The 57,671-nt window shown below is 44.1% G+C and carries 44 protein-coding genes, 1 tRNA gene, 3 rRNA genes, 1 pseudogene and 1 riboswitch (2 of these 50 only partly in view); of the genes and pseudogenes, 9 read left to right on the top strand and 40 right to left on the bottom strand.

The window, feature by feature from the left end; all coding sequences use genetic code 11:
* A protein-coding gene (gene pdxA / locus BLHYD_RS05730; protein ID WP_005944587.1) for a 4-hydroxythreonine-4-phosphate dehydrogenase PdxA crosses the window boundary here: on the bottom strand, positions 1–1,031 show its 5' portion. The gene continues 13 nt to the left of window position 1, outside the view; only the first 1,031 of its 1,044 coding nucleotides appear in the window; the start codon lies at positions 1,029–1,031; the stop codon falls past the left edge of the window.
* Positions 1,032–1,049: 18 nt separating this feature from the next.
* A complete protein-coding gene (locus tag BLHYD_RS05725) occupies positions 1,050–2,204 on the bottom strand; it encodes an iron-containing alcohol dehydrogenase (RefSeq protein WP_021846122.1) in 1,155 nt (384 codons plus the stop codon).
* Between the two features lie 355 nt (positions 2,205–2,559).
* Here BLHYD_RS05725 and BLHYD_RS05720 point away from each other — a divergent pair, with 355 nt between their 5' ends.
* Positions 2,560–4,347, top strand: coding sequence for a sigma-54-dependent transcriptional regulator (locus BLHYD_RS05720; protein ID WP_021846123.1), 1,788 nt, complete (start codon positions 2,560–2,562; stop codon positions 4,345–4,347).
* 96 nt (positions 4,348–4,443) lie between these two features.
* Here BLHYD_RS05720 and BLHYD_RS05715 read toward each other — a convergent pair whose 3' ends face one another.
* Together BLHYD_RS05715 and BLHYD_RS05710 are read right to left on the bottom strand one after the other, a co-directional pair.
* Complete coding sequence (locus BLHYD_RS05715; protein WP_005944581.1) at positions 4,444–4,803, bottom strand: hypothetical protein; 360 nt, start codon at positions 4,801–4,803, stop codon at positions 4,444–4,446.
* Between the two features lie 244 nt (positions 4,804–5,047).
* Complete coding sequence (locus BLHYD_RS05710) at positions 5,048–8,641, bottom strand: ABC transporter ATP-binding protein/permease (protein WP_005944579.1); 3,594 nt, start codon at positions 8,639–8,641, stop codon at positions 5,048–5,050.
* A 425-nt stretch (positions 8,642–9,066) separates the two neighbouring features.
* On the opposite strand from BLHYD_RS05710, the gene BLHYD_RS05705 reads away from it, so the two are divergent.
* Together BLHYD_RS05705 and BLHYD_RS05700 are read left to right on the top strand one after the other, a co-directional pair.
* Positions 9,067–10,656 (top strand): AraC family transcriptional regulator, encoded by a 1,590-nt coding sequence (locus BLHYD_RS05705; RefSeq protein ID WP_040350240.1) that lies wholly within the window; start codon positions 9,067–9,069, stop codon positions 10,654–10,656.
* A 214-nt stretch (positions 10,657–10,870) separates the two neighbouring features.
* Complete coding sequence (locus tag BLHYD_RS05700; RefSeq protein WP_172676821.1) at positions 10,871–11,788, top strand: sensor histidine kinase; 918 nt, start codon at positions 10,871–10,873, stop codon at positions 11,786–11,788.
* A 1,592-nt stretch (positions 11,789–13,380) separates the two neighbouring features.
* Here BLHYD_RS05700 and BLHYD_RS05695 read toward each other — a convergent pair.
* From BLHYD_RS05695 to BLHYD_RS05665, 7 genes are all read right to left on the bottom strand, one after another.
* On the bottom strand, positions 13,381–14,940 hold the full coding sequence (locus BLHYD_RS05695) for a xylulokinase (RefSeq protein ID WP_005944569.1): 1,560 nt from the start codon (positions 14,938–14,940) through the stop codon (positions 13,381–13,383).
* A 25-nt stretch (positions 14,941–14,965) separates the two neighbouring features.
* Complete coding sequence (gene dhaK, locus BLHYD_RS05690; RefSeq protein WP_070097717.1) at positions 14,966–16,720, bottom strand: dihydroxyacetone kinase subunit DhaK; 1,755 nt, start codon at positions 16,718–16,720, stop codon at positions 14,966–14,968.
* Between the two features lie 55 nt (positions 16,721–16,775).
* The gene (gene rhaD / locus BLHYD_RS05685; RefSeq protein WP_040350315.1) at positions 16,776–17,591 is read right to left on the bottom strand and encodes a rhamnulose-1-phosphate aldolase; all 816 of its coding nucleotides are present in this window, start codon (positions 17,589–17,591) and stop codon (positions 16,776–16,778) included.
* 194 nt (positions 17,592–17,785) lie between these two features.
* A complete protein-coding gene (locus BLHYD_RS05680) occupies positions 17,786–18,829 on the bottom strand; it encodes a 2-hydroxyacid dehydrogenase (RefSeq protein ID WP_005944563.1) in 1,044 nt (347 codons plus the stop codon).
* 11 nt (positions 18,830–18,840) lie between these two features.
* Positions 18,841–19,824, bottom strand: a complete 984-nt coding sequence (locus BLHYD_RS05675) for an ABC transporter permease (RefSeq protein WP_196795151.1) — start codon at positions 19,822–19,824, stop codon at positions 18,841–18,843.
* Between the two features lie 14 nt (positions 19,825–19,838).
* On the bottom strand, positions 19,839–21,335 hold the full coding sequence (locus BLHYD_RS05670) for a sugar ABC transporter ATP-binding protein (protein WP_005944559.1): 1,497 nt from the start codon (positions 21,333–21,335) through the stop codon (positions 19,839–19,841).
* A gap of 24 nt (positions 21,336–21,359) precedes the next feature.
* Positions 21,360–22,352 carry a sugar ABC transporter substrate-binding protein gene (locus tag BLHYD_RS05665; protein ID WP_040350239.1) on the bottom strand — a complete coding sequence of 331 codons (993 nt, stop codon included), beginning with the start codon at positions 22,350–22,352 and terminating at the stop codon, positions 21,360–21,362.
* Between the two features lie 737 nt (positions 22,353–23,089).
* Here BLHYD_RS05665 and BLHYD_RS05660 point away from each other — a divergent pair.
* On the top strand, positions 23,090–23,404 hold the full coding sequence (locus tag BLHYD_RS05660) for a DUF6442 family protein (protein WP_040350238.1): 315 nt from the start codon (positions 23,090–23,092) through the stop codon (positions 23,402–23,404).
* An 85-nt stretch (positions 23,405–23,489) separates the two neighbouring features.
* Positions 23,490–23,759, top strand: a pseudogene (locus BLHYD_RS17575) (IS256 family transposase); the annotation flags it as partial.
* 373 nt (positions 23,760–24,132) lie between these two features.
* Here the strand turns inward: BLHYD_RS17575 and BLHYD_RS05650 are convergent.
* From BLHYD_RS05650 to BLHYD_RS05525, 26 genes are all read right to left on the bottom strand, one after another.
* Positions 24,133–24,203 (bottom strand) — tRNA-Trp (locus tag BLHYD_RS05650).
* A 178-nt stretch (positions 24,204–24,381) separates the two neighbouring features.
* Positions 24,382–27,266 (bottom strand): 23S ribosomal RNA (locus tag BLHYD_RS05645).
* 335 nt (positions 27,267–27,601) lie between these two features.
* Positions 27,602–27,719 (bottom strand): 5S ribosomal RNA (gene rrf / locus BLHYD_RS05640).
* Positions 27,720–27,861: 142 nt separating this feature from the next.
* Positions 27,862–29,395 (bottom strand): 16S ribosomal RNA (locus BLHYD_RS05635).
* The 16S, 23S and 5S rRNA genes sit together here with 1 tRNA gene alongside, the layout of an rRNA operon.
* Positions 29,396–29,558: 163 nt before the next feature.
* Positions 29,559–29,804, bottom strand: coding sequence for a hypothetical protein (locus BLHYD_RS05630; protein ID WP_322141404.1), 246 nt, complete (start codon positions 29,802–29,804; stop codon positions 29,559–29,561).
* A gap of 253 nt (positions 29,805–30,057) precedes the next feature.
* Positions 30,058–31,431: a DNA repair protein RadA gene (gene radA / locus BLHYD_RS05625; RefSeq protein ID WP_005949844.1), complete on the bottom strand. Its 1,374-nt coding sequence runs from the start codon at positions 31,429–31,431 to the stop codon at positions 30,058–30,060.
* A 58-nt stretch (positions 31,432–31,489) separates the two neighbouring features.
* Positions 31,490–31,903 carry a hypothetical protein gene (locus tag BLHYD_RS05620; protein ID WP_005949842.1) on the bottom strand — a complete coding sequence of 138 codons (414 nt, stop codon included), beginning with the start codon at positions 31,901–31,903 and terminating at the stop codon, positions 31,490–31,492.
* Between the two features lie 396 nt (positions 31,904–32,299).
* Complete coding sequence (locus tag BLHYD_RS05615) at positions 32,300–32,578, bottom strand: acylphosphatase (protein ID WP_005949838.1); 279 nt, start codon at positions 32,576–32,578, stop codon at positions 32,300–32,302.
* Complete coding sequence (locus BLHYD_RS05610) at positions 32,575–35,058, bottom strand: ATP-dependent Clp protease ATP-binding subunit (RefSeq protein WP_005949836.1); 2,484 nt, start codon at positions 35,056–35,058, stop codon at positions 32,575–32,577. The genes BLHYD_RS05615 and BLHYD_RS05610 overlap by 4 nt, the downstream gene beginning before the upstream one ends.
* Before the next feature lie 24 nt (positions 35,059–35,082).
* On the bottom strand, positions 35,083–35,451 hold the full coding sequence (locus tag BLHYD_RS05605) for a GntR family transcriptional regulator (RefSeq protein WP_005949834.1): 369 nt from the start codon (positions 35,449–35,451) through the stop codon (positions 35,083–35,085).
* Between the two features lie 137 nt (positions 35,452–35,588).
* Positions 35,589–36,386, bottom strand: a complete 798-nt coding sequence (locus BLHYD_RS05600) for an SseB family protein (protein WP_005949832.1) — start codon at positions 36,384–36,386, stop codon at positions 35,589–35,591.
* A 212-nt stretch (positions 36,387–36,598) separates the two neighbouring features.
* Entirely contained in the window at positions 36,599–37,900 is a 1,302-nt protein-coding gene (thiC, locus tag BLHYD_RS05595) for a phosphomethylpyrimidine synthase ThiC (RefSeq protein ID WP_005949828.1), read from the bottom strand.
* Positions 37,901–38,042: 142 nt separating this feature from the next.
* A riboswitch (TPP riboswitch) is annotated at positions 38,043–38,152 on the bottom strand.
* A 145-nt stretch (positions 38,153–38,297) separates the two neighbouring features.
* Positions 38,298–39,569 carry a phosphoribosylamine--glycine ligase gene (purD, locus tag BLHYD_RS05590; RefSeq protein ID WP_005949824.1) on the bottom strand — a complete coding sequence of 424 codons (1,272 nt, stop codon included), beginning with the start codon at positions 39,567–39,569 and terminating at the stop codon, positions 38,298–38,300.
* 39 nt (positions 39,570–39,608) lie between these two features.
* A complete protein-coding gene (gene purN / locus BLHYD_RS05585) occupies positions 39,609–40,235 on the bottom strand; it encodes a phosphoribosylglycinamide formyltransferase (protein ID WP_005949822.1) in 627 nt (208 codons plus the stop codon).
* The gene (purM, locus tag BLHYD_RS05580) at positions 40,229–41,254 is read right to left on the bottom strand and encodes a phosphoribosylformylglycinamidine cyclo-ligase (RefSeq protein WP_040350670.1); all 1,026 of its coding nucleotides are present in this window, start codon (positions 41,252–41,254) and stop codon (positions 40,229–40,231) included. Before purM ends, purN begins: the two co-directional genes overlap by 7 nt.
* Positions 41,255–41,281: 27 nt before the next feature.
* Positions 41,282–41,788, bottom strand: a complete 507-nt coding sequence (purE, locus tag BLHYD_RS05575; RefSeq protein WP_021845356.1) for a 5-(carboxyamino)imidazole ribonucleotide mutase — start codon at positions 41,786–41,788, stop codon at positions 41,282–41,284.
* Between the two features lie 114 nt (positions 41,789–41,902).
* Entirely contained in the window at positions 41,903–43,930 is a 2,028-nt protein-coding gene (locus tag BLHYD_RS05570; protein ID WP_005949815.1) for an aminopeptidase, read from the bottom strand.
* 24 nt (positions 43,931–43,954) lie between these two features.
* Positions 43,955–44,542: an HD domain-containing protein gene (locus tag BLHYD_RS05565; RefSeq protein ID WP_005949813.1), complete on the bottom strand. Its 588-nt coding sequence runs from the start codon at positions 44,540–44,542 to the stop codon at positions 43,955–43,957.
* Positions 44,543–44,546: 4 nt separating this feature from the next.
* Positions 44,547–44,873, bottom strand: coding sequence for a hypothetical protein (locus tag BLHYD_RS05560; protein ID WP_005949811.1), 327 nt, complete (start codon positions 44,871–44,873; stop codon positions 44,547–44,549).
* Positions 44,857–45,330 (bottom strand): VanZ family protein, encoded by a 474-nt coding sequence (locus BLHYD_RS05555; RefSeq protein WP_021845358.1) that lies wholly within the window; start codon positions 45,328–45,330, stop codon positions 44,857–44,859. Before BLHYD_RS05555 ends, BLHYD_RS05560 begins: the two co-directional genes overlap by 17 nt.
* A 122-nt stretch (positions 45,331–45,452) precedes the next feature.
* On the bottom strand, positions 45,453–45,605 hold the full coding sequence (locus BLHYD_RS05550) for a hypothetical protein (protein WP_005949808.1): 153 nt from the start codon (positions 45,603–45,605) through the stop codon (positions 45,453–45,455).
* A gap of 18 nt (positions 45,606–45,623) precedes the next feature.
* On the bottom strand, positions 45,624–46,298 hold the full coding sequence (gene pyrE, locus BLHYD_RS05545) for an orotate phosphoribosyltransferase (protein ID WP_021845359.1): 675 nt from the start codon (positions 46,296–46,298) through the stop codon (positions 45,624–45,626).
* Between the two features lie 279 nt (positions 46,299–46,577).
* On the bottom strand, positions 46,578–47,432 hold the full coding sequence (locus tag BLHYD_RS05540; protein WP_050769905.1) for a dihydroorotate dehydrogenase: 855 nt from the start codon (positions 47,430–47,432) through the stop codon (positions 46,578–46,580).
* Positions 47,433–47,479: 47 nt separating this feature from the next.
* On the bottom strand, positions 47,480–48,256 hold the full coding sequence (locus tag BLHYD_RS05535) for a dihydroorotate dehydrogenase electron transfer subunit (RefSeq protein ID WP_021845361.1): 777 nt from the start codon (positions 48,254–48,256) through the stop codon (positions 47,480–47,482).
* A gap of 22 nt (positions 48,257–48,278) precedes the next feature.
* Positions 48,279–49,205 carry an orotidine-5'-phosphate decarboxylase gene (pyrF, locus tag BLHYD_RS05530; protein WP_005949798.1) on the bottom strand — a complete coding sequence of 309 codons (927 nt, stop codon included), beginning with the start codon at positions 49,203–49,205 and terminating at the stop codon, positions 48,279–48,281.
* Positions 49,206–49,254: 49 nt separating this feature from the next.
* The gene (locus BLHYD_RS05525) at positions 49,255–50,538 is read right to left on the bottom strand and encodes a dihydroorotase (protein WP_005949796.1); all 1,284 of its coding nucleotides are present in this window, start codon (positions 50,536–50,538) and stop codon (positions 49,255–49,257) included.
* Positions 50,539–50,977: 439 nt separating this feature from the next.
* On the opposite strand from BLHYD_RS05525, the gene BLHYD_RS05520 reads away from it, so the two are divergent.
* Positions 50,978–51,178 (top strand): cold-shock protein, encoded by a 201-nt coding sequence (locus tag BLHYD_RS05520; protein ID WP_005949794.1) that lies wholly within the window; start codon positions 50,978–50,980, stop codon positions 51,176–51,178.
* A gap of 141 nt (positions 51,179–51,319) precedes the next feature.
* Here BLHYD_RS05520 and BLHYD_RS05515 read toward each other — a convergent pair whose 3' ends face one another.
* Positions 51,320–51,643: a hypothetical protein gene (locus BLHYD_RS05515; RefSeq protein ID WP_005949793.1), complete on the bottom strand. Its 324-nt coding sequence runs from the start codon at positions 51,641–51,643 to the stop codon at positions 51,320–51,322.
* A gap of 78 nt (positions 51,644–51,721) precedes the next feature.
* Positions 51,722–52,564, bottom strand: coding sequence for a DegV family protein (locus BLHYD_RS05510; protein ID WP_040350669.1), 843 nt, complete (start codon positions 52,562–52,564; stop codon positions 51,722–51,724).
* A gap of 340 nt (positions 52,565–52,904) precedes the next feature.
* On the opposite strand from BLHYD_RS05510, the gene BLHYD_RS05505 reads away from it, so the two are divergent.
* Entirely contained in the window at positions 52,905–53,408 is a 504-nt protein-coding gene (locus tag BLHYD_RS05505; protein WP_021845364.1) for a DUF5721 family protein, read from the top strand.
* A gap of 482 nt (positions 53,409–53,890) precedes the next feature.
* Positions 53,891–55,966 (top strand): molecular chaperone HtpG, encoded by a 2,076-nt coding sequence (htpG, locus tag BLHYD_RS05500; RefSeq protein WP_260784484.1) that lies wholly within the window; start codon positions 53,891–53,893, stop codon positions 55,964–55,966.
* Positions 55,967–56,035: 69 nt separating this feature from the next.
* Here the strand turns inward: htpG and BLHYD_RS05495 are convergent, their stop codons facing one another.
* Positions 56,036–57,007, bottom strand: coding sequence for a sodium:calcium antiporter (locus BLHYD_RS05495; protein WP_005949787.1), 972 nt, complete (start codon positions 57,005–57,007; stop codon positions 56,036–56,038).
* A 187-nt stretch (positions 57,008–57,194) separates the two neighbouring features.
* Here BLHYD_RS05495 and BLHYD_RS05490 point away from each other — a divergent pair, with 187 nt between their 5' ends.
* A protein-coding gene (locus tag BLHYD_RS05490; RefSeq protein ID WP_005949783.1) for a manganese efflux pump crosses the window boundary here: on the top strand, positions 57,195–57,671 show its 5' portion. Its footprint extends 147 nt past the window's final position; only the first 477 of its 624 coding nucleotides appear in the window; the start codon lies at positions 57,195–57,197; its stop codon lies off the right edge, out of view.

The following is a 57,671-nucleotide window of genomic DNA, read 5'->3' as shown; positions in this document are numbered from 1 at the left end:
TTCGCAAGGCGGATGGCATACTCAATAGAATTTGCAAGACTCAACTCATCAGCGGACCCGGTGCCAGCGTGTCCAAAACCTGTTCCATGATCCACAGAGACCCGGATAATTGGAATTCCAAGAGTCACATTCACCCCTGCTACCGCATCCCACTTTTTCAGTTCCCTGTTATATACAAATCCTTTTACCTTCAGTGGAATGTGTCCCTGGTCATGGTACATAGCGACCACGATGTCATACCAACCACCCAAAGCCTTAGAAAACACAGTATCTGGGGGAGTCGGTTTTTTCTCCGGTATGCAAATTCCCTCTGCCATCGCCGCGTCAATCGCAGGCTGTATCTCCTCAATCTCTTCGGTTCCAAACATTCCATTTTCACCGCAGTGGGGATTCAACCCGGCTACTCCAACGTTGGGATTCTCAATTCCAAGAGCCCGGCAAGCATTATCCGCAATTCGGATTACCTCCAAAACTCTGTCTTTTTTCACTAGATCACAAGCCTGCCGAAGTGATACATGAGTCGATACATGAACAACTCTCAGATTATCATGTGCCAGCATCATTGTATACTTGGAAGTATTTGTGTAATCCGCGTAAATCTCAGTATGTCCAGAATAGTGATGCCCAGCCATATTGATTGCTTCTTTGTTGAGAGCATTCGTCACCGTAGCGTCGATCTCTCCTTTCATAGCCAAGTCAATCACCTTCACCACGTACTGGAATGCAGCCTCACCACACATCTTTGAAACCTTTCCAAAGATATGTTTTTCCATATCCACAAGTCCCATATCATAGACATCAATGACTCCGTACTCAAAACATGCGTCTTTGACTTCTTTTACTGCATGAATCCTGATTTTTCCTTCTTGCCCTACAATTTTTACCGCTTGTTCCATACAATTTGCGTCTCCGATTACAATCGGGCGGCTATTCTCATATACAACAGGATTCGCCAAAGCTTTTACGGTAATCTCTGCACCGTTTCCTGCCGGGTCTCCCATGGTGATTCCGACAATCGGTCTCTTGTTCATTTGCTGTCCCTCCCTATTCTATTTGAGTACTTTCAGATAAATATTTCGAATATCATCCAAGCTCAGCTCTTTCATATTATTGACCAACAGCCTGGTCTGTTTGCTTCCCGCATCTACCAAGAAATCTAAATCTTCCATTTTTACGCCAAACTCATTCAGATCTGTAGGAATATTTGTCGCTTTCACAATATCTGCAATCTGCCCAATCATATACTCTGCTTTCTCATCTACGGTCTTCTCATGCTCTTCTGGGAATACCGCATCACACAGCTTCGCAAGTCTCTCACTGCAAGCGCTCTTGTTATATTCCATCACATGAGCAAATAAAATCGCATTGGAGACACCATGAGCGATGTGGTATTTTCCTCCCAATGGATAAGACAACGCATGAACCGCAGTCGTTCCACTTCCTGTGATTGCCACTCCGCCGTAAAATGCGCCCAACAGCATGTTATTTTTTGCTTCCATATTTTCAGGATTGTCGTAAGCTTCTTTAATATTTTTGAAAATCAATTTCGCAGAAGCTGCCGCATACGTATCGGAAAATGGAGTAGCCTTTTTGGAGGTATAACACTCCACCGCATGAGCCAACGCGTCTACGCCGGTCGCTGCCACAATCGCTTTCGGCAGTTTTCTAATCATCTGAGAATCCAGCAACACGTAATCTGGAATCATGCTATCATTGACAATACCCTTTTTGGATTCCTCTTCCGGAATCGCAACAATCGCATTACAGGTGGCCTCTGAACCGGTTCCACAAGTCGTCGGAATCATCACGGTTTTCACCTGTTTCTTTGCCAAAGACGGATCCTTCAAAAGATCTCTCACTGTATAGCTAGCTCCTTTTAAGACAGAGCATAATTTGGCCGCATCCATAACGCTTCCGCCGCCGATGGCTACAATCAAATCCCCACTACAGCCTTCTGCTTCCTTGATGACTCTTTCCACATCCTGATAAGCAGGCTCCGCCGTAAGATCGTCAAAAATCTGATATTCCGCTTTTATCTCATCTAATGTGTTTGTCAGAATATCTAGAAGACCGGCACCTCGGATTCCCTTGTCTGTAAACACAATCAGCTTTTTCGCATTTTCTTTCTTAATGATGTCTTTAATATTCTCAACGCATCCTTCTCCGCCGCATACGCATGACGGAATCTTAATTTGATAATTCATTTTATCTCCTCCAATTGTTTCATTATGATACGTTTTTTGGTTCTTTGTTTCTTTTTCTATACAATACACTGATTTTCGATTCTATTCAACGCTTTCAATTTTATTTTTTGTTTTAATTTGAAACGTATTAAGTTTTGTTAGTTTCATTTTGACACATTTTTTATTTATTTCTTTTATATGTTGACTTTTAAATCTTTTTTTTCAAAAACCTTCCCTTTTCAGTTGACAAATAAAACACTTCTGGATTAACTTATAGATACCCTCCTTATCCATGTGTACACTGAAGGTAAGGATTCCATATGATCTCTCATACAGTCTTACCCGCTTCGGGTAAACCAAGAATAGGAGAATGCTCATGCAGAAAATAAAAATACTCGCAGTCGCGCCCTATGAGGGCATGGCTGATACTATCGCTATCCTGGCTAGCCAGCGGGACGACATCGAGCTCACTGCACAGACCGGCGATTTGAATACTGGTAAAAAAATAGCCATGGAATTGGCCCACAAAAACTACGATGTCATCATCTCTCGCGGCGGTACTGCCGAATTAATCCGTTCTACCGTAGACCTACCCGTCGTCGATATCTCCATATCCGGCTATGATATCCTACGTACTATCAAACTTGCGCAGAATTATTCCGGAAAATTTGTCATCGCCGGTTTTTCCGGCATAACCAGTTATGCTCGTGTGCTCTGTGATTTACTTCAGTATGACATTGATATCATCACCTTCTCCAGTGAGGAGAATGCGGTCGCTGCCCTGCGTACCGCCAAAAAAAAGGGCTGTACCCTGGTCCTCTGCGATATGACCGGCTCAAACGCTGCCAAAAAGCTAAACCTGAATTCTATCCTGATTACCTCCGGAACTGAGAGCATCAATGACGCCATTGACGAGGCAGTAAAACTCGTGCGTTCCTCTCAGCATGTATACAAACAAAAAGATCTGTTTCAGGCACTCCTTACCAATGAGGACCGTGAATTTCTAATCTACGATCCTGCGGGCTCCCTTTGGTTTTCCAGTCTGGTGGTCGATGAGATGAATGTATCCCTCATGCATTTTGTCCAAACTTATCTAAGCGCTTTCCTGAAGGTTCCCAATCAATGTGTCGAAAGGCAGATTCGCGACAAAATCTATACCCTCAAGAATCGCCATCTCTATTATGCGGAACAGAAATATACCGCTGTCACCATACAGCAAAAAGAGGCGCTCTATCCTGAGGAGGACTTCGGAATTACTATTTACAATAAATCTGACCAACTGCCCAATGATTTCCTAGATTTTTACAGCAGCTCTAACAACATGGGGAACATCTCTCACATGATCGAGGAGTACAGCAAAAGTCGCCTGCCAATCCTAATGATTGGAGAAATTGGCACCGGAAAAGACAAAGTGGCCTCCCTTCTCTATGAAAACGGCCCTTTTGACAGTTCACCCTTCTACAAAATAGACTGTGAGTTTATGAATGAAAGAAAGTGGAACACCTTAATCAGCAGCGATAATTCCCCCTTAAACAGCCTCCATTCCACTATCTATATTAAAAATCCAGGAGCCCTCTCTAAGAATCAGGCCGAAAAGCTTTTTCTCTATCTGGAACAGACCAACCTAGCTAAGAGAAACCGACTTTTATTCTCTCTGGTGTTAAACTCTGATCAATACCCGGAGACTACCACCGTTCGGGATTACCTAGAAAATCATCTGTCCTGCCTAACCTTAAAGCTTCCTCCTCTAAGAGAACGCGCGGACGATATTCCCAGTATCACAGCCCTGCATTTGCACAAGCTGAACGTCTCCCTGGGAAAACAGATCATCGGTTTTGAGACAGAGGCCATGGAACTTATGACCAATTTTTCTTGGCCCCACAATTTGGACCAGTTGCAGCATGTACTGAAAGAGCTCATCGTGATCACTCAAACTCCTTATATCGTATACCAGGATGTAAAACATATGCTGGAACAGGAGACCACGCCTTCTTATGGCCTCCCTTCTGCTAATCTAGACCTCCATCAGACATTAGACGAGATCAATTACCAAATCATCCAAACTGTACTAAAAGAAGAACATGGAAACAAAGAAAAAACTTCTCGTCGGCTAGGTATTAGCCGAAGTACCCTTTGGAGAATCTTGAAAAATTACGGGAAATAATCGCGCGATATCATGTACAGCTTATTACACAATAAAAGATGCCAAGAACCTTAATTTAAGATTCCTGGCATCTTCATATCTCAGAAAATTGTCTCTTTACTGAAGCATCTCTTCCTTTTTCTTGAGAATCTCCTCCACTGCCGCGCAAGCCGGACAGTCGCAGTAAACTGCTCCTGCTGCCTTGATATCTTTTGCGTGCTGCGCAACTTCTTTTGTCTTATCCGGACCAAATACTTTTGCCCCACCCTCTGACTCCGCAAAAGCTATCAGTGTGTCGATGGGCATGATATCTGCCTCCAACTCCGCAATATATTTTCTGGTCTCATCAGCTTCTTTTTCCGTTCCCACCGCGCTTAACCACTCTTTAGCAGACGCTCTCGTCTCACTGCTGCAGGTAGGAGCGTCAATCAGTTCCTGTGTCTTAGCCACAACAAAATCCAATACTTCTTTCTTCATAGTCTGCGACCTCACTTATTCTGAAATTTTCTCATATTGTACCATATTCTCTCAGAATTTGCAATTCAGCGAACAAAAGAAAGGCACAGCTTTCTGCCGTTTATTTTGTACGCACGTTTTCATCGGCGACCAGTCACTTTAGATTTTCTCCCCGTCTACAATCCGATAGCCTTTTACATGGATACAATAAGTCCTATTTTTATATAACTTTGTCTTATTCGGCAAAAAATCTAACCATGGTTCTCTATTCCGTTCGAAGCGCTGTCACTGGATCGCTCTTAGCTGCCTTCTTCGAGGGAATCAAACCTCCCAAAAGAGTTAAAAGCACGCTGAGAAGCACCAAGACTACCGCATACTGGACAGGAAGCACCGCATTGATATTGTCTGTATCCGCCAGATGATGAATCAGCATATTCCCAGGAATCAGCAAAAACAGAGTTAGGCCGATTCCAATCAGTCCCGCACAAAGACCGATGATGACGGTCTCCGCGTTGAACACCTCAGAAACATTCCCCTTAGAAGCACCGATCGCACGCAGAATTCCGATCTCCTTTTTCCTCTCCAGAACACTGATATAAGTGATGACTCCGATCATAATCGAGGAGACAATAAGGGAAATTGCTACAAATGCGATCAGCACATAACTAATGATATCAATGATATCGGTGACAGACGACATCAAAGTCCCCACTACGTCAGTATAGGTGATTACCTGATCCTCTCTGCCTTCGTCTTCCATTCTCTGGTTATACGAATCCAGGACCTTAATGACCTCTTCCTTACTCTCGAAATTCTTTGGATAGATACTGATCTCGCTGGGCTCATCGAAATCCACATACCCAAGCGACTGTAAATTCCCTTCAAAAGTGGCATTGGCGGTACTACTCATGGACATCATTAACTCTACCAATTCCTCCCCGGTCATATTCATGGAAAAGGCGTCGGAAAAAGCCTCAGCGTCAATATTCATGGAGTCCTCCAGGCTATCCCCGATCTGGGACATGGCCTGCTGCATTGCCGTCTCCATCCGGGTACTGATCTGCTCCATGATCTGGGACATTAGCTGCTCCACTACAGAAGAGATCTGAGATTCCATGCCTGCGGAAAGCGTCTCAGAATATGTGGACATCATCTCCTTAAAGTATCCTTCAAAAGCGCTGCTAAGCTGCTGCCTAAGTCCTTCCGTATCCACCGCGCCCATTAGTCCCTGCATCAGTTGAAGCTGAGCCTTTTCTGTCCCCAGATAGTCCAAAAAATGTTCTCCCATTCGTCCAGGGTCTGGCAGTCCATTGACTACAGCATACTCCTGATATCCGCTCGCTAGAGCCATCGCCAGTCCTTCTAGCTGTTCCGGGGCCACCTCTAAATCACTACTGGAATCGAGAATCTCAGAAACCCAGTTCTCCAAAATTTGTCTGGCCTCCTCCGTCTGCAAATACTCCATCAGATACGTTTCCAGTTGTGAGACGTCTGTATAATTGTTTTCCTGCACATAGGCCAGAAACCCAGTCAGAATCTCCCGAAACAGCTGTTCAAACTGATCGGTAGAAACGATGATGTCACCATTCTCCTGAATAATTCCTAAAATGTGCTCTTTTAAAATCTCCTTTGCCCCATCGGATCGAAGGTATTCCAGAAAATTCTCTCCTAAATGTGAATAGTCCGCCTGGGGGTTTTCAGTCGCATACTCCTGGTATCCGGCCAGCAGTCCGTCGAAAATCTCTCCAAAATTTTCAGCAGAGACAGACAGCTCTATATTCCCAAGCACTTCCTCCAAATTCAGCCCTTCCATGGCAGGAAGATCGATCTGCATATCGTTAAAGTCCATCATCCCGCCTAAGTCAATCGTGGAACCGTTCGTATCGAACAGCTCCGAGAGGTCAACAGAGCCCGTCAAATCTTCCAGCGCCAGCCCTCCATCCATGCCAAATGCCTCCCGCAGAGCTTCCTCATCCACAGTGACCAACGAGTCCATATCGAATTCATTCTCCTCGCTTTCTTCCCCGAAGGCTTTTCCAGTGAACACATTGAGGCTTCGGTTTTCAAGCTGTTCTTTCACGATTTCGCTGCCTGCTGCCTCTTTGGCCACATACTCTGTCAGTTCAGCAGGATAAACGATGCCAGTGCTCAAAAGTGCTCCGTTGGCGTCCTCGGCGGGCTGAACCACGCCGACAATTTTCAGATCTTCTCCGTTCTCCACCAACTCTTTCATATACTTGTCGTTTTCGCGCTTATCCCGCCATAATCCATACTCGTTGTCATACTGGTAATAATCCGAACTATTCACCTGTTTGAAAGTAATCCCCAGCAGGTCCTCATAGGAATAGTCCCCCATATCCTTTGGAACCTCAACATCCTCCTCATCGATGAACTGCTGAATCATCTCATCCAGCTCTAACGGGTCCCGCAGTCCCAGCGTATACAGCATAAAATCACTGATGCCGCCGCTGGATGTGAGAACCACCACGCACTCATTGTGATTCTTAGGCCACCGCCCTGCCTGCACATCATACTGATCTTTGTACAAATCCTCATTCTTTGGCATTTCAAAGAAAACATTCGTACTCATCATTGAGGACATCATACTGCTGGAGCTGGTGGAAGACCCCAATCCCAGAGCTTCAAAAGAAGTGTCCGGATGCACCTGGCGGATATCGTCCCCATTTTGTTTATATATCTGTGGAGAGACATTATAAGAATATTCTATCGCATTGATATAATTTTCTATTTTGCTGTCGCCACTGTCCAGATATGTCTTCAAGGATGCCAAATCATTGGAGTCCATCGTGGAAAACATATCGGTGATCATTTGGATGACATGAATCTCTCTGTCCGTTCCGTCCTCATCGCCTCCGGCTCCGGCACTGCCGGCCATTAAAGAGGTCAGATCAAATCCCGTGCTCTGAATCTCTAACGGATACTCGGAGAGAGTTTCCTCCTCCACAGTCTGAATATAGGCATTCACCCCGGTGGAGAGCGCTAAGATTAGAGCAATCCCGATAATACCGATAGAACCTGCAAAAGAAGTCAACAAAGTTCTGGCCTTCTTTGTCCGTAGATTGTTAAAGCTCAAAGACAGAGCTGTCAAAAAAGACATGGAGGATTTCCCCATGTTCTGATGCTTAGGTTTCTCACAGAGTGACTCATCTACTTCAAATGGGTCTGAATCCGTTCGTATCTTGCCGTCCCGCAGATTCACAATTCGTGTCGCGTACTGTTGTGCCAGTTCCGGATTATGAGTGACCATGACCACAAGACGGTCTTTCGCCACTTTTCTCAGAAGCTCCATCACCTGAACACTAGTATCGCTGTCCAGTGCCCCAGTGGGTTCATCCGCCAGCAGAATATCCGGATTATTCACCAAAGCCCGAGCAATAGCCACCCGCTGCATCTGGCCGCCCGACATCTGGTTGGGTTTCTTATGGAACTGTTCTCCCAGTCCCACCTCCTCCAAGGCTTTCTTTGCCCGTTCCGTACGCTCTGCTTTTCCAATGCCAGAAATCGTCAGCGCCAACTCCACATTGGCCAAAACCGTCTGGTGCGGAATCAGGTTATAGCTTTGGAATACAAACCCGATGGTATGGTTCCGGTAAGAATCCCAGTCCCGGTCCTCGTACTGCTTTGTGGAAATTCCGTTGATAATCAAATCTCCACTGTCGTACCGGTCCAGACCGCCGATGATATTCAAAAGTGTGGTCTTTCCGGAACCACTGGGGCCTAAAATTGCCACAAATTCATTGTCTCTTAAATTCAAGCTAACATTATCCAGGGCTTTCTGCACAAATTTTCCGGTGGTATATTCTTTGCATATGTGCTGTATCTGAAGCACTCTGTTCATCTCCCTATCTACATAAAATCGCGTATACTTTCTTCAGTATACGCGTTCCTAAAAATTCTCTCAATGTTCCACTGAAAAATAATTGTGAATTCTTTGTGACTAAAACACCTTACAAGATATTGGATGCTAGAACAAGAACGACTTCTTTCTCCTTGTACATTATGAATCTCTGTTTTTCGTTAATTTTCTCATTTTCATGATATAATTTTTATGTACCAGGAAAACCCTTTTCGCGCGAATGCGCGAAAGTTTTTTCCTGTTGCATAAACGCTCCGCTAAGGATGCGCACGCCGCAATAAGGTAGTACACCGCAAGGCGGTGTTGCGGCGGCACACAAAGTGAGCTGTGCCCCTCAAAGATTGAGGGGATGGAGTAATTGAAGTGGGCCGCCCACTTTGTTTTAGATAATGAATGGAGGTAATCTTATGTTTTCTGCTATTTTGGCTGATGATGAAATCAATATTTTAAACTTGCTGGAAGGCTTAATTGACTGGAACGCACTAAACATAAAAATTGCTGCCAAATGCATGACTGGTACAGAAACCTATCAAAGAATTCTTACAGAAACTCCTGATATCGTCATTATTGACATCAAAATGCCCGGCCTATCTGGGCTAGAAGTCGTCAGAAAAATACAAGAACAAAATATATTTCCGAATTTTATTTTAATCAGCGGGCATAAAGAATTCGAATATGCACGCTCTGCAATTCAATATGGTGTGGAAAATTACCTTGTAAAACCCATCAACAAGGAAGAATTGACAGAAAATCTTCAGCAAATCATACAGCGTATGGAAAAGGAACGTTCCAGCAAAAATTACGAAAAAATGCTGGAAAATCAAATTGAGACAAATTTAGCTATTTCAAGAACCCATTTCTTGAAAATGCTCTTTCTGTCTCCTGATTTGCAAGAACAAAAGTCCCTTGAAGAACTCAATCAGATTTATGGGTTAGAATTATTTTCTGGTTTTTTTCGTGTGATCTCTATTAAACCAGATACGAAAAAGCTTTTTACTCTTCCGCAATACCAGATTCTGTTGAAACAAATTTATGAATATGCCTGCCAAAAATTTCATGCTTCCTCTCAGAAAGCTTATGGAATTATTGATAATAATGAAATAATTTTTCTTATGAACTATACTTCTGAGGAAGAGTTGGCTGTTTTTTTAATATCTGTATTTGAATTGTTAAAGAATAAGTTCTACAGCTATTGTTATGTCACCTTGGGAATTTCTTCCCGAAGGGAACAACTTTTTCAAGTTTCGTTCCAGGAGGCTCACGCTGCTGTTATCAGTCGAATCTTTTTGGGAAAACATCGAATCATTGACTACAGCAGTTTGTCACAGTTTAAATCCAAATTAAATTTATCTACATACTTAGAACAGATCGGTACCTATATAGACACCTTAAATCTTTCCGGCGTAGAGAAATTATTTCTCCACCTGCAGGAAGATTTTTCCAACGATACAATTTCTCCGTCATCTGTCATCGATCTCTGTGCCAAATTTCTTGAACTGTTGAAAGACCAAATCCGCAATCAGTATCAAAAAGCTGGTATAGATTATGACTTCCCCAAAAAACAATATCAAGCGCAGATACAAAACGCCTCTTCCAAAGAAGACCTGATATCTACATTAAAACATATGATAATTGGGGAAATTTCAGCCTTTCAAAAACTACAGTATACCAAAGATAGCCGTTATATCAGTCAGGCGAAAGAATATATCCATGACCATCTTGACCAAAATATTACCTTAAACGAGGTTGCGGAAATGCTTTATATCAATCCATCTTATTTCAGCACACTATTCAAGAAAGAAACCGGTGAAACGTTCAGCAATTACATCACGCAAACCCGCATCGGACGTTCGAAGGAATTGCTAAGAGATTTAAAATACTCCATCTCAGAAATCAGCGCCATGGTTGGGTATCAGGATTCGAAATATTTCAGCAAAGTATTTCAAAAAACTGTTGGAATCAAACCTTCAAAATTTCGAAAGCTTTACACAAATTAAGAAATACACCGGTATCAAACCTGTTTCGACAGCGCGGTCAGAAAACTTTTAAAATCATTTTGCTCAATGCCTTATTCGTAAACTCAAATTTTACAGTAATCCAGCGAAAGGAATCCTTGCAGCCATGCAGAAAATAATCCGCAAAAGCCTTCCCTTTTACAAACGTTTTCTTTACATTTTAACTTTTTTTTGTTTAAATTTTATTGTTATCCTGATGATTCCAAACACAATCCTACGGATTTTCTGTTCTGTCCTGACTTTATCTGCTGTCTTAGCGTCAATCCCGTGGATTCTGTTTCCACTTTACCATCTTCACATCTTCTTTCAAGAACAGAGAATCCTGACTGAGCAGCGGCTTCCATGTAAAGATCACGATTCCAAAGCAATCAATTGTTTTTTGGACCGCTCCTATGAAAAAGCCTGCTCTATTGAAAATACCCTTTCTGACCGAAACATTGATTATCTGTCCAAGCAGATTAACACTCATTTTTTTTATAACACCTTAGATTCTATTCGGGGACGTGCTTACTGTGACGGTGCTTATTTCGTCGCAGACATGATTGAAACTTTATCTGCTTTTTTCCGATATAGTATTTCACGTAAGGGGAATATCGTATCCATACAGGATGAGCTCCAAAACCTGAATTCTTATATGAAAATTCAAATGTTTCGTTTTGGAGATCGTATTCAATACCATGTTGTCACGGAGCTTAAAAATCTAGAACAGTATCAAATTCCAAAACTCACTCTTCAGCCCATCGTCGAAAATTCCATCATTCATGGCATTGAGCATTACGAAAAAGGCGGAAAAATCGACGTACAAATTGAAGAAACCGATTCCACCGTCCTAATCCATGTTCGAGATAATGGCATTGGAATAAAAAAAGAAATATTAGATCAGATTAACTATAATTTTGAGAACAACTACTTTGAGAGTGCAGAGCTACAGAAAAAGCATTTAAATATCGCGTTAAACAACATCAACAATCGCATCTGTCTTCTCTATGGAACAAAATATCATTTACACATATTCAGTACTCAAAATCTCGGTACCGAAGTACAGATTACATTGCCTAAACTGCCAAAAACTAAAAGGACACACGATTATGAAAGAACACTTACTACAAATTGATAACTTTCGTTTTGAACAGCAAAATTTTCAGTCCTCTATTAATTTATCTATCTACAAAAGAGAATTAATTGCCGTATGCTCCCCTTCCTTTCTCGATGTAGACAAATTACAGGAAAACTATAAAAGACGTCTTTTAAAGGGTACCTTATTTTTCAAAAGCCAGCCCCCTCAGCTCCTTTCAAAAGGAAAACCCCTGAAATACTTTTACACCATTTCTAAATACAGTCATCTTATCTCTTCTCTCTCGATCTCGGACAATATATTTGCGATTCGGAGAAGTTCTTTTCCGAATCTTTTTTACATTCCCAAATATGCCAAGATCGCAGCGGAAGATTTGCTAAAGGAATTTAAACTTTCCATATCCATCCATACTCCTGTCTCTGAATTGACCAAAGCCCAGCAGCACCTGCTTCTCATACTGAAAGCTTATATCAGCTCTGCAAAAATTATTTTTTTAGATGACTTCGTAGAGTCTTATACTTATGCGGAATTCCAGCAGTTCCTCACATTAATCCGTCAACTGAGAGACAGAGAAATCACCTTTTTGGTTTTCTCGAAAAGTCCTTCTCTGGTCACGCAAAATGCAGACAGAATCTTTGTTGTATCCGATGACGGTATCACAAACATTCTTTCACATGAAAACTACCATGCTGACCGTTTATCCGCCTTGATTCTCGGAAAAACTCCGGAGCTTTTCATTCGCAAAAAATCCTGTCAGCAATCCGGTACGCTAATGAATCTGGACTGGTCCTCCTTCCTTCATGGATTAAAACCACTGACACTTCACCGCCAGGAATGTCTCTGTATTTTTGATTTCTACGGTTCCCATATTGCAAATTTATACAATTTTTTTGTAAAAAAATTCCCTTACTGCTTGGGTGGGAAAACATGTACGAATTACACCTCAGCCATTCAAAATGGCTTAGCTCCTATTGATCTTTCGAATATGATGAAATATTTTTTCCCAGACTTGTCACTTGGCGATAATCTTACCCTCTCAATCTTGAATAAAATCAATACCTTCGGCGTGATCGACCGAAAACTATGGAATTACTGTGTGAATTCTTCTATCCGTGAAATGAAAGGCCACCCTATTGAAAATGCAGAAGATTTATTTCTCTTTCTTCTCATGAAATGGAAATTGAAAAATCCTTCTTTGCTGCTTTTATCAGACTTTAATACGACCTATTCAAACCGTTCAGACCTTTATCAAAATATTTCTCAGATCAACCAGGAGGGCGCCGCTTTGGTTTTACTTTCCACAAATCTGTGGAACTGCCTATATTTTGCTGACACTCTCCTGGCTATTAAGAATACTGACGACTACCGTATCTTCCACAAAGAAGATTCAAAGACATTTGAAGATAAAGTAAAAAATTACCTTTATGGAACAAAGTGTGCAAGCCCATCTCAGATGCCCCATCCCCTCAATCTTTGAGGGGCGCAGCTCACTTTGCGCGCCGCCGCAGTACCGCTTTGTGGTGAAATCTCCCATTGCAGCGTGCGCATCCACAGCGGAGCGTTTATGTGATAGGAAAGAGCTTTCACGCATCAGCGTGACAAGGTCTTTCCTATTACAAAACAAACCTTTTTTAAAATAGCTTTTGCATCTTATACTCGAGCTCCTGATAGTCCTCCAGCAAGTGATCTCTCATGGTCAGAAAGAGCGGATAAAGCTCTCTATATATTTTACTCCATTCCGAAATCGGCTCGATCACCTGCTCCGGGGACTTCATAATTTCGTATGCCTCTTCCATACTGCGATAGATGCCTGCTGCATATCCAGCTAACATGGCGTCTCCTTTTGGTGCTCCGCTCAAAGATGCCGAGACATGTACCGGCATGTCCAAGACAGAAGCCTTTATGCGCAGCCATTCACGGCTGTTTGCACATCCGCCTGCAATTTTCATACAAGACAGCTTGGCGCCTTCCCTTTTGGCCTCCTCACAAATTTCTTTCAGCACATATGCATTTCCCTCATAGACCGCCCGCAGCATATCAGCTCTGGTCGTCAGAGCTGTCAAGCCCAGATACATGCCTTTTACCGCGCTGTCCCACAATGGTGCCCGTTCTCCCATAAGATATGGATAAAAGAAGACGCCGCCGCTGCCGGGTCTCGAAGAACGTACCATTTCTTCATACATTTCGTATATGTTTTTCCTTCCCGCAGCCTGCATCTTTTGGCGTTCTGTCTCTTCTCCCATAGATTCCCGAAACCATCGAACGGTATCTCCTGAGGAATTCGTAGGCCCAAACAGCAAGCAAGGAACCTCCTTGGTACTGACGATAGGAGAAAAAGACAAAAGCTTGGATTTCTCTGATGGCGGTTTTTTGCCGGCAAAAAAATTGTTGCTGGAAGTTCCTGTAATTTCCGCCGCCTCTCCTTGGTGATAAATTCCTAATTCCAGCAACGCGGCCGCAGAGTCTACGCCTCCCACCAACACAGGGGTTCCTTCCCGCAGGCCAGTCATTTGAGCGGCTTCTTTCGTCACTGTTCCAAGAATTTCATCCGCCCTCTTCACTGGCGGCATCCAATCTCTCAACGGAATTTCAATTACTTTTTCCAGCTCCTCGGACCAGCAGCGTTTTTTCAAATCATAGCACAGGGTCATCTCTGCCTGCCCTTCATCAATCGCTAACTGGCCGGTAAGCTTGTAATTCAGATAAGTATTGGCTTTTACAATATGCCGGGTCCTTTCATACAGTTTCGGACAATGATTTCGATACCAAATTAAATTCATAATTTGATAATAGGGGTCTGCATAGGCGCCAAATTCCCGTTTGATTCTTTCTCTTCCATAAACTTTTTCCAACCAGGCGGTTTCTTCGGCGGCTCTTCTGTCCATCCAAATATGCGCCCGGCATAGGGGATTCCCCTGCTCATCCAAAGGAAGCATCGCCATCCCCTGTGAGCTCACACAAATCGCCGCAATCTCACTGTCCGTCCAGGAAATCTGACTCGTAACTTTTCCTATGGAAAATACAGTATCCTGCCACCAAACATTCGGATCTTGTTCTGCCCAGTTAAAGTGTTCTGAGATCGTTCGATAATTTCCAGCCTCTCCTTTTGCAGCACAATTTCCATCTTCCGAAAACAACATAGCTTTCACATTTGTAGTCCCAAGATCCACACCCAGCAAATACTTTTTCATTGTTCCACCAATCCTTCTCAAATTCTCAAGCTTCTTCCCGCATGAAAGAAGCTATTTCCTCAAAAATCACCCCTAAAGCATAAGCTCCCGCGTCCGGATATCCTAAGCTTCTTTCTCCAACCGTTCCTGCCCTTCCCATTCGAGCTACCATTTCTTTGGTCTTCTCAGCGCCCTCCTTTGCTTTCTTGGCTCCTTCCTTTAGCGCCGCTTTCCAAAGCAATTTCTGATCTGCCGCAGCTCTCAAAGCCAATGAGCATGGAATCAATGCGTCAATCAAAGTCTTGTCTCCAAGTACTGCGCCTCTTCCAAAAGAACGTTCGCCCGTCTTTTGAATTCCCGCCACGGCGTTTTCCACTATTGCCGCAAAGTCATCCAAATCAAGCACCTTTTTTTCTCCTGCTGCCAAAGCGGCTGCCCGAAAAGCGGAACCCCAGACAGGCCCTGACGCTCCCCCGCAGTTTTCCATGATAATCATAGAGCAAGCCAAAAGAAATTCTTGAACTGTGCTGAATTTCTCTTCAAGCAGCATTTCCCATTCTCTTTTTACCTCTCGAAATCCCTTCGCGATACTCATCCCAAAATCGCCGTCCCCTGCATAGGAATCCAGTTTGCAAAAGGCTTTCTCATTTTTCAAAATACATTGACACATCTGATATACCATTGCCGCTATATTTTCCACAGTCATGCCTTCTTTTGAGATCACTCTCCAACTCTCTTCACATCTCATTTCTCCTTCTATCTTTTCAGCCTTCTTTAGAAGAGGCATAAACACTGCTTTTTCCACAGGTCCATCCACTCGAAAATAAGGCGCCGTACTTGGAAAATCTAAAAGCTCTTTTAATTCCTCATCCAGCTTCAGCAAAGAGATGGAGCATCCTTCCATGTCAATACTCGTCATATAATTTCCGACAAATTCTCGATATACTGGAATTCCTCTTTTGTCTAGCTCACGATTCACAGAATAATTCATCAAATACAGCTCTTGAAGGGGCGTAGCTCCAAATCCATTTACCAGCAATGCGACCTCTTCCCCTTTTTCCAGAGACAGATCTTCCAAAAGCTGCGTAACCATCCGATGGGCCATCTCATCGGCTGTCTGCATATTCTCCCGGCTTCGTCCTGGTTCCCCGTGAATACCGACGCCATATTCCATCTGTGTATCTCCGAGCTCAAATGTAGGCGTTCCTGCCGCGGGCACTGTACAGGAACTATAGGCAAATCCGATTGTCCGCACATTGTCTGCGGCTTTCTGCGCTGCTGCACATACTTGACTAAGGTCCCTTCCCTTTTCTGCCGCCGCTCCTGCGATTTTATGCACAAAGACAGTGCCTGCCACGCCTCTTCGCCCAACGGTATACAAGCTGTCCATGACAGCTATATCATCTTCCACCTTTACCATTTCTACGGAAATTCCTTCTTCCTTTGCCATGGCAGCCGCATTGGAAAAATTCATAAGATCACCGCTGTAGTTTTTCACAATCAGTAATGTCCCTTTTTCCCCTGCGGTTTCCCGCAGTCCCTGATACACTTGAACCTGAGAAGGAGACGCAAATACATCTCCGCATATCGCAGCATCCAGCATTCCCTTTCCCACATAACCGGCATGAGCAGGCTCATGTCCGCTTCCTCCGCCGCTGATTAAGGTCACTTTTCCAGGATTTAAGCTCTTTTTCCTGATAATCTTATATTTAGGGTTCCATACTACATCTGGGTTTGCATGAGCGATCCCGCTGCACATTTCCAAAACTACGTCCTCTGGCCTGTTTATTATTTTCTTCATATCCATAAACCTCTCATGTAATCAATAACAGTGTTTACAGCCCTTCCTCTTCTTTTCATTTCTCAAACAAGAATTTCTCAGGAAGCTTCAGCTGAAAAGCTTCTGCCATATCCCGGAAATTCTGTACGCTGGGCACTTGAAGTTTCTCTGCTGCCATAGAACGGACCTTTACCAGAATTTCCGCGCTTTTTTCAATCGTGTGCATCAACCCAAACGTATCCTCAAAAGTATCTCCTGTCACAAATAAACCATGCTGCGCCCAAAGCACCGCATCATAGGTTTTCATTTTCTCACACGTCAGTTTTGCGATTTCCACTGTCCCGGGAACCATCCAAGGCAGTACCCCAATCCCTGCCGGAAATGTCATCGCGCACTCTGGTTCCATCTCCCAAAGCTCTCTGGTAAACGCCTCATCCTGCAAAGGAAGCACAAATGACAGTGCAATGATATTGGCTGGATGAGCGTGATATACAAAACGGTATGTTCCTCCCGTCACTTCTTTTTTCACGGACTGACACATCAGGTGAGCTGGGAGCTCGCTCGTAGGTTTTCCTCCATGTTCCAGCCCCCAAACGATACGATATGCCTGTCCTTTTTCATCCAGTTCAATGATTCCTAACGCATCCTTTGGCTCTAGTTCCGCATTTCTCATGGTCTTTCCGCTTCCCGTCACCAAAAAGCAATCGCCTGCTAAATTTTCCATCGGCTTTTTCAGAGAAACCCATTCCCGTTCTCCATTTAATTCCAGCCCTGCCAATTCTTCCCGCTCGATACGATAGGTCAGATTTCCTCCATGGTATTCATGCCATCCAAGGCTCCATCCATCCACGCACATACGTATAAATTTATTCAAATGTTGATTTTTCTCCATCGCTGAATCTCCTCTTACACAGTAAACCCTCATGCTGCCTGTCGGCGACACCTCCATAAAATATAAGTTACGAATTGCTCCGTGCCTCGCACTTCCGCAATCCTGACAGGCATTCGCACTCTGGCGCATACCTATTGCCTCGTCCAATGTCTGTGCGTCTCGGCAAGCAAGCTTGCCAGACGCTGTCCGCGAGCTTATATAGTAAATTTCAAAGGTTCTCGCTTTAAAAACCGCTCAAATTCTGTCTTGATAATTTTCAGACTGTTCTTCAAAATATCATTGGTAATTCCTGCAGAATGCGGCATTAAGGTAACATTGTCCATGGAAAGCAGCGGTGAGTCCAACGGAAGCGGTTCTTTTTCATAGACATCCAGCCCTGCTCCTCGAATCTTTCCTGTCTGCAACGCCTGAATCAATGCCTTTTCGTCCACCAAGGCCGCCCTTGCTGTATTAATAAAAATAGCGTTGGGCTTCATCAAGGAAAACTCTCTTTCTCCAATCATATGTATGGTTTCCTTACACACCCGCGCGTGCATAGTAACTACATCCGCCTGCCGCAACAATTCGTCCAATTCCACCTGCTCCACGCCGTCTTCTTTCAAGATCTCGGGCGAAGTGATCGGCTCATATGCAATCACTTTAGAGCCAAAGCCTGCACAAAATCTTCTGGCTACGGTTCTGGCAATCCCACCATATCCCACAATCCCGATCACCAAATTGCTGATAGCGGCATGGGAAGCGTCGTTGTACTTCTCTTCTGTCCATTTACCATGATTCGCGATCAGGTTTCTTCTCACAATTCCACGGCATTCTGATAAAGTCAACGCAACAGTCATATCTGCGACCACTTCTGCTAACCTGGACGGTGCAAACGACACCTGAATTCCTCTTTTTTTAGCATAGTCTACGTTAATATTCTCACAGCCACTCCTTATCGTCGCGATGAACTTTAATTTTTTTCCCATCTCGATCACTGCGGAACTGACAGCTCCCCATTGAATCAGCAAGATGTCCGCGTCTTGAATCTTATCCAGAACCTCTTGATCCGGTTCCATCCATTCCGGGCCTTCTTTTTCCATTCTTTGTACATATTCTTCAAATGTATTCATCCGATATACATTGGTATCCTTTGCATACTCAATCTTCAAATCTCTTAAAGCTTCCAAATCCGATTCCGCACACATAGCCTGAAATTCTTCCGCTAAGTCTGGATAACGGTCAATAACCAAAACTTTCATCCTTCCACCACCTAGTTCGCCTTCTCTTTTTCGTGTGTAATCACCATTTTACGACTCTTTTCTCTCTTTTCACGCAGACAGTCAATGCTTACAACCACCAGCAGTACCAATCCCTTACACAACAGCTGTGTATAAGAGTCCACACCCTTTACACCCAGGCCATTGCTCAGCACTCCCATGACTAGGACGCCTTGTACAACCCCCAGCATCTTTCCTTTGCCTCCTGAGAAGGCAATTCCGCCAACTACACAGGCAGTGATGACATCCATCTCATATCCTTCTCCAGCAGCCGGCTGACCAGAGGCAATTCTCGACATCAGGACAATAGACGCCAAGCCCACAAACAAACCGTTTACCACATAAGAAAGAATCATAATTTTTTTGGAAGATAGCCCTGAAAGTCTAGTAGCTTCTTCATTAGAACCAACTGCATAAAAATACCGGCCAAGGTAAGTACGGTTCAAAATGAAAGCACCGATCAAGAAAATTACAATCATAATGATAATAGGCACTGGCACAATACCTGCAATATATCCCTGTCCGATAATTTTCATCCCTTCAGGCAAGCCGTAAATGGGAGAAGCACCGGTAAAGATATAAACTACACCCTGCAATACCTGCTGCATAGCCAGCGTACAAATCATCGCGGGCATTCCCGTTAGTACAATCGCCATTCCATTGAATGCAGAGATCGCAACTGCAATCAAAACGCCTATGATGCAGGCTGCCACACAGGGAACGCCGTTTACAATCATGAGTGCTGTGGCACAGCTGACCAAAAACAGCTGAGAACTAATAGAAAGATCCAAGCCTCCGGCAATCATAACCATAGCAAATCCTGTAGATAAAATTCCCAGCACAGCAATCTGCCTTAACAAACTCATTCCATTGTTGATGGTCATAAAACCCGGCGCTGAAACAGCGAAATATATGACTACGACGGCTAAGAGAATTAACACCGTAAATTTATTTAGAATTTTCTTTAACACATCCACTCCCGTTTTCCTCCTCATTCAATAGACGCATACTTCATAATGCTCTCCTGTGTAAAGGGCTCTTCACTTTTGTCAAAGCTGCCGGAAATTTTTCCTTCTCTGAGAACTAATATCCGGTCGGACATTCCCATAAGCTCTTCCATTTCGGAGGAAACCATAAGGATGCTAATTCCTTGCTCTGTGAGTTGATTCATCAAAAAATAGATTTCTTGTTTTGCTCCAACGTCAATTCCTCGTGTCGGTTCATCAAAGATTAATATTTTTGATTTTCCTGCCAGCCATTTCCCCACAACTACTTTTTGCTGATTTCCGCCGCTTAGATTTTTTACCAACTGATCTTCCGAAGGCGTTTTTATTCGAAGCTGTTCTACTTGCCGTTTCACTAATTTCTTCTCTTCATTTTTATTAATCAACGTTCTGCGTGATATTTTTTTATAGTTAGGCAATGTCAAATTTTCTTTAATCGAAAGCTCCAATACCACACCTTGCCGCTTCCGGTCTTCTGGAATTAAAACAATCCCATGTTTTACTGCTTCTTTTGGGCTGGAAATCCGAATTTCCTTCCCTTCCATATAGATCTTTCCTTTTACAACCGGATCGGCTCCAAAAATCAATCTGACAAGCTCCGTACGCCCTGCGCCCACCAGTCCTGCCAAGCCTAAAATCTCACCCTTTCGCAGTGTAAAATTAATGTCTTCCAGCCCATTTCCATACAGATGCTCTACCCTCAAAATCTCCTCCTGAGGTTTTTTCGTGCGTTCCGGATAAGTTTCTTTCAAAGTTCTCCCCACCATCAGATTAATCAAGGTCTCTCTATCCAGATTTTTTGTGTATTCCGTCATTACTTTTTCTCCATCCCGCATGATCGTAATACGGTCTGTCAACTCAAAGATTTCGCTGATTCTATGGGAAATGTAAATAATAGTTACTCCTTTTTCCTTCAATTTCCTTATTAACCGAAACAAAAGCTCCACTTCCACTTGCGTCAATGGTGCAGTTGGCTCATCCATAATCAAAATCTTTACATCCTGGCTCACTGCCTTAGCAATTTCTACCAACTGCATCTGAGCAACTGTCAGATTTTCCACTAACGCATCCGGATCGATCTTTATCCCAATTTCTTGAAAAAGTTCCCAGGTCCTCTTCTTCATTTCTGAAAACTTTACTGTCCATCCATTTCCCATAAATCTCCCCATAAAAATGTTCTCTGTTACGGACAACGTAGGAATGAGATTTAGTTCCTGATGGATAATCCGAAGTCCTTTCTCTTGCGCTTGATGCGGGGTAATTTTTCGAAACTCATCACTTCCAATATAAAATATCCCTTCATCTGGTTCTATCACCCCTGAAATTGCTTTCATCAGAGTAGATTTTCCTGCTCCATTTTCTCCCATCAGTCCGTGGACTTCTCCTGCATAAAAATCGACGGAAATATCCTTCAAAGCGACAACCCCTGGATATGTTTTTATGATATGGCGTACTGACAAACTCACTTCGCTCTTTTTATCCATATACACTGTTCCCTCTTCTCTGCTTTACTTCAGCACTTCCTCCACATTTTCGATCGTCACTGGATTCATTGGAAAATAATTGATTTTCTCATAATCAGAGTCTTCTCCAAGAACATCTTTCTGCGCACACTCAACCATGTTCTCTCCGACCTTATTTAACTCTAAATCTACAACACATTTAAAAATACCACCCTCTGCTACGTATTCTTTTGACTTTTGGGTTCCATCACAGGAAAATAAGCCGATGTTTTCAGAAGTCGTAAGTCCTGCCTGTGCAAAAGCTTCATACACTCCATGCATCGTATCATCGTTAATAGAGACTACCATATTCATGTCTGGATATGCCTGCAAGAAATTTTCGCCTGCCTCCTGCCCTGCCAAAGCAGTGGTACCAGCGCCAGTTATGACAATCTCACCTTCCGGCAGAAGCTCTTCTAAGGCATTGCGGATTCCTGTCTCCCGTTCTGTCAAGAATTCTGAGGAAGGTTCATTTACCAGTCCAATAACCGGTGTCATTCCTTTGCTGACCAGATTCTCTTTTGCCCAGTTTGCAGCCTGTTCTCCAATCTTATATCCCAATTCTTCATTCGACGCCATGAAGCAGTTGGAATAGTCACAGTTTGGTTCCGTATCAAAAACCAGTACCTGAATTCCAGCATCATAAGCTTTCTGCATTGCCTCAGCTCCATCATTCGCATTCATAGGATGTACGATCAATGCATCCACATCACTGGCCATATAATTTTCTATCCCGGTAATCATTTCCTGTACGTCCATTTCATAGTACATCAAAGTTGCATCTATTCCTAACTCATCCGCTTTGTCTAGCATTGCATTACCCATATCACTGATTACCTGAGTAGACGCCTGATTCAGCAAAATTCCTACCTTCACCTGGTCATCATCTTTTTTTGTCTCTGCCTTTTCATTCTCAACCAACTTGCTTTCTGTGCTGCATGCACACATGGAAATCGCCATAACCGCAATCAATAAACACGATACTATTCTTTTTTTCATTCTTCTTTTCTCCTTTATTTTCATATTTTTGTTCAAGCTTGAATTTAATTTTATTATACTTTTATTTCAAGTCAAAACAATGTGACTGATTTTATAAAAAGTGGACTTTTATTGACACATCATAATTCTGGCTTTTTACTCTTATCTTTACTGTTTGGCCTGATTTTATAAGCAGCATAAAAATACTCCTCAATCCGGGTAATTTAAAAGGACAGCCTTCCGACTGTCCCGCGCTTTTCCTGTATTCAGCTATTTCCCTTCTGGTTCTGAGAGCTCTCCGCAGACCAATTGCATCAGATCATGATTCGCTCTGATATTTGTTATCTCAAAATAGTTCAGGCTTTGATCCAGCCTGGGAAACTCCCGGCTCGTGCTTTACTTCTCCCCTGACTATTAAGCTACTCTTGATCTCCTCGTATAATAGTAGAAAACATCTTCCACTGCATAATCTTCCCCATTTTCTTTTAAATTAGAATTGCTATACAGTTATGATTAATGTAGAATTGTCTTAATCCTATTATTCGTGTGCGAACATTGTAAAAAGTTTTTCCGGTGGGAAGCCCTCATTAACGCTCCGCTAAGGATGCGCACTTACGAGAGGTAGCTGCGGCAGGCGGCTGTGCTCAGCGTGCAAAGTGAGCTGTGTGCTTCAAGTAATTATTCACTGGATGAAACTTTATAATTATTAACTTGTAGTCCTTGTTGACTACTCCATTATCATGATGGGAGGTATAGCGATGAATAAAGAAAAAGCTCTGAAAAAAGTACAAAGGCGAAAAACCAATCAAATGGATGAAATGGGATTAGAGATATTTCTAGAAAGCGGTTATGGAACAATTGCAGGGGCTGTTATTTGTCTTGTTTTAATCTGTATAAAAGCTTTTTATAACCAACCAATTCAAGATGTTTTTTCCGTATATTGTTTCATTTTTTGCGGGCAGAACATGTATAAATGGCTTCACCAAAAAGAAAAACTTGCTCTATTTTCTGGAATTATATGGGGACTTGTAGCTATATTTTTGTTTATTGTATATATTTCAAAAATATCATAAAAAGGCGGTGTGAAACTTTTTCTGTAAATATGTAACTGAGAGGTTCTTCTATGATAAAATCTAATTCATAGGAGGGCCTTTTATTATGGCAAAACAAAAGAAACCTATACATCGGGTACAAATGACAGAAGGAAAACGTAACATTATCCATCAACTCCTGGAAGAATACGATATTCAGACAGCCGAAGATATTCGGGATGCTCTGAAGGATCTTCTGGGTGGAACCATCAAAGAAATGATGGAAGCAGAAATGGATGAGCACCTTGGATATCCACAAATTGATTCAAAACATTTAAGATGTTCTACATATCTATCTGGTGCTGAATACAAACGTTCAAATTTTTCATCGTCCACAAAGAAATTCATATTCAATCGTTTATGTCCCTTCAATTATCTCGATAAACTTTCGGAAAAATCTACGGTGTTAGATCGTACGGTTTGCACCGCTGGAAGTATTTGATACCCCATTCTTGTCAATTCTGCTCCATAAATTAGAAACTCTTTCATCACATCGTTTACTGTAAAATATCTCGTATATCGTTCAACCATAGAAAATCCTCCTATAATGCAAAAAATCACCGCAAAATTCCTTTGCGATGTCATATGTTCAGGATTTCCTCCTCGTATATAATTTTATCGAATATGTGTTCTGATACCTTTTGCCTTTTTCCAAAAAATAAAAACCTAAAAAACGTTGATTTTACGCGGTTTTCCAGGCTTTTAAATAACAGGGGATGAGAGAATCGAACTCCCGCTAAGAGTTTTGGAGACTCCTGTCATACCATTTGACCAATCCCCTATAGATGCAACATATTATTTATACCACACTGCATTCCATTTGTCAATCCAAATCGACTGCATCTTAAAAAATAAAGTGACCATACAGTCACTTATCTAAAAGGCATTGCACCTTCAAAACTGCATACATGATTCCTTGGAAATCTGGCTGCCAGAAGCCTTCTCTTCCTCTCCTGGCTATTGGTCAAGCCCTCGACCGATTAGTAGCAGTCAGCTCCATACGTTACCGCACTTCCACCTCTGCCCTATCTACCTCGTCGTCTTCAAGGGGTCTTACTTCCTAAGAATGGGATATCTCATCTCGAGGGGGGCTTCACGCTTAGATGCCTTCAGCGTTTATCCCTTCCCGGCTTGGCTACTCTGCCATGCTCTTGGTAGAACAACAGATACACCAGCGGCCAGTCCATCCCGGTCCTCTCGTACTAAGGACAGCTCCTCTCAAATATCCTACGCCCACGCCGGATAGGGACCGAACTGTCTCACGACGTTCTGAACCCAGCTCGCGTACCGCTTTAATGGGCGAACAGCCCAACCCTTGGGACCTACTACAGCCCCAGGATGCGATGAGCCGACATCGAGGTGCCAAACCACTCCGTCGATGTGAACTCTTGGGAGTGATAAGCCTGTTATCCCCAGGGTAGCTTTTATCCGTTGAGCGATGGCATTCCCACTTAATACCACCGGATCACTAAGTCCTACTTTCGTACCTGCTCCACCCGTCGGTGTCGCAGTCAAGCTCCCTTCTGCCTTTGCACTCTTCGAATGGTTTCCGTCCATTCTGAGGGAACCTTTGAGCGCCTCCGATACCCTTTCGGAGGCGACCGCCCCAGTCAAACTCCCCACCTGACATTGTCCCCCAGCCGGGTCACGGCTGCTGGTTAGAAACCCAATACCGCAAGGGTGGTATCCCAACGCCGACTCCGTGAAAACTGGCGTCCTCACTTCTTCGTCTCCCACCTATCCTGTACATGCAATACCGAATCCCAGTATCAAGCTGGAGTAAAGCTCCATGGGGTCTTTCCGTCCTGGCGCAGGTAACCAGCATCTTCACTGGTACTTCAATTTCACCGGATGCATTGTCGAGACAGCGCTCAAATCATTACGCCTTTCGTGCGGGTCGGAACTTACCCGACAAGGAATTTCGCTACCTTAGGACCGTTATAGTTACGGCCGCCGTTTACTGGGGCTTCAATTCAGAGCTTCGTTTCCTGACTCCTCCTCTTAACCTTCCAGCACCGGGCAGGCGTCAGCCCATATACCTCACCTTTCGGTTTTGCATAGACCTGTGTTTTTGCTAAACAGTTGCTTGAGCCTATTCTCTGCGGCCACATCTTCTGTGGCACCCCTTCTCCCGAAGTTACGGGGTCATTTTGCCGAGTTCCTTGACAATGCTTCTTCCGTCGGCCTTAGGATTCTCTCCTCATCCACCTGTGTCGGTTTCCGGTACGGGTACTGTATAAACAATAGCGGCTTTTCTTGACACATGGCTTACGCTCTTCGCTACTAACTTTCGCTCCGCATCACGTCTTCCCATTGCCACGCGGATTTGCCTACGTGACTGGTACCTCGCTTGCACCGGGCTTCCCATTCCCGGCTCGCACTCACCACATATGTCCCCACAGTTCTGTTACACAGCAGTGCAGGAATCTCCACCTGCTGTCCATCGACTACGACTTTCGTCCTCGCCTTAGGCCCCGACTTACCCAGAGCAGATCAGCTTTACTCTGGAAACCTTGGATATTCGGCCATAAGGATTCTCACCTTATTCTCGCTACTCATTCCGGCATTCTCTCTTCCATGCAGTCCACAGCTCCTTCCGGTACTGCTTCGTCCCACATGCAATGCTCCTCTACCAATCTTTCGATTCCTCAGCTTCGGTGTCGTGTTTTAGCCCCGGACATTTTCGGCGCAGGACCTCTCGACTAGTGAGCTATTACGCACTCTTTGAATGTATGGCTGCTTCTAAGCCAACATCCTAGTTGTCTTCGAAATCCCACATCCTTTTCCACTTAACACGCACTTTGGGACCTTAGCTGGAGGTCTGGGCTCTTTCCCTTTTGACTGCCCAACTTATCTCGTGCAGTCTGACTCCCGATCATCAATTACACGGCATTCGGAGTTTGATATTCTTCGGTAAGCTTTGACGCCCCCTAGGAAATTCAGTGCTCTACCTCCGCAAATCTAAATCGAGGCTAGCCCTAAAGCTATTTCGAGGAGAACCAGCTATCTCCGGGTTCGATTGGAATTTCTCCCCTATCCACACCTCATCCCCACCCTTTTCAACGGATGTGGGTTCGGCCCTCCATTGCCTTTTACGGCAACTTCAGCCTGGACATGGATAGATCACCCGGTTTCGGGTCTACTCTTACTGACTTTGGCCCTATTAAGACTTGGTTTCCCTACGGCTCCAGACCTTTAAGTCCTTAACCTTGCCAGTAAGCGTAACTCGCCGGACCGTTCTACAAAAAGTACGCGGTTCACCACATAAGGGTGTTCCACAGCTTGTAAACACAGGGTTTCAGGTTCTCTTTCACTCCCCTCCCGGGGTTCTTTTCACCTTTCCTTCACAGTACTATCCGCTATCGGTCACTAAGTAGTATTTAGCCTTAGGGGGTGGTCCCCCTGATTTCCCGCAAGGTTCCACGTGTCTCGCGGTACTCTGGATCCTGCTCAGTCTCTTCGGTTTTCGTGTACGGGGCTTTCACCCTCTCTGGCCGGCTTTCCCAAAACCGTTCTTCTAACCTTAGAGAATCTTAAATGCAGTCCGTAACCCCAGTGTGCACGCACACTGGTTTAGGCTCCTCCCATTTCGCTCGCCGCTACTTTGGGAATCGAGTTTTCTTTCTTTTCCTCCGGGTACTTAGATGTTTCAGTTCCCCGGGTTCCCTTCCATACACTATGGATTCATGTATGGATGACAGAGGTCTTCTCTGCCGGGTTTCCCCATTCGGACATCCGCGGATCAAGGGATATTTGCTCCTCCCCGCGGCTTTTCGCAGCTTATCACGTCCTTCTTCGGCTCTTAGTGCCAAGGCATCCGCCCTGCGCTCTTTTTGCTTGACCATCTGCTGTTATAGCGTTAACAGCTTGGCCTTCTTTCCTCTTGATGATAACTTATCATCGATGTCTTCCTATCTTGCGCGTTACCTAAGTAAGTGCACCATTGAATGCGTCCCTACCAGGCAACACGGCGTTTTTCAAGGATTTATTTCTCATGTATGCAATTTTCAAGGTACAATCCTGACTGATGTTTTATCAGCCATGAAAACAGACAATCTCTTCTCTGCTTTCATCACTGGTAAAACCAGTTATTGGAACAGCATTTCCCTGCTGATGTAGGTTGCATGGTTCCGACCATGCCGTTTTATCTCAACAGCTTTCCACTGTTATTTTCTTTTAATCTGGCAGCCACCTACTCTCCCACACCGTCTCCAGTGCAGTACCCTCGGCCGTCTGGGTCTTAACCGTCGTGTTCGGGATGGGTACGGGTGTCTCCCCCAAACGCATCGCCGCCAGAAGCATTGAGTACTTAGTGAGGCGCTCCGCACCGAACTTAGTACGAAAGCTGTTCTTCGCACCCCTGTGCGCAAGAACTTCCTCCTCCCTTAATACCTCAACAGTAAAACACATGTCTCCTCTACTCCTTCTCTTTTCCTTAGAAAGGAGGTGATCCAGCCGCACCTTCCGATACGGCTACCTTGTTACGACTTCACCCCAGTTATCAGTCCCACCTTCGGCAGCTCCCTCCTTTCGGTTGGGTCACTGACTTCGGGCGTTACTGACTCCCATGGTGTGACGGGCGGTGTGTACAAGACCCGGGAACGTATTCACCGCGACATTCTGATTCGCGATTACTAGCGATTCCAGCTTCATGTAGTCGAGTTGCAGACTACAATCCGAACTGAGACGTTATTTTTGAGATTTGCTCCAGGTCACCCCTTCGCTTCCCTTTGTTTACGCCATTGTAGCACGTGTGTAGCCCAAATCATAAGGGGCATGATGATTTGACGTCATCCCCACCTTCCTCCAGGTTATCCCTGGCAGTCTCCCTAGAGTGCCCAGCTCTACCTGCTGGCTACTAAGAATAAGGGTTGCGCTCGTTGCGGGACTTAACCCAACATCTCACGACACGAGCTGACGACAACCATGCACCACCTGTCTCCTCTGTTCCGAAGAAAAGGGAACATTACTTCCCGGTCAGAGGGATGTCAAGATTTGGTAAGGTTCTTCGCGTTGCTTCGAATTAAACCACATGCTCCACCGCTTGTGCGGGTCCCCGTCAATTCCTTTGAGTTTCATTCTTGCGAACGTACTCCCCAGGTGGAATACTTATTGCGTTTGCTGCGGCACCGAATGGCTTTGCCACCCGACACCTAGTATTCATCGTTTACAGCGTGGACTACCAGGGTATCTAATCCTGTTTGCTCCCCACGCTTTCGAGCCTCAACGTCAGTTACCGTCCAGCAGGCCGCCTTCGCCACTGGTGTTCCTCCTAATATCTACGCATTTCACCGCTACACTAGGAATTCCGCTTGCCTCTCCGGCACTCAAGTCTGACAGTTTCCAATGCAGTCCACAGGTTGAGCCCATGCCTTTCACATCAGACTTGCCAAACCGTCTACGCTCCCTTTACACCCAGTAAATCCGGATAACGCTTGCCCCTTACGTATTACCGCGGCTGCTGGCACGTAATTAGCCGGGGCTTCTTAGTCAGGTACCGTCACTTTCTTCCCTGCTGATAGAAGTTTACATACCGAGATACTTCTTCCTTCACGCGGCGTCGCTGCATCAGGGTTTCCCCCATTGTGCAATATTCCCCACTGCTGCCTCCCGTAGGAGTTTGGGCCGTGTCTCAGTCCCAATGTGGCCGTTCACCCTCTCAGGCCGGCTATGGATCGTCGCCTTGGTGGGCCGTTACCTCACCAACTAGCTAATCCAACGCGGGTCCATCCTATACCACCTCAGTTTTTCACACCGCTTCATGCGAAGCTGTGCGCTTATGCGGTATTAGCAGTCATTTCTAACTGTTATCCCCCTGTATAGGGCAGGTTACCCACGCGTTACTCACCCGTCCGCCACTCAGTCAATAGAAAACTTCAACCGAAATCTCCGTTCTCTATCGCTTCGTTCGACTTGCATGTGTTAAGCACGCCGCCAGCGTTCATCCTGAGCCAGGATCAAACTCTCTGAATTAGTGTTTGATGTCTCAGGATAACCCTTGGCTATCCTAATTCCTCATTACTGCTTTTGGTTCGTTCAAACCGTTCTTGAATGTAAAGAATTTTCGAGTTCTATGTGTTTTACTGTTCAGTTATCAAGGTTCTTTGCTTCCCTCTCGCGAGTCAGCTTGATTATCTTACCAAACCGCTTTCTGTTTGTCAAGAACTTTTTTAACTTTTTTAAACTTTTTTGTCAGTTCCTGGCGCCTCGCTTGAAGCAGCTTTGTTATACTACCATGTCTTTCCCCTCCTGTCAAGAACTTTTTCAAGTTTTTTTGAATTTCTTCGACATGGCTTTGTCTCATTTCTGAGAACTTTGTCATATTACCATCTCTTTCAGAGATTGTCAAGCTGTTTTTTATATTTTTCTGAAATAATATCATTTTTCTAATTTCATCTATTTTTTGGAATAGTTGAAATTTTATATGTGTAACAAACAGCTTGTTTATTCTATCTCATCTTCTTGACTCTGTCAAGTTGTTTTTCGTTTGTTTTTCCTTTTCGACAAATGACGCTACACACTGACAGCACGCGCCTAACACAGACCGCAGACCTGTCTGCGCAAGTACGGTACCCACTTACCGGACTTATCACGCAGAAAAGCAGCTGCGAATCCGAGCTTATATGGCAAAACTGTTACACTTTTTCGCACACACACTGTATTGCCTCTCTCACAGTTTCCACGTAGAGCTTCTGAATCCCCTGGATTTTTTCCACCGACTTTTGACACACTTTAGGCAGAATCACCCTATCAAATCCCAGTTTTTTCGCCTCAGCCACCCTTTGCTCTGCCATGCTCACTGCACGGACTTCTCCACTCAGTCCAACCTCTCCAAATGCCAGAAGCCTGTCATCCACCACTACATCACGACTACTAGATGCGATGGCAAGACAAATTCCCAGGTCGATTGCAGGCTCATTCATCTTAATGCCTCCAGCGATATTTACATAGGCGTCACAAGTGGAAAGATGCAACCCCGCCCGTTTTTCCAGCACTGCCATCAATAGATTGACCCTGTTAAAATCGGTTCCTGCCGCCGTTCTCCTGGGAATTCCAAAATTACTTTGACATACCAGTGCCTGAACCTCGATCAAAATCGGCCTAGTTCCTTCCATAGAACACGCGACCACAGAGCCAGAAGCTCCTTGCGGTTTCCCATCCAGCAAAAACTGAGATGGATTTTTCACCTCTCCCAACCCTTCATTTCTCATCTCGAACACTCCAATTTCATTGGTAGAACCAAAACGATTCTTCACTGCACGCAGAATCCGGTAAGATGCATGGCGGTCTCCTTCAAAATAGAGCACAGTATCTACCATGTGTTCCAGAACTCTTGGACCTGCTACATTTCCTTCTTTTGTCACATGGCCCACGATAAAGATTGTCACACCTAGCCCCTTTGCCAGCTGCATCAACACGCTCGTGGACTCTCGGACCTGTGACACACTCCCTGGCGCCGAGGAAATATCCTCATCATACATTGTCTGAATAGAATCTATAATCGCCACTTTAGGTGTTTTCTTCTCGATCAGTTCACGGATTACGGTTAGATTTGTTTCACACAATAATTTTAGGGAATCTGTAAAAGTTCCAATCCTCATTGCACGCATTTTGATCTGTCTTAAAGATTCCTCTCCCGAGATATATAGTACTTCTGTCTCCTTTCCCGCCAGATTACGGCACATCTGTAACAACAGAGTGGATTTTCCTATTCCAGGGTCTCCTCCAACCAAGACCAAAGACCCCTGGACAATTCCGCCTCCCAAAACGCGGTCTAGCTCTCCCATGCCGCTACTCTTTCTTTCGTCCTCTGACAAATCTATCTCACTAAGTCCCTTGGGCTTCGCCAAGCCTTGACTCCTCTTTCCATTCTTTCCCGCCGACAACGGTGAAACTGTCTCCTCCACAAAAGTATTCCATTCATTGCAGCCTGGACACTGTCCCATCCATTTCGCTGATTCATAGCCACAATTCTGGCAAAAATATACGGTTTTTCTTGTTTTAGCCATCTTTTTCTCCCACTACAAAAGAGGCTGCAATTATTGGCAGCCTCTTTCTCTATGATTTTTATAATTTTACAATTTTCACAGCCACCTGCAGAGCATTCTCCAATTCAATGCTGAAAGAAAGCTTTCCTCCCAGATTGGTCTTCATCTTTCCAATGCTTTTTCCATCCAGGTAAATCTCATATTCCGCATCTGCTTCCAGCTCCACTGTAATCTGTGCATCTTCATTGCTCTCTACAGCGAACTGCATGCCTCCATTTTCCTGTGTCAAGTCAAAAACTGTGGTTCCCGGAACCGATTCGTATACAAACATTCCATTTCGCTCCAGCTTGGTGATCTCAGAAAATGTCTTCACCTTATACATATCTCCCCGGTGCTCGTAATCTGAAACCTTGGATTTCACACTCAACTCATAATTTCCAAAGCTGATGGTTCCATTTTCCTCTGTTCGTATCAATTCCTTCACTACTGACATTTTTATTGTCCTCCCTAAGACTCTATCTCATGTGATTTCACCGGCTCTTCAAGCGTCCATTTGACTTTTTGAGAACCTTTTATAACTATTCAGCTATAAGCGAAAATTCCGGCGCATATACGGCAGCTGCGAATCTGAGCTTACATGGCTGAACCGTTACAAACTTTCTGCGCATTCAACGCGGGTGTTTATTAAGTTTATTATATAATAAAACTTACTCTTTTTCCATAGTTTCTCTGCATAATTCAACTGTGAAGATAACCGTTCAGCCTTTTGGCTTCACTGTCACAAATGTATGCACACAGACTGCGATTCTCTCAGTCTGGCGCCTGCTGTCCTCGGGATCCCACTGCAAATGCAGCGTGACGCCTCGCGGGACAGTGTCAGGCTGAACTGTTACCCGTGAAGTACTTGAAAACCTCGTTCCTCTTTCAAGGGCAGCTGCTTTGCCTCTAAGTCCTCAATCTGGATATAACGTGCCTCATATATCTTTTTCAAAAACAGCCCTATTTCTTCCGAGGTCCCTTGAACCTCTGCCTCAACACTGCCGTCCCAGCAATTTCTCACCCAGCCAGTAAGTCCGATGGCCTCAGCAGAATGTCTAGCTACAAATCGAAAGCCGACTCCTTGGACTCTTCCTTTGAAAATAAGATGCTTGCGTATTTTCTGTCTCATTCTTCTTCCTTCTGTTCTTCCACCACAAAACAAACTTCTTTTTTCACCATACGCACATGTACCGTATCACCTTGCTGAATCCGGCCCTCCAAAATCTCATTAGCCATAGCATCCTCTATCTTTGTCTGAATCGCACGGCGCAAAGGCCTTGCGCCATATTTACTGTCAAATCCAGCCTCTGCCAAATGCTCTTTTACAGTATTGCTCACCTTCAAAGTGATTCCCATTGTATCTTTGCATCTCTTTTCCAAGTTTTTCAAAAGGATACTTACAATTTTCTTAATATGCTCTTTATTTAGTGAATGGAACACGATGATTTCATCGATGCGGTTTAAAAACTCCGGCTTAAACATCCTGCGCACTTCATCCATCACGGAAGATTTCATTCTCTCATAGTCTTGCTTCTCATCTTCCTGTGCCCCAAAGCCTAATTTTTTCGGCTCTACGATTACCTGAGCTCCCGCATTGGAAGTCATGATAATAATCGTCTGCTTAAAGTCTATTTTTCTACCCTGGGCATCTGTGATGTGTCCATCATCCAGCACCTGCAATAAAATATTAAAGACATCTGGATGGGCCTTTTCGATCTCGTCAAACAAAATCACACTGTACGGGTTGCGTCTTACTTTCTCCGAGAGCTGCCCTCCCTCATCATATCCCACATATCCTGGCGGTGAACCAATCAATTTAGACACGCTATGCTTTTCCATATATTCCGACATATCCACTCGTATCATCGCCTGTTCCGTGCCAAATACGGCTTCCGCCAAAGCCTTTGAAAGTTCCGTTTTTCCCACTCCTGTGGGTCCTAAAAACAGGAAGGAACCTATTGGACGAGCGGGGTCTTTCAATCCCACGCGTCCCCTTTTCACTGCCTGTGCCACTGCTGTGACGGCTTCCTCCTGACCAATCACCCGTCTGTGAAGCTCTTTTTCTAATCTAACTAACCTCCGGGATTCCTTCTCAGCTAGTTTTTTTACTGGTATCTTTGTCCAGCCTGAGACAATATCCGCCACAGAGTCCTCCGTTACAACTAACTTCTTTCGTTTTCCACGACGGTTTGCCCGCTCTTTCTCTTCACTGATCGTCTGACGTTTTCTCTCCTGAAGCTGCTGCACTTCTTTTGCTTTTTCTAAATCCCCGCGCTTTAAAGCCGCTTCTTTCTCTAACGTCAGATGCTGCACTTCTTTTTCCAGCGCAACCAATCTCTCCGGAGCCTGATACCCCGCGAGCTGCACTTTCGACGACGCCTCGTCAATGATGTCAATCGCCTTATCCGGAAGGAACCGATCATTGATATAGCGTACCGCCATCTTCACCGCGGCCTCCACCGCAGAGTCCTCAATCACAACTCCATGGTGATTTTCATAATAAGGCCGCAGTCCTTTTAAGATCTCCACAGTCTCAGTCTCTGAAGGCTCCTCCACTGTCACCGGCTGGAATCTGCGTTCCAACGCAGCGTCCTTTTCAATGTGTTTTCTGTACTCTTCTATCGTAGTCGCGCCAATCAGTTGGATTTCCCCTCTAGACAAAGAAGGCTTTAAGATATTAGAAGCATCCAGTGCCCCTTCTGCTCCTCCAGCCCCAATGATCGTGTGCAATTCATCAATAAACAGAAGAATTCCTCTGTGCTCTGTGACTTCTTTTACCACATTTTTTATGCGCTCTTCAAATTCACCTCGGTACTTCGTACCGGCCACCATACTGGACAAATCCAAAACCACCAGTCGTTTGTCCTTCATGGACTCTGGCACTAACCCCCAGACAATTCTCTGGGCCAACCCTTCCACGATGGCCGTCTTCCCCACACCTGGTTCTCCCACCAGACAAGGATTGTTTTTCGTCCGCCGACTCAAAATCTGTACTAATCTTGCAATCTCTTCTTCTCTTCCCACCACAGGGTCCAATTTCCCGCTGGCTGCCTGTTCCGTGAGGTCTCTGCTGTACTGATCTAGCGTCGGAGTAGCCACTGCGGCATTTTCCCTCGGTTTCATAAATTTGCCATTCTGAAGTTCTTCCTGCGTATATTGTTTATCCATCCCCGTCGCCGCCAAAACCGCAAGAAACATTTTCTGAATATTCACGCCCATCGTATACAGCAGACGAGTCGCTACACATTCCGTATCCTTCAGCATTGCGATCAGCAGATGCTCTGTTCCCACCTTCTGCGCCTGCACCGCATTTGCCTCATCTTCACTATTCTGCATCAGCCTTTTCGATCTGGGGGTGTAATCTGGTTCCAAATCGGTACACACGTTAGAAGGCGGTGCAATCAATTTACTGATTAACTCCTGAAGCTTTTCTGTCTCTACTCCAAACTCTTCTAAAATCATCTGTGCCGTAGAATTTTTCACCTTGCACAACGCCATCAAGATGTGTTCCGTGCCAACATAATTATTGTTCAAATCCCTCGCCACATGTGTTGAATATTTCAGAGCTGCCTTAGCTTGTTCTGTATAAATCTCAAAATTTTTTCGCATTGTCCTCTCCTCTAGTTAGCATTGTCACGAATACTCTTCAAAAATTTCATCAATCAGCTGATGAACTTCCTCCCTTGTGATATTCTTACAGCATCCTCTCGCTAAAAGAACCGTCAAATTCGCTTTCATTTCCTGAAGTGCCTTTATCTTATCCACGTCGATGTTCACCACTGCGCCTCTTCTACGGTCAATGGTCACAAACCCCTCTTGCCTCAGCACAGAATATGCTTTGTTCACCGTATGCATATTAATGCCAATGGTATCGGCTAGCTGCCGGACAGAAGGCAAAGGGTCCCCTTCTCTTAGCCTGGATGTGGCAATCCCCATGATGATCTGATTGGTCAGCTGCATATAGATTGCTTCATCACTATTAAAATCTATTTCTATCAGCATTCTCGCATTCCTTCTCTCTCGTAACTTTTGTTATATGCATAGTAGCACAAGAAGACCAGAAAATCAAGATTTTTTGATATTAATTTAGACAAATTAGGTGCATTTTCTCCGTCTATTTCGTCTACAACGACACACGGTCATTTCAGTTTTGCCATCCGGTTTAGCTGTTCTCGCTGAAGCATCAAATTGATTCCTGCCGGATTCAGCACATACCCTTTTGCCTGTTTTGCCAAAAGACCAGGCATTTTTTGAAAATCTACTTTTAGGAATCCCAGTTTTCTTTCTGCGGCAAACTTCTGAAACTCCATCACATCTGAAAAACACGGCTGATAGATGTCTCCTACTTTATTCTTGACAAAAGGAACATTGAATTTCCTCTCCTCGCCTTCTCCTTTTATATCCACAGCCAGAAGAAACTTAGACCGTATGATGTTTGCCACCAATTCTTCCTCCAAAGATCGGATATCCCCTTTCTCCTCTGGCGGTAGATTTCTACGCCACGCCTGCATAAAATATATTCCTGACAACTGCAAAGTAGGATTCAAAAGCGGCTTCTTCTCCTCAGGAATCTTTGAAAAATCTGCCTGGACTGCCACATCTTTCAGCTCAATTTTTCGTTCCTCATCTCCTTTTTTGTACAGGATCGCGTTGACACCGATTCCATAGAGATTCCCATAAAATCTATTGTACATGGACTTCTCCACCCTCGTGGCCTGCATCAGATTTTTTTGCTCCACCTGCGCTTTGACATACGCTTTTAGATCTTCCTCTCTCTCAAAGACAAGTATCTGATCGTCAAAATCTATCGGATCACACATCACATAAGGCATTCTTGTACTCACAGAGAAGGGTACGTAAAAGCAATCTGCAGTCTGTAAATTTTTAATGATACTTTCTCTCGTCATTTTTTTATCCTTTCTAACTGCTCCTATCATTCTATAACACCTCCCAGTATTGGAAGGTAAGCCTCGATTTGTACATTGTACCGTCTTTCTTCTGTTCTTGTCAATAAACCATCTGACAAAGCACCTGACTGATACTCCTTAATATACTTCTTTCCAAAAGCCTCCTTATAATACAGAAAAGGACTGCCTGAAGCAATCCTTTCCTTTCAATATCGACAACTCCCACAATATACTTTTATTGTCTAGTCCATAATATCCACATTTTCCCCGCGAAGTATTTTATTAATATTTCTCACCGCGCACATCTTTCCACACATGGTACAGGTATCCTCTCTCTCAGGAGTGGATTCCGCACGATAACGTCTGGCTTTTTCCTCATCAATCGCCAATTCGAACTGTCTGTCCCAATCCAGATTTCTCCTGGCCTCACTCATCTCGTAGTCCCAGTCACTGGCCCCTGGAAGACCTTTTGCCACATCCGCAGCATGGGCGGCGATTTTGGAGGCAATGATTCCTTCTTTCACATCTTCCAGATTTGGAAGTCTCAAATGCTCTGCTGGAGTTACATAGCACAAAAATGAAGCACCGTAAGTAGCCGCAATCGCTCCGCCGATCGCTGCGGTGATATGGTCATAGCCTGGCGCTACATCCGTCACCAGAGGTCCCAACACGTAAAAAGGAGCTCCCTTACAGATGGTCTGCTCAATCTCCATGTTAGCCCGAATCTGATTCAAAGGCATATGTCCTGGGCCTTCAATCATGATCTGCACATTTTTCTCCCAGGCCCTCATCGTCAGTTCTCCCAAAGTCACCAGCTCTTCGATCTGTGGAATGTCCCCTGCGTCTGCAATGCTTCCTGGACGACATGCATCTCCCAGGCTCAAAGTGACATCGTACTGCTGGCAGATGTCCAAGATCTCATCGTAATATTCATAAAATGGATTTTCATTTCCGGTCAGCTCCATCCAAGCAAAAATGATAGAACCGCCTCTGGATACAATATTTGTGTGACGTTTTGCCTTTTTAAAACGCTCCGCAGTAGCTTTATTGATTCCGCAGTGTATCGTCATAAAATCCACACCGTCCTCTGCGTGCATTTTGACAATGTCAATCCACTGGCGGGAAGTAATCGCTTTCAATGCCTTATTGTAATAGACCACAGCGTCATAGATTGGCACCGTTCCTAGGACTGCAGGGCACTCTGCTGTCAGTTTGCGGCGAAACACCTGTGTATCCCCGAAAGAACTCAAATCCATAATTGCCTCGGCTCCCATTTTCACCGCTTCCATCACTTTGGACATCTCCAAATCTAGATCTAGACAATCTTTGGAAGTTCCCAGATTCACATTGATCTTTGTCTTTAAAGCTCTGCCAATCCCATGGGGTTTCAGACATTTGTGATTCTTGTTGGCTGGAATCACCACCTGTCCTTTCGCCACCAAGTCCCGCAGCGCCTCCGTACTAATCTGTTCTTCTGCCGCGACTGCCTTCATTTCCTCTGTGATAATTCCCCGTTTTGCTGCATCCATCTGTGTCGTATACATACCTCTTCCTCCTTGTCATGGTTCCTGTAACTTTGAGTGCCTTTCGTCGTACAGGACATCCCAGAGGAAAGATCATATAGGAGATTCCAGAGACACCTCCTATAAAAAAATCCTCCTGGAATAATCCAAGAGGGTATGATAACAAAATCCTTTCATGACTCCCTACGCTGGCATTATCCAGATACAGGTTCTAGGGTTAAAAACTTCTCGCTTTTTCTCAGCCGATTCTCATCAGCACCCCTGTGTTTGTTTTATTATTATCATAATAAACGAATCGCCCTAAAAAGTCAAGTAAAAGAGACGGAGCGTTTCTGTTATGGGAAAGGCTGAATAGTATTTCCACTTCATCGCGCAACGCGCATTTCCGTGGAAACACTATCCAGCCTTGCTCTAAACTTTATGCCTCATCAATCGCTTTTCCGATATCGTGTCGCATATATTTATTTGCAAAAGATATCCATTCCGTGGCCTCATAAGCGTTTTTTCTGGCCTCCTTCAGATTGGCTCCTTTCGCAGTGATTCCCAGAACACGACCTCCATTTGTCACAATCTGTCCATCTTCCAGCTTTGTTCCCGCGTGGAAGCAGTAATATCCATCTTTGCCCTGGAAATTTTCAAAGCCAGTAATCGGAATCCCCTTCTCATATTTCACCGGATAGCCCTCCGATGCCAATACGACGCAGACTGCTGCATTGTCCTCAAACTGCAACTCAATCTCATCCAGCTTGCCGTCGATACAGGCCTCCATGACTTCTACGATATCATTTTTCATTCTCGGCAGCACTACCTGAGCCTCAGGATCTCCAAAACGGGCGTTGTATTCTAATACTTTTGGGCCTTGCTCTGTCAACATCAGACCAAAAAAGATAATTCCCGTAAACGGTCTTCCCTCTGCTCTCATCGCATCCACAGTAGGCTGATAAATATGCTTCTGGCAGTACTCGTCAATCTCCTTCGTATAAAACGGGCTGGGTGAAAACGTTCCCATTCCGCCAGTATTCAATCCCTGATCGCCATCCTTGGCACGTTTATGGTCCTGCGCCGATGTCATCGTCTTAATCGTAGTTCCATCCACATAAGATAATACTGAGACTTCCCGACCAGTCATAAACTCTTCAACGACCAAGGTGTTGCCGGCAGTGCCGAACTTCTTGTCCAACATGATCTCTTTTACGCCGTCTTTTGCCTCTTCCAAGCTATTGCAGATCAGAACTCCTTTTCCCAGAGCCAGTCCATCCGCTTTCAGAACAATGGGGAATTTCGCCTTCTCCAAGTACTCCAACGCCTTTTGGGGGTCCTCAAAATTCTCATAAGCAGCCGTGGGAATCTGATACTTTTTCATCAAATCCTTTGAGAATGCCTTTGAGCCTTCCAAAATTGCAGCATTCTTTCTCGGCCCAAACACACGCAGACCTTTTTCCTCAAATACATCCACAATTCCGCCCACCAGAGGGTCATCCATTCCCACAATCGTCAAATCCATCTGCTCTTCCTGAGCAAACTGTGCCAGTTTCTCAAACTCCATCGGGCCAATGGGCACACACTCCGCAACCGTCCCAATCCCCGCATTTCCCGGAGCACAGTAAATCTTATCCACCTTCGGACTCTTTGCTACACTGTATGCGATCGCGTGTTCTCTTCCGCCGCTTCCTACAATCAACACTTTCATCTGTATTTTTCTCCTCCTAGAACACCGTTTTCCCAATAATCACTGGGAAATCACAGCTTTTCCGTCATGAACTGTCACTTTTCCATTTGCGATCAGATCAATCGCCTGGGGCAGAATTACCCATTCTGCCTGCTCCATCACTCTTCGCTGAAGCGTCTCTGGTGTATCCCCCTGCAAAACTTCCACCGATTTTTGTAGAATAATCGGCCCAGTATCCGTACCGGCATCCACAAAATGAACCGTGGCCCCCGTCACTTTGACTCCACGCTGCAAAGCTCCTTCGTGTACTCTCAACCCATAATAACCAACCCCGCAAAAAGAGGGAATCAAAGACGGGTGTATATTGATAATACGGTTCGGAAACGCCTCCACCACACAGGGTGGAATTGCCACCAAATATCCTGCCAAAACCACTAAGTCTGCTTTACACTCTTTCAAAGCCTTCAAAAGCTCTTCATAAAAAGTCTCCCGGTTCGGAAAATCCTTCGGTGAAATGCATTGGCCAGCAATACCATATCTCTTAGCCCTTTCCAAGGCATAGGCATTTCGATTATTGCTGATCACCGCTTGTATCTTAGCATTGGTAATCTCTTTTTTTTCAATCGCATCTATGATCGCCTGAAGATTGGTCCCTCCGCCTGAAACTAAAACTGCAAGTTTCAACATAAGGTCACTCCCTTTTCTCCAGCTTCAATTTCTCCTACAATATAGGGCTGTTCACCGGCTTTTCGAATAGCCTCCAGCGTCTTGTCCACATCCTTGGCATCCACAGCCACAATCATCCCCAGTCCCATATTATAAGTATTGTACATCATCTTTTCCTCAATCTGGCCTGTCTTTGCCAGTAGCTTAAAGATCGGAGGAATCGGATAACTGTCTTTTTTAATTACCGCTCTGGTCCCTTCTCCTAACATACGAGGTACATTTTCATAGAAACCGCCGCCAGTGATATGGCTACACGCTCTGACACGGACACCAGACTCCTTAATACATCTCAGAGCTTTCACATAGATCTTCGTCGGTGCGATCAGTGCCTCTCCAAGAGTGCTCCCCAGTTCGTCGTAATAAGTATCCAACGACTCTTTCGTCATCTCAAAAACTTTGCGGACCAGAGAAAATCCATTACTATGAACACCGGAAGAAGCCATACCGATTAACACATCCCCTTCTTTCAGGTCTTTTCCTGTAATCAGATCTTTCTCATCGACAATTCCTACCGCAAAACCTGCCAAATCATATTCATCTTCCGGATAAAAACCGGGCATCTCTGCGGTCTCGCCACCAATCAAAGCCGCATCAGACTGCTCACAGCCTGTCGCGACACCTTTTACAATCTGGGCGATTTTCTCCGGGTAGTTTTTTCCGCAGGCAATGTAGTCCAAGAAAAACAATGGCTCTCCTCCCGCACAGGCAATATCATTTACACACATCGCCACACAGTCAATCCCCACCGTATCATGCTGGTCCATCAGAAAAGCCAGCTTTAGTTTCGTTCCTACTCCATCCGTACCAGACACCAAAGTAGGTTTTTCCATATCTTTAAATTTCCCCATGGAAAAAGCACCTGAAAATCCTCCGATATTTGTCAAAACCTCCGGTCTCATCGTCTTAGCAATATGCTCTTTCATAAGCTCCACTGATTTATAACCAGCTTCTATATCTACGCCCGCCTTCTTATAATCCATAATTTCCTCCGTATTTTCACCTGTCAATTATTTGGTATAGTTCTTATATCCCACTTCTTGTAGTTTCTCATCTTTCGCTACAACCTGGTCTTTCAAGGTCGCAGAATACTCTTTCAGTCTATCTAAAAGTTCTGGATCAGAAGTTGCCAGTATTTTTGCCGCCAAAAGTCCCGCATTTGCACCACCGTTGATAGCCACTGTTGCCACTGGAATTCCCGATGGCATCTGTACAATGGAGTATAAAGAATCTCTGCCTCCCAATGAGGTGGTGTGCATAGGAATACCAATCACCGGCATCGGAAAGATTGCCGCGCACATACCTGGAAGATGTGCCGCCATACCTGCTCCTGCGATAATCACTTTGAATCCTTTTTCTTCCGCGGTCTTTGCGTACTCAAAAAATACGTCCGGTTCTCTGTGAGCAGAGATAATTTTCATCTCAAACTCAATTCCCAATTGTTCCAGAATATCTGCCGCCTTACTCATTACGGGCATATCCGAATCGCTGCCCATCACAATACCTACTTTTGCCATGGTTTCCTCTCCTTTATGTGAATTCATAGTTCTATTGATATCAGTCTCCCACAATTTTACTAAGATTCCCCATTCCTGTCAACGCAGAAATCAGGTTTTCCCGCCTTTCCTCTATCAACGAATGTCTTCTAATGGCCGGTTCAGCTCCTGGGTTCCTGGGAGCACAAAGCGACCATCCTCTATGATGGAGACCATTTCTCCATCCTCGTCAATCACCCGAATACTTTGCAGTTCTTCATAAGGAATCGTGATATCTGTGTGACAATTATAATAGGCCATGCTTAAATCCTCTTTTCGCAAAGCTGAGATCTCATTGTCCCGGGCAATGATTTCTTTTCCATCCGGGTTATAAACCGGAATATCTTCCGCCCAGGTATAACAGGTATCTCCCACCGCGAAATGCGGACCCATCTTTTCCGCAATCAAGATCGGCAGTTTATCGTGAATTCCATATTTTTTCGCCACAGCATAGGCAGTCGTGTTCGTGCCGATCGCAAACTCTCCCATGGGAATTTTTCTGTGGTGATGCAATATGTTATCTTCAATGTACCTGCGGTTTTCTTCCTCTGACTCAAAATTCTTGCAGTCATAGTCGATCACCTGTCCGCAATCAAACACTAATTTTAAATCCTTAAACAGCAGCCCATTCAGATAAACCTGACTGACATGCAAAACTCCTCCTGTGCCCGCCAGAACCGGAGAAGTGAAGACCTCCCCAACAGGTATATTGCAGTCGGCCACACAGTTCTCAAAATTCGTCTGTCTCTCTGGTTCCTGCAACGTGTGCAGATGAATGAGAAGATCGGTCTCGTTCTCTCCCTTTCCCTTGACCTCCACCCACTCACAGGAATCCAGCGTGTCGATGATCGTCTGCTGTATACAGCTGTACTGCTTGGAGTCCAAATTATTGATCTTTACCGTCTCCTTGAAAATTTCCTGAAACTGTTCCCCAATCTGCGGTACCGGATAAGCGATGATTGTAAAGCTTCGCTCCTCCCCCTTGATATACCGATTTGTGATCTGAGCACTCTCATTGTCCATGGAAACTTTTAACTTTCTTTGTTCCTCGCTGAGACAGCAAGCGCCTTCACTATTTTTAGGGGAAAATGGCATCTCTCCAAATACTTCAATCACCGCTGGCCCTGCATGCCCAGCTGCCAGCTCTCGATGGTTTTCATAGATGTTCTGCATTGCCCGCAGCTTTCTCTGTACGAAATCATGGTCTAAAAACAACGCTGCATCTTCCCTGTGATCGTACTCAAACTGCGGATTGGCATTTCCGCCTGAAAATCCATTTCTGTGAGCAGTAAGCTGTATTAAATGAGTCGCATACCGGTATACCGTAGGCTTCAAACCCATCTCCTGAAATTGCTGTACCGCTGAACGTACCATTCTCTCAAATCCCAGAGGATAACGAATATTTACCGTCTTCTTCACGGATAAATCCTTTCCCGTGTTCACAAACGCCATCCGATACCCCTCTGTATAGGTACGAGCCATCTTATCAATTTCTTCCTGGGAAAACGTATTCAAAAAACGGGCCACACCCAGTTCATTTTCTGTGATATACTCCCCGTACCGGTACAGATATCTCAAATCCTCTAAATCACTGTCCATGATCACACGGACGGCAAAATCTCTGGAAGGATCAACATTTTCCAAAATCCGCTCTTCTAAAAACTCCTGGCAATAATCACTCACATACCAATACCAGATCTGCCGTACCGCCTCAGGCTTCGGTAACTCTGTGTCACAAAAAGCCGTATAAATCTCAAGAAACAATTCCTGGCAAACAGTCAAATCCCAGATTTTTTCCTCATAGGCATACACGATAGCTCCCCGCAATTCCGCGTACACAGAACTTAAAACCTGCCCATAAGTTCCTAGCTTCTCCACCGCAAAAGCTGGATTTGCGTAAGATTGTCCATAATGTTCCGGAAACAGCTCTTCATAGAGTCTCCCATTAATCTTCTTCCATTCTTCTAGAGAATGCTCCTGCGTTTTTATTTCCAATTGTTCCGCAGCCATCTTTAAAAACTCTGCACTTTTTTGGAAATAATCTCGATACGGCTCTTGAATTCTCTCCTCTGTCCGAACTTCCTCAATTCGATCACGGGATAACTGAAAACGCTCTCTTAACATTTCTTCCAATCTGTAATCACCTCTTCATTCATCTTGTATATTTCCTCTATCTATATTTTTCTGCACTAAATCCTTCATATATTCCCAAATCTTTTCGGAGCCCTCCATCGTTTTGGCATTTCTGCTGTAAATCTGGCTTTTCTTTACCTTATGTTCTTTCCAACTCTTCCCATCTAACGCGTCATTTAGCATCAGCGGCTGAAAATTGTCCAACATATGGGCATATTTTGCTTCCGCCGACTCATAGGCTTCAAATTCATCCCAGAGCTCCCGAAATTGTTCCTCCTGGTCCTTCGGCAACAGTCCAAATATACGCTCCGCCGCTTTCACTTCCCGCTCACGTTTCGTCTGAAGCCCATCCAGGTCATATGCATAAGTATCCCCGGCGTCGATCTCCACCAAATCATGAATCAAGACCATCAAAACCACTCTCATGATGTCAACCTCTTCCTGGGCATACTCTTTTAGCAGAAATGCCATAATAGCCATATGCCAAGAATGTTCTGCGTCATTTTCTTTTCGGTTTCCATCCGCCAGATAAGTCTGCCGAAATACATTCTTCACTTTGTCAATCTCCAAAATGAATTTCATCTGCTGTTCAAAGCGATTCATTTTCTCACACTCCAATCAAAAATAGAGCCAGCCAGCCCACAGTGATGATTCCGTTGGCAATTGCACTCACCATGCTGACTGTATGACTCCTGTTCTCCTCCGAGAAACTCTGCAATCCCTGAATAAACCCATATCCAGACAGAAAAATGGCAAAAATACTGATTCCTCCAATCAAAGCGCCTACTGCTAAGACCGTCTCTCCTTCACAAAAAAACGAGATCAAAACGGCAAGCAAAAACAGCCCCACAGACACCCCTGCCAAAGCAGCAGCAAAAATGCCTTTTTTTGCGGGCTTCCTCTGCGCAAACGCATATCTATACCTCTTTGCCATAATATTTTCTCCTCATCTTATCGCATATCTTAAAAATTACGTAACCCAAAAATGCTCCCAATGTGTTCAGCATCATATCATCGACGTCGAAAGAGCCTACCTTTGTCACCAACTGAATGGTCTCCACCAGTAAACTCAATCCAAATCCTGATAGTACAATTAGTCCTCCGTCCCGAAATTCCTGAAAAATGACCGGCACCAGTACCCCGAATGGAATGAAACCTATGATATTGCCGAACAAATTCGTAAATACCGCAAAAGCCCCAAGCTGTTCCCGATAAATCCAAAATCTTCGAATCTCCACAAAGGGAATTAAATTATACTGATATTCTCGCTCTGCTGCTGCCACTCTCCCATATTCCTCTGAAAAAAAGAGAAAGTATACCAGCAAAAGCACATATATCACGAAGAGCGCCACTCCCACCCTCCGTACCCAGATTTTAGTTATTTTTTTCACAAGCACTCCTTCGCCCTTGGATTTCCCCCAAAAGAATGTCTTCCATCGCCACCCCAGCACTCACTTTAAAACACGCACTCCCGAAAGTCTTCACCCCAGCTTTACGGAAGCGCGCAGCTTATCTATATCGTTATCTCAAATTTTCTTTTCATTAGCTTCGCACCATTAATAATCATTAAAATACCAGATACCAGCCCCACAGTCAGCGTCACAATTCCAAGAGCCAAACTGCTGATGCCCGCATGAGACATAGTCTTATAAATTTTTTCATTCATGGTAAAATCCTCCTTTGACTATTTTACGCCGTACTGCTCGTAATATGCGTCAATGGCTGCCTTTAATACATCATCAATGATAATTTTTCCTTTGTATTCTCTGTTGTAAAGATGTTCTACCACCTCAGCCATGGTGACAATGGCCGTCGTCTTCAGCCCATACTTCTCTTCAATCTCTGCCAGAGCACTCTTAGTTCCCTGTCCTCGTTCCATGCGGTCTACAGACACGACCAGTCCAACCGGAGTCACTTGCCCCTGCGCCTTGATAATAGGCAAAGTCTCCTGAATAGAAGTGCCCGCAGTCGTCACATCCTCAATAATTACCACTCTATCTCCGTCTTCAATGGGACTTCCCAGCAAAATCCCCTTATCTCCGTGGTCCTTTACTTCTTTGCGGTTGCTACAATAACGGATATCCTTTCCATAGTGTTCGCTGATTGCCATGGAAGCCGCCACGCTCAGTGGAATCCCTTTGTAAGCTGGTCCAAACAAAACATCAAAATCCAGGCCAAATTTTCCCTTAATCGCTCTTGCATAGTATTCTCCTAATTTGCGAAGCTGAGCACCCGTCCGATAAAAACCGGTGTTCACAAAAAAAGGAGTTTTTCTGCCGCTTTTCGTCACAAAATCTCCAAACTTCAAAACATTACAATCGATCATAAATTCAATAAATTCCTGCTTATACTGTTCCATATCTCTTAAGACCTCCATAATTTATGGACTAATTTACGCCCTTATTCTCTTTCCACAGCCATTTCCAGCGAAACATATCTTTGCTGCCCGCCGAATGCTCCAGAAATATCACTAAATTTTTTACAATTTTACCATAAGTTTCATAGATTTTCAATTGAGGAATCCACACGGATACTTTCCTCTAGCCTCTTATTCTAGAAATCTATATAATCAAAGGCGCTCCCTATGCAATAAACTATTGCAAGGAGAGCACCTTTGCCTCTCTACAGAACCCGTTCTCTACCTGACCGCTCCGATCAGTTCCTGAATATGTTTCACTCCATTTTTTTCCATGTACTCTTCAATGCCCCGAACCACTTCCAAAGTCGCCTCAGGCCGAAAGAAATTAGCAGTTCCTACAGATACTGCACTCGCTCCAGCCAATATAAATTCCAAAGCGTCCTCAGCTGTAACGATTCCTCCCATTCCAATAATCGGAATTTCGACTGCCTGCGCCACCTGATAAACCATCCTCACTGCCACCGGTTTCACCGCAGGCCCCGACATCCCGCCAGTCTTGTTCGCCAGAGCAAACGTTCTGCGCTGAACATCAATTTTCATTCCAGTCAGTGTGTTAATCAAAGACACTGCATCCGCGCCGCCGGCCTCTGCCGCCCTAGCCACTTCTGTGATATCTGTCACATTGGGCGTAAGCTTCATGATGATCGGCTGACGGGCAATTTTTTTGATCTGTGCCGTCAACTGTTCCACACAGGCCGGCTCCTGGCCAAATGCCAGAAAATTAGCATTTACATTCGGACAGGAAATATTGATCTCCATCAGGTCAATCTTTTCTTCCGCCAGTCTTTCCACTACTCTAAGGTACTCTTCCGGCGCATGTCCACAGACATTGACCACAATTTTAGTATCATATTTTCTTAAAAATGGAATATCCCTCTCGCAAAATACTTCTATTCCTGGGTTTTGCAATCCAATGGCATTGAGCATTCCGCCATAGACTTCCGCGATTCTCGGAGTGGGATTTCCCGGCCACGGCACGTCAGCTACTCCCTTCGTAACCACAGCTCCCAACTGATTCAAATCCACGAACTCACTGTACTCTTCCCCGGAGCCAAAGGTACCGGAAGCTGTCATAACTGGATTTTTCAGTTCCACACCGGCTATCCTAATCCTTGTATCTGTCACAGTTCCACCTCCGTACTCAAAAATACTGGTCCATCTTTGCACACTCGTTTATTGTGCACATGAGAATGACTGTCAATATCTTTAGATTGGCAGACGCACCCCAGACAGGCCCCAATTCCACAGGCCATCCTCTCCTCCATAGATATCCAACAGACAATTTTCTCCTGGGCAGCATACTCTTTGAGCGCCTTCAGCATCGGAGATGGCCCACAGGCAAAAATAATCTCCGCCTTCAACTCGTGCTCCCGGATAGCGTCCAACACGTTTCCTCTAGTTCCTGCACTCCCGTCCTCAGTCGCCACATATAGCTTTCCCTGTCCGCGCAGGTCTTCTTCCAAAAACAGTTCGTCTTTGTACCCCATCACAAGTATCTTTTCTGCCTCTAGCTGCTTTGCAGTCTCCAGCATTGGAGGAATCCCAATTCCTCCTCCAATCAAAAGCACGCGCCTTCCTCTCGCTTCTTCCAGCGGAAAGCCATTCCCCAACGGCCCCATCACCTTCAGAGAAATCCCAGCATGGAGACGCGAAAACTCCAAAGTTCCCTTACCTGCCACCCGGTAAACCAAGCGCAAGCATCCTCTCTCCTTATCAATCTCACAGATACTGATCGGACGCGGCAGCAACCTACTGCCGTCCCTGCTGTACACAGACACAAACTGGCCTGCAGATGCCAGGCCTGCAATCTCCTCTGTCTGAAGCCACATGCTGTAAATACCATTTCCAATCTTTTCCTGACTCACAATTTTGCAAGTCTCCATCTTCTTTGTACTCATATTTTTCTCTCCTGGCCGGCTTTTAGCGATTTTGCAACGCCCCATTAATGTCAGCGATCATATCGAGTGCAGCCTGGCGAGAAGCATCTGCATAATTTTCCTCACCGAACGATGCATATTTTTCCTGCTTATAAGCTGCAATGATTCCTCTGGAAGAATTCACGATCGCTCCAAGCCCATCTTCATTAAAGAAATGCACCAAATCTGCACCTTTTCCTCCTTGAGCGCCATATCCTGGCACCAAGATAAAAGTCTTTGGCATCAATTTTCTGAGAACTTTTCCCATCTCCGGATAGGTGGCTCCCACCACTGCTCCGATATAACTATACTGTTCACCCATATACTCTTCGCCCCACTGAGCTACTTTTTCACCCACTAATTCATAGAGCGGCCGGCCATTTACTAGCTGGTCCTGAAACTCCCCACTGGAAGGATTAGAAGTCTTGACCAGAATAAACAGCCCTTTTTTCTCCTCCTTGCAGACTTCAATAAATGGCTTTACCCCGTCAGAGCCCAGATAAGGATTTACTGTGGCAAAGTCCTCATTAAATCCCGCATAGCTTCTGCTCCCTACTTTTACTTTTCCCAGATGACCCACTGCGTAGGCGGCAGAGGTGGAACCGATATCACCCCTTTTAATGTCCCCAATCACCACCAAGCCTTTCTCCTGACAGTAATCCAGCGTTTTCTTATATACTTTTAAGCCTTCAATTCCAAACTGTTCATACATGGCAATCTGTGGTTTCACAGCAGGAATCAAATCGTAGGTCGCATCCACGATTCCTTTATTATATTGCCAAATAGCCTCCGCTGCTCCTTCTAAAGTCTCTCCATACTCCTGAAACGCTTTCTCTTGAATCTGTTTTGGAATATAGTCCATCATGGGATCTAACCCCACCACAATCGGCGCATGAGTCTTTTGAATCTTATCAATCAGTTTGTTAATCATAAATTTCTCTCCTCCGGTTCTTTATGTTCCTTTGTATTTTTCACCACACTCAGATGTTCTGTCTTTTTTCGTACACAATCTCTCCGTCACAGATTGTCATCTGTACCTCTCCATAGACTTTCCTTCCATGAAAAGGAGTATTTCTGCCTTTGGAAGCAAATTTGTTTTTATTGATCGTGTACTGAGCATCCGGGTCAATGACAACCACATCGGCTGCCGCTCCTTCTCTGAGAGTTCCCCGGTCAATTCCAAGCACTTTCGCAGGGTTATAACTCATTTTCTCTGCCATCTGCATCGGCGTCAAAATTCCAGTCTTTACAAGTTCTGTGATCGTAAGAGCTACACTCGTCTCTAGCCCTACAATCCCAAAGGCTGCTGTGCGCATGGAACCAGTCTTGTCTGCCTGGCTGTGAGGCGCGTGGTCTGTGCTGATCACATCCATGATATCTTCTTTTAGACCCTGTCTTAAGGCCTCCACATCTTCTCTCCTTCGAAGAGGAGGCGCCATTTTATAATTCGGATCATCTCCAGGAATATCTTCGGAGCTGAGAGTGAAATGGTGAGGACACACCTCTGCTGTCACCCGAAATCCCTCTTCCTTTGCCTTTTTCATCATCACCACAGTAGCCTTCGTGGAACAGTGGCAAAGATGCAGCTTCACTCCTGTATCATTGGCAAGAATGATATCTCTGGCAGCAATCACATCCTCAGAGGCATTGCAGATTCCTGGAAGTCCCAATTCTTCAGAACGTTCATCTTCATTCATACACCCCCCATTTGTGAGGCTTTTATCTTCGCAATGTGCCAACACCGGAATGTCATGTTTAGCCGCAATCAACATCGCCTGCTTATACAATTGCGCATTCATCACGGATTTGCCATCCTCCGACAAAGCCGGAGCACCTGCCGCAATCATCCCTTCAATATCTGCCAGTTCCTCACCCTCCTGGCCTTTGGTGATCGCCCCTGCCTGAAGAACGTGTATCGGCGCAATTTGTTCTGATTTATTTCTCACATAATCCACTCGGTCCGCCCGGTCTATCACTGGTTTCGTATTTGGCATTGCAACAATCGTCGTAAAACCTCCTCTGGCCGCCGCACTGGAACCGGAGCGAATATCCTCCTTGTACTCCTGCCCCGGATCTCTAAGATGCACGTGAAGGTCAATTAACCCAGGCATAACATAACACCCCTTCGCATCTACAACGCGAGCCGACTGTTCCTCTATTTCCTTGCCAACTTTCGAAATCTTTCCATCTTCTATCAGCAAGTCTCCCACCATGTCCGTACCCGTCGCTGGATCTAAAATCCTTCCATTCTGAATTAAGATCATCCTTTGTACCCATCCTTTCTATATACTGTGTAGCATGACTCACTTTATATCTGTACACTAATATGGTCTTAATATTTATGATAAGTCCTATAATCAATACTATACACGAAAAATTCTTTTTAATAAAGAGTTTTTTACCTTGACTTTTGGACAAAATACCTCTATAATTAGATTCAGTATAGAAGATATTGGATGTAAAGACTATCACGAGTTTTTAGAAAGTATATTACAACAATATATTTCCTAGAAACTGGTGATTTTTTATTTCACCAGTAACTTCTTTAACCTGTAACAATTCAGTTCTACATTTTTCGGAGTCACACGGAGTTTTACTGCAGTTGGCACCTGTGATTATCAGATTTTGTGGCTTCTTTGTCAAATCATTGCAGCGATGTAAGCTGAACAGTTACAATTTTTATTTTTTTATGGAGGTAACATTATGAACAAAGGAACTGTGAAATGGTTCAATGCCGAAAAAGGTTATGGTTTCATTACTGGAGAAGACGGTGCAGATGTATTTGTACATTTCTCTGCAATCAACGGAGAAGGATTCAAGTCTTTAGAAGAAGGACAGTCTGTATCCTATGATCTGACAGAAGGGGCACGTGGCATGCAAGCAGCAAATGTCACCAAATTATAAAACCTAACAAAATATGCCCGGCAGGGTCCTCAGTCACAGAGAGATTATTGTAGATATTCTGAGTGACGAAAACCCCCAGACAGAGAATTTCTGTCTGGGGGTTTTTTTACGTTGTCAAACGTACTTTTACGGATACTTACCTCACTTTTCTTGAACGGTACCGTCTGACGCAGCCTCATCTATCTCATTTTCTGCTTCCGGTGTGTTCTGTGGATCTGTGATTTCTTCTGCCAGTTCATTGGTATACTCGTCCACCGCACTGGCATCCATCACTGTCTCTGTAGTCTTAGTCTCCTCCTGCTGAGTTACCTTCCCATACACAGAATATCCCAACCATACCACCACAGCCAGACAAATCATCACTCCTGCTGCTTTCTCCAGAAAAAGAATCCTCTTTTCTTTCTTTATAATTTTGTCACGGTTCGCTTTCTTTTGTTTATATGCATCAACTTTCTTTTGACTCATGCCACATCTCCTTTGTTCCGCAAAGTTTTCAGCATTAGTTTATCATATTCTTCCCAAAAAGAAAAGTCACAAGCGAAATCAAACTACCACAATCACTCCACCGTCATTGGCGTACATACTACTGACCCCTGCGGTATTCAACACTAAGATATCCCTCAGTTCCATTCTCTCTAAGATCGCTTCCTTTAAAATCTCCGCCCTTTTTGGACAGTTGCAATGAGAAATTGCCAGTATTTTATTTCCACTATCCTTTGTCTTCTCCACCACATAGTCAACCATTTTAACCAAAGCTTTATTGATTCCTCTTGCCTGGTCTAGCTGACAAATTGTTCCCTCTTTCGTCGCCCCCATGACAGGTTTGATTTTTAAAGCAGAAGCAACTAAAGCTTTTACTTTGCTGAGTCTTCCGTTTTTGCGGAGTGTCTCTAGGTTTTCTAGGACAAAAAAGGTATTCTGGGAATCAATATAGCTCTCAACCTCTGCTACTGTCTCCTCAAAAGACATTCCGGACTCCTCGCACTCCGTAATCTTCAATGCAATTAAAGTCTCCCCCACAGAAGCTGAACGGGAATTAAATACATAGATCTTCTTCTCCGGATATTCTTCCAAAGACAATTTTCTCCCCAACAGAGCACTATTGTAAGAACCACTGAGCTCTGCTGAGAGTGTGACCGCATAGACATGTTCCGCCTCACACTCGAATGCCTGCATATATTTTTCTGGCGAAGGGCAAGAGGACTTTGGACATTCTGGACAGGCTGCAACTTTTGCCAAAAAAGATTTCTGCTCAAAAGTTTCATCATCCACAATATCTTCCCCACCCACTGTGAGAATCAAGGGAACCGATTCATATCTGGAATCTCCCTTCCAATCGTCTAACAATTCCCCACAACTATCTATTATTATCTTATAACTGCTCATAATCGTCCTCATTCCCATAATATGTAGTTTTTAATACCACATATATACTACCATAACCTTCCTGCTTTGAAAAGAGTTTTTGGTAAAAACTCTATTCTTTTTTTGTATTCTGTTCTATAATAAAGAAGAAAAGCCTTTTTTCACATTCACTTTGTAACAGTTCAACCAGCGTCATTCGTAAATCCGCACTGCGTGCTTATCGTGGCTAACGCCATTGTTTTACTCATTGAAAGGCGCTCGCCTTATACAGATATCCGCTTGCAAAAACATACACATATGTTTTATGTTTTCCGTACACTGTATGACTGAACTGTTACTTCACTTTAAAAGGAGAATCTGCATGATTGCTTTACAGATTACAGATTTAAAAGACTTTATGAATCGGCTACTAAAGAGTGATCTCTTCGACCCTTTTTGGGTGGTGGAGGTGTCTATCACTACCTACAATACCTTCCTAATAGATGGGAGTTTACACCGTGATTTCTTAGACTCTTCTGCTTTGGAGATCCTAGATAAGACAAAACGTACTCACTCACTTTGGCGTGAGGTCAAACCATTCTGTCTGTCTATCATTCGCGGAAAGCACACACCTCTTCACTTTAAAATTGTATTCCAGCTCTCCCGAGAAAATACCAATCGTATGCTCTCAGACAGCGGCATCTCCCTTGCCCCAGAAGACATATCTGGACTTTATCTGAATTTCCTGTTCAACGGCTCTCAGTTAACTGCCACCACTGGAACCTCTTACCGTATTTTTACCATGGATAAGACTTTTGATACGATCTGGGATAAAATGCTTATCCATTATTTTAAAAAGCACAATATCTCTTACGAACAACTTTAAACTGCTGTGCTTCTAAGTTCTAGCACAACAAAAAAGGATTACAGAGCCGATGATTAGATTACTGCCCACTCACTTGCAATTCGTGAGCAGTAACACAATTCGCGATGTACAAACCCTCGCGAAACATTAGAAACTGAAGCCGAATTATTATTAGCACTCATTTTATATGAGTGCTAATTTTCCCTTGACTTTTCACTCCCCCCGTATTACTATATTTTTTATAAGGCAGCAAAATTGTCAAATGCTGCTATCGACAAAGACAGAATATTTGTAACTATTCAGCCATGCAACTGATAAGAACAAAAATCCGGAGTAAGCTTGCTTACAGAGGAATTTTGCTCTTATCAGGCATATGACACTTAGCCATAAGTGAAGATTTAGCCGCATGTGTCGCGATATAAACTGCGTAGCAGCTAATCCAAGCTATTATAGCTGAATAGTTACGAACATTTTAAATTGAAAATCAAAGGAGAGTGAATAAAATGGCTGCAAAGCATGGTAGTTTATCAATCAATAGTGAAAATATCTTCCCCATTATAAAAAAATGGCTATATTCCGATCATGATATTTTCGTACGTGAAATGGTATCAAACGGCTGTGACGCCATCACAAAGCTAAAAAAACTGGAAGTTATGGGAGAATACAGTTTCCCCGACGACTACAAAGCACAGATCAATGTAATTGTCAATCCCGAAGAAAAGACACTGAAATTCATAGACACTGGACTCGGCATGACCGCCGATGAAGTTGAGGAATATATTACCCAGATTGCCTTCTCAGGAGCTACAGAATTCCTAGAAAAATACAAAGACAAAACTACTGACGATCAAATGATTGGCCATTTTGGTCTTGGTTTTTATTCCGCATTTATGGTAGCTGATGAAGTCCACATCGACACGCTTTCTTACAAGGAAGGCTCCACCGCTGTCCATTGGACTTGCGACGGCGGTACTGAGTATGATATTCAGGACGGAAATAAGAACACCGTCGGTACTGAAATCACGCTCTTTTTGAATGAGGACAGCTTAGAATTCTCCAACGAGTATCGCATGCGAGAAGTACTGGAAAAATACTGTTCTTTCATGCCTGTGAACATCTATCTGTCCAAGGCCAACGCTGAACAGGAGTATGAGACCATAGAAGAGTCTGATTTAAGGGACGACGATGTGATCGTAGAGCGTATTCACGAAGAGGCAAAGACAGAAGAAAAAGAAAATGAAAATGGCGAGAAAGAGATTGTAGAAGTATCTCCTGCCAAGGATAAGGTCAAAATAAATAAGCGTCCAGTCTCTCTAAGCGACACTCATCCACTGTGGACCAAACATCCCAATGAATGCGACGATGAAGATTATCGCAGCTTTTACCGCAAAGTCTTCTTAGACTACAAAGAACCTTTGTTCTGGATTCACTTAAACATGGATTATCCGTTTAATCTGAAGGGAATTCTCTATTTTCCTAAAATTAACACCGAGTACGATTCCATCGAGGGAACGATCAAACTATACAATAATCAGGTCTTTATCGCAGACAACATCAAGGAAGTTATCCCTGAATTCCTGATGCTTTTAAAAGGTGTGATTGATTGTCCAGATCTTCCTCTGAATGTATCCAGAAGCGCGCTTCAAAACGATGGCTTTGTCCAGAAAATCTCGGAGTATATCACGAAAAAAGTAGCTGACAAATTGACAGGAATGTGCAAAACAGACCGGGAATCCTATGAAAAATACTGGGATGACATCAGTCCTTTCATCAAATTCGGCTGTATCAAAGATCAAAAGTTTTCTGAAAAGATGATGGACTATATTCTCTTTAAGAATCTAGATGACCAATATCTGACCTTAAAAGACTGCATCGAGAAAAATAAGAAAGAGACCGATGAATCCATCACTGAAGAGACAACAACCGAAGAGCAGGATAAAGAAAATAAAGAGGAGGATTCTGAGAAAGAACCAAAGAAAACGATTCTCTACTACGTCACAGACCCTGTGCAGCAAAGCCAGTACATCAATCTGTTCAAAGAACAGGGGATGGATGCAGTAATTCTTCGCCACAACATTGATACTGCTTTTATCTCCCATCTGGAGCAGCTCAACCAGGAAATCCGTTTCCAGAGAATTGATGCCGACGTGACAGACAGTCTAAAGGAGGATGCCGAGACCGACGAAGAATTGGCAAAATCCTTGACCGAGCTTTTCCGCAAAAACCTGAACAAAGAAAAGCTGGAAGTAAAAGTAGAAAAACTAAAAAATGAGAACTTGTCTGCAATGATGACCCTGTCCGAGGACAGCCGCCGTATGCAGGAAATGATGAAAATGTACAATATGTATGGGATGGACCCGAACATGTTTGGCGGTGACGAGACTCTCGTACTCAATGCGAACCATCCTCTGGTACAGTTTGTAGTAGAACACCAGGATTCCCAAAAAGTTCCGATTATCTGTGAACAACTCTACGATCTGGCCATGCTGAGCCACAAGCAGTTATCTCCTGAAGAAATGACTCGCTTTGTCAACCGCAGCAATGAAATCATGATGATGCTCACAGACATAAATGCTTAATTTCACAAATCTATTTATCATAGAGGGGTATCTCAAAAATCAGAAAATGGTTTTTGGGATACCCCTTTTTTAAGATATCGTTAAAATCAAGTAAATCACATACCCTCCCAACAGCAAACAGCCCTGAATTCTTCCTGCTTTTTGTCGGACAATGGATGGAAAGCATAATACAAAAAGCAGAAAAAATATAAAAGGCAGTTCCATTCCCATAACACTGTCTAAATAGGGAATCGGGCAAATCACAGCCGACAGCCCACCCACAAGTACAAAGTTTAAAATATCCGCCCCAATGATATTTCCCAACGAGAGGGCAGAATGTTTTTTCTTCAGAGCCACCAGAGAAGTCACGAATTCAGGAAGGGAAGTTCCCAAAGCAACAAAAGTTAAAGAGATAATCACCTCCGGTACTCCAAAAGAACGTGCTAATTTAGGACCAAATTCCACTAGGAAACTGGCCCCTATGTATAGCACAACTGCCTCTAGGACAATGCGAAGAACATCGCTAGCCCCAAAGGACTGCCTCTCTTCTGATTGTGCCGTCCGTTCCTGTTCCTCTTGTATCACTGCATTTCTCACTGTACTTCCTATATACAATAGACACATCAACAACAAAATGATACCGGAAACACGTGAAAGCCCTCCCACTGTCATCCCGCCAGTCAAATATACTACAAAAGCCGCCCCTAAAAAAAAGGCCCCAGACATGATATTTCCCAGCGCCTTCTTTTCCAGATGAATCGGTCTTAACATTAGCATAAATCCGGCAATAAATCCCGTATTACAGAGTATCGAACCCAATGCATTTCCCAGTGCCATGTCCGGTAAGCCATGTACAGAAGCCATTGTAGAAAACAAAGATTCCGGCAGAGTCGTACCGATACTTACGATCGTTGCTCCAATCAGTACTTCCGGTAAATGCAGTTTATTTGCAAGAGAAACCGCGCTGTCTACAAATAAGCTACTTCCACATATCAACAGTACAAATCCCAGCACAAACATAAAAATGTAATACGCTACTGCCATGATTTTCCTGTGCTCCATATAAAGTTCTCTCTGCAAATATATGTATACTCAGTAGAAAATATATCTCTAATCTTCTCAAAACTCTTCTCTTTTGAATACAATAGAAAAAAAGTAACTATCTCGACCATGCAGTAAGCTGTACAATCCAACATCAGCTCAATGCTCAGTATCTGATCTATAGATAGTTACCAAAAGGCCTGTTACTATGATTCTCAACATTTTTCTTCTGGTATCCGCACTTTGCTTGGATACCTTTGTGGCCAGTGCAGCCTATGGCACCAATCAAATTCGCCTTTCATGGAACAAAATAGCCGTTATCAACGGTATCTGTAGCCTCTGTCTCGGCCTCTCTCTGCTCTTTGGAAGCATTTTAGACAGTTGGATTCCTGAGACCTTTACAAAAGAAATCTGTTTTTTCAGTCTGCTTACTCTCGGATGCCTCAAACTCTTAGATTCCAGTATCCGCCAATATATCCGGCGCCATAAAAGCCTCCACAAAAATATTCACTTTACATTTTCACATCTAAGATTTATCATTCACATTTATGGTGATCCCATGGAAGCAGATAAAGATCAAGACCAATCGCTGGCCTGGAAAGAAGTTATCTTTTTTTCCCTAGCAATGTCTATAGACAGTCTGATTGCAGGTACAATGGCCGCATTTTTAAAGATATCGATTCCT

The organism is Blautia hydrogenotrophica DSM 10507 (assembly GCF_034356035.1).
Classification (GTDB): Bacteria; Bacillota; Clostridia; order Lachnospirales; family Lachnospiraceae; genus Blautia_A; species Blautia_A hydrogenotrophica.
The sequence above is the reverse complement of the archived record's forward strand: the minus strand, read 5'-3'. Positions and strand labels throughout refer to the sequence as shown.

Excerpts from the sequence above, each read along its gene's own strand:
- BLHYD_RS05725 (WP_021846122.1), bottom strand. The coding sequence starts at position 2,204 with ATGAATTATCAAATTAAGATTCCGTCATGCGTATGCGGCGGAGAAGGA.
- BLHYD_RS05720 (WP_021846123.1), top strand. The coding sequence starts at position 2,560 with ATGCAGAAAATAAAAATACTCGCAGTCGCGCCCTATGAGGGCATGGCT.
- BLHYD_RS05715 (WP_005944581.1), bottom strand. The coding sequence starts at position 4,803 with ATGAAGAAAGAAGTATTGGATTTTGTTGTGGCTAAGACACAGGAACTG.
- BLHYD_RS05710 (WP_005944579.1), bottom strand. The coding sequence starts at position 8,641 with ATGAACAGAGTGCTTCAGATACAGCACATATGCAAAGAATATACCACC.
- BLHYD_RS05705 (WP_040350240.1), top strand. The coding sequence starts at position 9,067 with ATGTTTTCTGCTATTTTGGCTGATGATGAAATCAATATTTTAAACTTG.
- BLHYD_RS05700 (WP_172676821.1), top strand. The coding sequence starts at position 10,871 with ATGATTCCAAACACAATCCTACGGATTTTCTGTTCTGTCCTGACTTTA.
- BLHYD_RS05695 (WP_005944569.1), bottom strand. The coding sequence starts at position 14,940 with ATGAAAAAGTATTTGCTGGGTGTGGATCTTGGGACTACAAATGTGAAA.
- dhaK (WP_070097717.1), bottom strand. The coding sequence starts at position 16,720 with ATGAAGAAAATAATAAACAGGCCAGAGGACGTAGTTTTGGAAATGTGC.
- rhaD (WP_040350315.1), bottom strand. The coding sequence starts at position 17,591 with ATGGAGAAAAATCAACATTTGAATAAATTTATACGTATGTGCGTGGAT.
- BLHYD_RS05680 (WP_005944563.1), bottom strand. The coding sequence starts at position 18,829 with ATGAAAGTTTTGGTTATTGACCGTTATCCAGACTTAGCGGAAGAATTT.
- BLHYD_RS05670 (WP_005944559.1), bottom strand. The coding sequence starts at position 21,335 with ATGGATAAAAAGAGCGAAGTGAGTTTGTCAGTACGCCATATCATAAAA.
- BLHYD_RS05665 (WP_040350239.1), bottom strand. The coding sequence starts at position 22,352 with ATGAAAAAAAGAATAGTATCGTGTTTATTGATTGCGGTTATGGCGATT.
- BLHYD_RS05660 (WP_040350238.1), top strand. The coding sequence starts at position 23,090 with ATGAATAAAGAAAAAGCTCTGAAAAAAGTACAAAGGCGAAAAACCAAT.
- BLHYD_RS05630 (WP_322141404.1), bottom strand. The coding sequence starts at position 29,804 with ATGATATTATTTCAGAAAAATATAAAAAACAGCTTGACAATCTCTGAA.
- radA (WP_005949844.1), bottom strand. The coding sequence starts at position 31,431 with ATGGCTAAAACAAGAAAAACCGTATATTTTTGCCAGAATTGTGGCTAT.
- BLHYD_RS05620 (WP_005949842.1), bottom strand. The coding sequence starts at position 31,903 with ATGTCAGTAGTGAAGGAATTGATACGAACAGAGGAAAATGGAACCATC.
- BLHYD_RS05615 (WP_005949838.1), bottom strand. The coding sequence starts at position 32,578 with ATGAGACAGAAAATACGCAAGCATCTTATTTTCAAAGGAAGAGTCCAA.
- BLHYD_RS05610 (WP_005949836.1), bottom strand. The coding sequence starts at position 35,058 with ATGCGAAAAAATTTTGAGATTTATACAGAACAAGCTAAGGCAGCTCTG.
- BLHYD_RS05605 (WP_005949834.1), bottom strand. The coding sequence starts at position 35,451 with ATGCTGATAGAAATAGATTTTAATAGTGATGAAGCAATCTATATGCAG.
- BLHYD_RS05600 (WP_005949832.1), bottom strand. The coding sequence starts at position 36,386 with ATGATAGGAGCAGTTAGAAAGGATAAAAAAATGACGAGAGAAAGTATC.
- thiC (WP_005949828.1), bottom strand. The coding sequence starts at position 37,900 with ATGTATACGACACAGATGGATGCAGCAAAACGGGGAATTATCACAGAG.
- purD (WP_005949824.1), bottom strand. The coding sequence starts at position 39,569 with ATGAAAGTGTTGATTGTAGGAAGCGGCGGAAGAGAACACGCGATCGCA.
- purN (WP_005949822.1), bottom strand. The coding sequence starts at position 40,235 with ATGTTGAAACTTGCAGTTTTAGTTTCAGGCGGAGGGACCAATCTTCAG.
- purM (WP_040350670.1), bottom strand. The coding sequence starts at position 41,254 with ATGGATTATAAGAAGGCGGGCGTAGATATAGAAGCTGGTTATAAATCA.
- purE (WP_021845356.1), bottom strand. The coding sequence starts at position 41,788 with ATGGCAAAAGTAGGTATTGTGATGGGCAGCGATTCGGATATGCCCGTA.
- BLHYD_RS05570 (WP_005949815.1), bottom strand. The coding sequence starts at position 43,930 with ATGTTAAGAGAGCGTTTTCAGTTATCCCGTGATCGAATTGAGGAAGTT.
- BLHYD_RS05565 (WP_005949813.1), bottom strand. The coding sequence starts at position 44,542 with ATGAATCGCTTTGAACAGCAGATGAAATTCATTTTGGAGATTGACAAA.
- BLHYD_RS05560 (WP_005949811.1), bottom strand. The coding sequence starts at position 44,873 with ATGGCAAAGAGGTATAGATATGCGTTTGCGCAGAGGAAGCCCGCAAAA.
- BLHYD_RS05550 (WP_005949808.1), bottom strand. The coding sequence starts at position 45,605 with ATGAATGAAAAAATTTATAAGACTATGTCTCATGCGGGCATCAGCAGT.
- pyrE (WP_021845359.1), bottom strand. The coding sequence starts at position 46,298 with ATGGAACAGTATAAGCAGGAATTTATTGAATTTATGATCGATTGTAAT.
- BLHYD_RS05540 (WP_050769905.1), bottom strand. The coding sequence starts at position 47,432 with ATGACAGCTTCCGGTACCTTTGGCTCCGGGGAAGAGTACAGTGAGTTC.
- BLHYD_RS05535 (WP_021845361.1), bottom strand. The coding sequence starts at position 48,256 with ATGAGTACAAAGAAGATGGAGACTTGCAAAATTGTGAGTCAGGAAAAG.
- pyrF (WP_005949798.1), bottom strand. The coding sequence starts at position 49,205 with ATGATTAACAAACTGATTGATAAGATTCAAAAGACTCATGCGCCGATT.
- BLHYD_RS05525 (WP_005949796.1), bottom strand. The coding sequence starts at position 50,538 with ATGATCTTAATTCAGAATGGAAGGATTTTAGATCCAGCGACGGGTACG.
- BLHYD_RS05520 (WP_005949794.1), top strand. The coding sequence starts at position 50,978 with ATGAACAAAGGAACTGTGAAATGGTTCAATGCCGAAAAAGGTTATGGT.
- BLHYD_RS05515 (WP_005949793.1), bottom strand. The coding sequence starts at position 51,643 with ATGAGTCAAAAGAAAGTTGATGCATATAAACAAAAGAAAGCGAACCGT.
- BLHYD_RS05510 (WP_040350669.1), bottom strand. The coding sequence starts at position 52,564 with ATGAGCAGTTATAAGATAATAATAGATAGTTGTGGGGAATTGTTAGAC.
- BLHYD_RS05505 (WP_021845364.1), top strand. The coding sequence starts at position 52,905 with ATGATTGCTTTACAGATTACAGATTTAAAAGACTTTATGAATCGGCTA.
- htpG (WP_260784484.1), top strand. The coding sequence starts at position 53,891 with ATGGCTGCAAAGCATGGTAGTTTATCAATCAATAGTGAAAATATCTTC.
- BLHYD_RS05495 (WP_005949787.1), bottom strand. The coding sequence starts at position 57,007 with ATGGAGCACAGGAAAATCATGGCAGTAGCGTATTACATTTTTATGTTT.